This is a genomic window from Frigoribacterium sp. PhB24 (assembly GCF_003755185.1).
In the GTDB taxonomy this organism is placed as follows: Bacteria; Actinomycetota; Actinomycetes; order Actinomycetales; family Microbacteriaceae; genus Frigoribacterium.
In genome coordinates, this window is record NZ_RKIC01000010.1 from 453780 (window position 1) to 507045 (window position 53266).

68 protein-coding genes and 1 pseudogene (1 of these 69 running past the window's edge) are annotated in these 53266 nt (G+C 70.6%); 13 read left to right on the forward strand and 56 right to left on the reverse strand.

All coding sequences use genetic code 11. The features are described 5' to 3' along the window. The 16 genes from EDF50_RS06960 to EDF50_RS07040 all read right to left on the reverse strand — a co-directional run. On the reverse strand, positions 1–101 hold the beginning of the coding sequence (locus EDF50_RS06960; protein WP_148076778.1) for a hypothetical protein. Its footprint begins 274 nt before the window's first position; only the first 101 of its 375 coding nucleotides appear in the window; the start codon lies at positions 99–101; its stop codon lies beyond the left edge, outside the window. A 125-nt stretch (positions 102–226) separates the two neighbouring features. After that, positions 227–763 (reverse strand): hypothetical protein, encoded by a 537-nt coding sequence (locus EDF50_RS06965; RefSeq protein ID WP_148076779.1) that lies wholly within the window; start codon positions 761–763, stop codon positions 227–229. Between the two features lie 87 nt (positions 764–850). Further along, positions 851–1372: a hypothetical protein gene (locus EDF50_RS06970; protein ID WP_123518810.1), complete on the reverse strand. Its 522-nt coding sequence runs from the start codon at positions 1370–1372 to the stop codon at positions 851–853. After that, complete coding sequence (locus EDF50_RS06975) at positions 1372–1626, reverse strand: hypothetical protein (protein WP_123518811.1); 255 nt, start codon at positions 1624–1626, stop codon at positions 1372–1374. Before EDF50_RS06975 ends, EDF50_RS06970 begins: the two co-directional genes overlap by 1 nt. 58 nt (positions 1627–1684) lie before the next feature. Then, entirely contained in the window at positions 1685–2125 is a 441-nt protein-coding gene (locus tag EDF50_RS06980; RefSeq protein WP_123518812.1) for a hypothetical protein, read from the reverse strand. Then, the gene (locus EDF50_RS06985) at positions 2122–2544 is read right to left on the reverse strand and encodes a hypothetical protein (RefSeq protein WP_123518813.1); all 423 of its coding nucleotides are present in this window, start codon (positions 2542–2544) and stop codon (positions 2122–2124) included. Before EDF50_RS06985 ends, EDF50_RS06980 begins: the two co-directional genes overlap by 4 nt. Continuing rightward, a complete protein-coding gene (locus tag EDF50_RS06990; RefSeq protein ID WP_255410051.1) occupies positions 2537–2944 on the reverse strand; it encodes a DUF6093 family protein in 408 nt (135 codons plus the stop codon). Before EDF50_RS06990 ends, EDF50_RS06985 begins: the two co-directional genes overlap by 8 nt. Next, positions 2944–3345: a Gp19/Gp15/Gp42 family protein gene (locus EDF50_RS06995; protein WP_123518815.1), complete on the reverse strand. Its 402-nt coding sequence runs from the start codon at positions 3343–3345 to the stop codon at positions 2944–2946. The genes EDF50_RS06990 and EDF50_RS06995 overlap by 1 nt, the downstream gene beginning before the upstream one ends. A 16-nt stretch (positions 3346–3361) precedes the next feature. Beyond that, positions 3362–3730: a hypothetical protein gene (locus EDF50_RS07000; RefSeq protein WP_123518816.1), complete on the reverse strand. Its 369-nt coding sequence runs from the start codon at positions 3728–3730 to the stop codon at positions 3362–3364. Positions 3731–3747: 17 nt separating this feature from the next. After that, positions 3748–4704, reverse strand: a complete 957-nt coding sequence (locus EDF50_RS07005) for a major capsid protein (RefSeq protein ID WP_123518817.1) — start codon at positions 4702–4704, stop codon at positions 3748–3750. A gap of 45 nt (positions 4705–4749) precedes the next feature. Then, positions 4750–5496 carry a hypothetical protein gene (locus EDF50_RS07010; RefSeq protein ID WP_123518818.1) on the reverse strand — a complete coding sequence of 249 codons (747 nt, stop codon included), beginning with the start codon at positions 5494–5496 and terminating at the stop codon, positions 4750–4752. Between the two features lie 69 nt (positions 5497–5565). Further along, positions 5566–6870, reverse strand: a complete 1305-nt coding sequence (locus tag EDF50_RS07015) for a hypothetical protein (protein ID WP_123518819.1) — start codon at positions 6868–6870, stop codon at positions 5566–5568. Continuing rightward, positions 6845–8344 carry a phage portal protein gene (locus tag EDF50_RS07020; protein WP_233570399.1) on the reverse strand — a complete coding sequence of 500 codons (1500 nt, stop codon included), beginning with the start codon at positions 8342–8344 and terminating at the stop codon, positions 6845–6847. The genes EDF50_RS07015 and EDF50_RS07020 overlap by 26 nt, the downstream gene beginning before the upstream one ends. 20 nt (positions 8345–8364) lie before the next feature. Continuing rightward, complete coding sequence (locus EDF50_RS07025; protein WP_123518821.1) at positions 8365–10026, reverse strand: hypothetical protein; 1662 nt, start codon at positions 10024–10026, stop codon at positions 8365–8367. Continuing rightward, positions 10023–10496: a hypothetical protein gene (locus EDF50_RS07030; RefSeq protein ID WP_123518822.1), complete on the reverse strand. Its 474-nt coding sequence runs from the start codon at positions 10494–10496 to the stop codon at positions 10023–10025. Before EDF50_RS07030 ends, EDF50_RS07025 begins: the two co-directional genes overlap by 4 nt. Before the next feature lie 740 nt (positions 10497–11236). Further along, entirely contained in the window at positions 11237–11485 is a 249-nt protein-coding gene (locus EDF50_RS07040) for a hypothetical protein (RefSeq protein WP_123518823.1), read from the reverse strand. Between the two features lie 27 nt (positions 11486–11512). Here EDF50_RS07040 and EDF50_RS07045 point away from each other — a divergent pair, with 27 nt between their 5' ends. Further along, on the forward strand, positions 11513–11764 hold the full coding sequence (locus EDF50_RS07045; protein WP_123518824.1) for a hypothetical protein: 252 nt from the start codon (positions 11513–11515) through the stop codon (positions 11762–11764). A gap of 418 nt (positions 11765–12182) precedes the next feature. On the opposite strand, the gene EDF50_RS16615 is transcribed toward EDF50_RS07045, so the two are convergent. From EDF50_RS16615 to EDF50_RS07165, 26 genes are all read right to left on the reverse strand, one after another. Continuing rightward, positions 12183–13085, reverse strand: coding sequence for a hypothetical protein (locus EDF50_RS16615; RefSeq protein ID WP_158612654.1), 903 nt, complete (start codon positions 13083–13085; stop codon positions 12183–12185). Then, positions 13082–13420, reverse strand: coding sequence for a hypothetical protein (locus EDF50_RS07055; protein WP_123518825.1), 339 nt, complete (start codon positions 13418–13420; stop codon positions 13082–13084). Before EDF50_RS07055 ends, EDF50_RS16615 begins: the two co-directional genes overlap by 4 nt. Then, positions 13420–13563: a hypothetical protein gene (locus EDF50_RS16620; RefSeq protein ID WP_158612655.1), complete on the reverse strand. Its 144-nt coding sequence runs from the start codon at positions 13561–13563 to the stop codon at positions 13420–13422. Before EDF50_RS16620 ends, EDF50_RS07055 begins: the two co-directional genes overlap by 1 nt. Before the next feature lie 3 nt (positions 13564–13566). Beyond that, entirely contained in the window at positions 13567–14037 is a 471-nt protein-coding gene (locus EDF50_RS07060; RefSeq protein WP_123518826.1) for a single-stranded DNA-binding protein, read from the reverse strand. 18 nt (positions 14038–14055) lie between these two features. Next, on the reverse strand, positions 14056–14286 hold the full coding sequence (locus EDF50_RS16625; protein ID WP_158612656.1) for a hypothetical protein: 231 nt from the start codon (positions 14284–14286) through the stop codon (positions 14056–14058). Continuing rightward, entirely contained in the window at positions 14286–14525 is a 240-nt protein-coding gene (locus EDF50_RS07070) for a hypothetical protein (RefSeq protein WP_123518827.1), read from the reverse strand. Before EDF50_RS07070 ends, EDF50_RS16625 begins: the two co-directional genes overlap by 1 nt. A gap of 9 nt (positions 14526–14534) precedes the next feature. Next, entirely contained in the window at positions 14535–15839 is a 1305-nt protein-coding gene (locus EDF50_RS07075) for a replicative DNA helicase (RefSeq protein ID WP_158612657.1), read from the reverse strand. Next, positions 15832–16182: a hypothetical protein gene (locus tag EDF50_RS07080; protein WP_148076780.1), complete on the reverse strand. Its 351-nt coding sequence runs from the start codon at positions 16180–16182 to the stop codon at positions 15832–15834. The genes EDF50_RS07075 and EDF50_RS07080 overlap by 8 nt, the downstream gene beginning before the upstream one ends. Next, a complete protein-coding gene (locus EDF50_RS07085; protein WP_158612658.1) occupies positions 16091–16984 on the reverse strand; it encodes a helix-turn-helix domain-containing protein in 894 nt (297 codons plus the stop codon). The genes EDF50_RS07080 and EDF50_RS07085 overlap by 92 nt, the downstream gene beginning before the upstream one ends. Continuing rightward, positions 16975–17331 carry a hypothetical protein gene (locus EDF50_RS16630; RefSeq protein ID WP_158612659.1) on the reverse strand — a complete coding sequence of 119 codons (357 nt, stop codon included), beginning with the start codon at positions 17329–17331 and terminating at the stop codon, positions 16975–16977. The genes EDF50_RS07085 and EDF50_RS16630 overlap by 10 nt, the downstream gene beginning before the upstream one ends. Beyond that, the gene (locus EDF50_RS07090) at positions 17328–18704 is read right to left on the reverse strand and encodes a ParB/RepB/Spo0J family partition protein (protein WP_123518831.1); all 1377 of its coding nucleotides are present in this window, start codon (positions 18702–18704) and stop codon (positions 17328–17330) included. The genes EDF50_RS16630 and EDF50_RS07090 overlap by 4 nt, the downstream gene beginning before the upstream one ends. Beyond that, positions 18697–19548, reverse strand: a complete 852-nt coding sequence (locus EDF50_RS07095; protein ID WP_123518832.1) for a hypothetical protein — start codon at positions 19546–19548, stop codon at positions 18697–18699. The genes EDF50_RS07090 and EDF50_RS07095 overlap by 8 nt, the downstream gene beginning before the upstream one ends. Next, positions 19545–19751, reverse strand: a complete 207-nt coding sequence (locus EDF50_RS07100; protein ID WP_123518833.1) for a hypothetical protein — start codon at positions 19749–19751, stop codon at positions 19545–19547. Before EDF50_RS07100 ends, EDF50_RS07095 begins: the two co-directional genes overlap by 4 nt. Beyond that, positions 19751–20353: a hypothetical protein gene (locus tag EDF50_RS07105; protein ID WP_123518834.1), complete on the reverse strand. Its 603-nt coding sequence runs from the start codon at positions 20351–20353 to the stop codon at positions 19751–19753. Before EDF50_RS07105 ends, EDF50_RS07100 begins: the two co-directional genes overlap by 1 nt. 7 nt (positions 20354–20360) lie before the next feature. Continuing rightward, positions 20361–20876 (reverse strand): hypothetical protein, encoded by a 516-nt coding sequence (locus EDF50_RS07110; RefSeq protein ID WP_123518835.1) that lies wholly within the window; start codon positions 20874–20876, stop codon positions 20361–20363. Continuing rightward, a complete protein-coding gene (locus EDF50_RS07115; RefSeq protein WP_148076781.1) occupies positions 20873–21235 on the reverse strand; it encodes a hypothetical protein in 363 nt (120 codons plus the stop codon). The genes EDF50_RS07110 and EDF50_RS07115 overlap by 4 nt, the downstream gene beginning before the upstream one ends. Continuing rightward, positions 21228–22361 carry an AAA family ATPase gene (locus EDF50_RS07120; protein WP_123518837.1) on the reverse strand — a complete coding sequence of 378 codons (1134 nt, stop codon included), beginning with the start codon at positions 22359–22361 and terminating at the stop codon, positions 21228–21230. Before EDF50_RS07120 ends, EDF50_RS07115 begins: the two co-directional genes overlap by 8 nt. Then, positions 22358–23500 carry a YqaJ viral recombinase family protein gene (locus EDF50_RS07125; RefSeq protein WP_123518838.1) on the reverse strand — a complete coding sequence of 381 codons (1143 nt, stop codon included), beginning with the start codon at positions 23498–23500 and terminating at the stop codon, positions 22358–22360. The genes EDF50_RS07120 and EDF50_RS07125 overlap by 4 nt, the downstream gene beginning before the upstream one ends. Then, positions 23497–23757 (reverse strand): hypothetical protein, encoded by a 261-nt coding sequence (locus tag EDF50_RS07130; RefSeq protein WP_123518839.1) that lies wholly within the window; start codon positions 23755–23757, stop codon positions 23497–23499. Before EDF50_RS07130 ends, EDF50_RS07125 begins: the two co-directional genes overlap by 4 nt. Beyond that, a complete protein-coding gene (locus EDF50_RS07135) occupies positions 23754–24065 on the reverse strand; it encodes a hypothetical protein (protein WP_148076782.1) in 312 nt (103 codons plus the stop codon). The genes EDF50_RS07130 and EDF50_RS07135 overlap by 4 nt, the downstream gene beginning before the upstream one ends. Next, a complete protein-coding gene (locus tag EDF50_RS07140) occupies positions 24062–24610 on the reverse strand; it encodes a hypothetical protein (protein ID WP_123518841.1) in 549 nt (182 codons plus the stop codon). Before EDF50_RS07140 ends, EDF50_RS07135 begins: the two co-directional genes overlap by 4 nt. Further along, the gene (locus EDF50_RS07145; protein ID WP_123518842.1) at positions 24607–24924 is read right to left on the reverse strand and encodes a hypothetical protein; all 318 of its coding nucleotides are present in this window, start codon (positions 24922–24924) and stop codon (positions 24607–24609) included. Before EDF50_RS07145 ends, EDF50_RS07140 begins: the two co-directional genes overlap by 4 nt. Further along, a complete protein-coding gene (locus EDF50_RS07150) occupies positions 24921–25106 on the reverse strand; it encodes a hypothetical protein (RefSeq protein WP_123518843.1) in 186 nt (61 codons plus the stop codon). Before EDF50_RS07150 ends, EDF50_RS07145 begins: the two co-directional genes overlap by 4 nt. After that, on the reverse strand, positions 25103–25300 hold the full coding sequence (locus EDF50_RS07155; protein ID WP_123518844.1) for a hypothetical protein: 198 nt from the start codon (positions 25298–25300) through the stop codon (positions 25103–25105). The genes EDF50_RS07150 and EDF50_RS07155 overlap by 4 nt, the downstream gene beginning before the upstream one ends. 75 nt (positions 25301–25375) lie before the next feature. Beyond that, complete coding sequence (locus EDF50_RS07160) at positions 25376–25588, reverse strand: helix-turn-helix domain-containing protein (RefSeq protein WP_123518845.1); 213 nt, start codon at positions 25586–25588, stop codon at positions 25376–25378. Beyond that, on the reverse strand, positions 25585–25866 hold the full coding sequence (locus tag EDF50_RS07165; RefSeq protein WP_123518846.1) for a hypothetical protein: 282 nt from the start codon (positions 25864–25866) through the stop codon (positions 25585–25587). Before EDF50_RS07165 ends, EDF50_RS07160 begins: the two co-directional genes overlap by 4 nt. Before the next feature lie 146 nt (positions 25867–26012). On the opposite strand from EDF50_RS07165, the gene EDF50_RS07170 reads away from it, so the two are divergent. The 9 genes from EDF50_RS07170 (at position 26013) to EDF50_RS07210 (ending at position 34885) form a co-directional block, all read left to right on the forward strand. After that, positions 26013–26486 carry a helix-turn-helix transcriptional regulator gene (locus EDF50_RS07170; protein WP_123518847.1) on the forward strand — a complete coding sequence of 158 codons (474 nt, stop codon included), beginning with the start codon at positions 26013–26015 and terminating at the stop codon, positions 26484–26486. Then, positions 26483–26878 (forward strand): ImmA/IrrE family metallo-endopeptidase, encoded by a 396-nt coding sequence (locus EDF50_RS07175; protein ID WP_123518848.1) that lies wholly within the window; start codon positions 26483–26485, stop codon positions 26876–26878. The genes EDF50_RS07170 and EDF50_RS07175 overlap by 4 nt, the downstream gene beginning before the upstream one ends. Beyond that, the gene (locus tag EDF50_RS07180) at positions 26878–28026 is read left to right on the forward strand and encodes a site-specific integrase (RefSeq protein WP_123518849.1); all 1149 of its coding nucleotides are present in this window, start codon (positions 26878–26880) and stop codon (positions 28024–28026) included. Before EDF50_RS07175 ends, EDF50_RS07180 begins: the two co-directional genes overlap by 1 nt. Positions 28027–28367: 341 nt before the next feature. Further along, positions 28368–29084, forward strand: coding sequence for a hypothetical protein (locus EDF50_RS07185; protein WP_123518850.1), 717 nt, complete (start codon positions 28368–28370; stop codon positions 29082–29084). 70 nt (positions 29085–29154) lie between these two features. Beyond that, positions 29155–30138, forward strand: a complete 984-nt coding sequence (locus EDF50_RS07190; protein WP_123518851.1) for a Gfo/Idh/MocA family protein — start codon at positions 29155–29157, stop codon at positions 30136–30138. Positions 30139–30169: 31 nt separating this feature from the next. Continuing rightward, entirely contained in the window at positions 30170–31699 is a 1530-nt protein-coding gene (gene dacB / locus EDF50_RS07195; protein ID WP_123518997.1) for a D-alanyl-D-alanine carboxypeptidase/D-alanyl-D-alanine-endopeptidase, read from the forward strand. A gap of 38 nt (positions 31700–31737) precedes the next feature. Continuing rightward, positions 31738–32346 carry an isochorismatase family protein gene (locus EDF50_RS07200; RefSeq protein ID WP_123518852.1) on the forward strand — a complete coding sequence of 203 codons (609 nt, stop codon included), beginning with the start codon at positions 31738–31740 and terminating at the stop codon, positions 32344–32346. 11 nt (positions 32347–32357) lie between these two features. After that, on the forward strand, positions 32358–33836 hold the full coding sequence (locus tag EDF50_RS07205; protein ID WP_233570401.1) for an NAD-dependent succinate-semialdehyde dehydrogenase: 1479 nt from the start codon (positions 32358–32360) through the stop codon (positions 33834–33836). Then, a complete protein-coding gene (locus tag EDF50_RS07210; RefSeq protein ID WP_123518854.1) occupies positions 33833–34885 on the forward strand; it encodes a Gfo/Idh/MocA family oxidoreductase in 1053 nt (350 codons plus the stop codon). Before EDF50_RS07205 ends, EDF50_RS07210 begins: the two co-directional genes overlap by 4 nt. 40 nt (positions 34886–34925) lie before the next feature. Here the strand turns inward: EDF50_RS07210 and EDF50_RS07215 are convergent, their stop codons facing one another. From EDF50_RS07215 to EDF50_RS07255, 9 genes and pseudogenes are all read right to left on the reverse strand, one after another. Continuing rightward, positions 34926–35960, reverse strand: a complete 1035-nt coding sequence (locus EDF50_RS07215) for an enoyl-CoA hydratase/isomerase family protein (RefSeq protein ID WP_123518855.1) — start codon at positions 35958–35960, stop codon at positions 34926–34928. A gap of 56 nt (positions 35961–36016) precedes the next feature. Then, a complete protein-coding gene (locus tag EDF50_RS07220) occupies positions 36017–37969 on the reverse strand; it encodes an ABC transporter ATP-binding protein (protein ID WP_123518856.1) in 1953 nt (650 codons plus the stop codon). A 175-nt stretch (positions 37970–38144) separates the two neighbouring features. Beyond that, positions 38145–39491, reverse strand: coding sequence for an MFS transporter (locus EDF50_RS07225; RefSeq protein ID WP_123518857.1), 1347 nt, complete (start codon positions 39489–39491; stop codon positions 38145–38147). Between the two features lie 242 nt (positions 39492–39733). After that, positions 39734–40354, reverse strand: a pseudogene (ribA, locus tag EDF50_RS07230) (GTP cyclohydrolase II); the annotation flags it as partial. A gap of 17 nt (positions 40355–40371) precedes the next feature. Continuing rightward, complete coding sequence (gene ribD / locus EDF50_RS07235; RefSeq protein ID WP_123518998.1) at positions 40372–41373, reverse strand: bifunctional diaminohydroxyphosphoribosylaminopyrimidine deaminase/5-amino-6-(5-phosphoribosylamino)uracil reductase RibD; 1002 nt, start codon at positions 41371–41373, stop codon at positions 40372–40374. A 38-nt stretch (positions 41374–41411) separates the two neighbouring features. Next, entirely contained in the window at positions 41412–42116 is a 705-nt protein-coding gene (locus EDF50_RS07240) for a GNAT family N-acetyltransferase (protein WP_158612660.1), read from the reverse strand. Between the two features lie 2 nt (positions 42117–42118). Next, a complete protein-coding gene (gene trpS / locus EDF50_RS07245) occupies positions 42119–43123 on the reverse strand; it encodes a tryptophan--tRNA ligase (RefSeq protein WP_123518859.1) in 1005 nt (334 codons plus the stop codon). Positions 43124–43177: 54 nt separating this feature from the next. Next, entirely contained in the window at positions 43178–44023 is an 846-nt protein-coding gene (locus EDF50_RS07250) for an exodeoxyribonuclease III (protein ID WP_123519000.1), read from the reverse strand. A 10-nt stretch (positions 44024–44033) separates the two neighbouring features. Continuing rightward, entirely contained in the window at positions 44034–45194 is a 1161-nt protein-coding gene (locus tag EDF50_RS07255; RefSeq protein ID WP_148076783.1) for a YihY/virulence factor BrkB family protein, read from the reverse strand. A 165-nt stretch (positions 45195–45359) separates the two neighbouring features. Here EDF50_RS07255 and ptsP point away from each other — a divergent pair, with 165 nt between their 5' ends. Continuing rightward, positions 45360–47009: a phosphoenolpyruvate--protein phosphotransferase gene (ptsP, locus tag EDF50_RS07260; RefSeq protein WP_123518861.1), complete on the forward strand. Its 1650-nt coding sequence runs from the start codon at positions 45360–45362 to the stop codon at positions 47007–47009. 95 nt (positions 47010–47104) lie between these two features. Here ptsP and EDF50_RS07265 read toward each other — a convergent pair whose 3' ends face one another. After that, the gene (locus EDF50_RS07265; protein WP_123518862.1) at positions 47105–47848 is read right to left on the reverse strand and encodes a hypothetical protein; all 744 of its coding nucleotides are present in this window, start codon (positions 47846–47848) and stop codon (positions 47105–47107) included. A 189-nt stretch (positions 47849–48037) separates the two neighbouring features. On the opposite strand from EDF50_RS07265, the gene EDF50_RS07270 reads away from it, so the two are divergent. Both EDF50_RS07270 and EDF50_RS07275 read left to right on the forward strand, forming a co-directional pair. Beyond that, the gene (locus EDF50_RS07270; protein WP_148076784.1) at positions 48038–49153 is read left to right on the forward strand and encodes a DUF6177 family protein; all 1116 of its coding nucleotides are present in this window, start codon (positions 48038–48040) and stop codon (positions 49151–49153) included. Next, complete coding sequence (locus EDF50_RS07275; RefSeq protein WP_123518864.1) at positions 49153–49500, forward strand: hypothetical protein; 348 nt, start codon at positions 49153–49155, stop codon at positions 49498–49500. Before EDF50_RS07270 ends, EDF50_RS07275 begins: the two co-directional genes overlap by 1 nt. Positions 49501–49590: 90 nt before the next feature. On the opposite strand, the gene EDF50_RS07280 is transcribed toward EDF50_RS07275, so the two are convergent. From EDF50_RS07280 to sdhC, 4 genes are read right to left on the reverse strand one after another with little or no spacing between them, the layout of a single operon-like run. Continuing rightward, positions 49591–50346, reverse strand: a complete 756-nt coding sequence (locus EDF50_RS07280; protein WP_123518865.1) for a succinate dehydrogenase iron-sulfur subunit — start codon at positions 50344–50346, stop codon at positions 49591–49593. Position 50347: 1 nt separating this feature from the next. After that, the gene (gene sdhA, locus EDF50_RS07285) at positions 50348–52156 is read right to left on the reverse strand and encodes a succinate dehydrogenase flavoprotein subunit (protein ID WP_123518866.1); all 1809 of its coding nucleotides are present in this window, start codon (positions 52154–52156) and stop codon (positions 50348–50350) included. Positions 52157–52214: 58 nt separating this feature from the next. Further along, on the reverse strand, positions 52215–52664 hold the full coding sequence (gene sdhD / locus EDF50_RS07290; RefSeq protein WP_123518867.1) for a succinate dehydrogenase, hydrophobic membrane anchor protein: 450 nt from the start codon (positions 52662–52664) through the stop codon (positions 52215–52217). Positions 52665–52668: 4 nt separating this feature from the next. Next, the gene (gene sdhC, locus EDF50_RS07295; RefSeq protein WP_123518868.1) at positions 52669–53121 is read right to left on the reverse strand and encodes a succinate dehydrogenase, cytochrome b556 subunit; all 453 of its coding nucleotides are present in this window, start codon (positions 53119–53121) and stop codon (positions 52669–52671) included. Positions 53122–53266 lie beyond the last annotated feature (145 nt).

Below are 53266 nucleotides of genomic sequence, written 5' to 3' on the forward strand. Positions count from 1 at the left end.
AACCCGTGCGGCCCCTCCTCCGCCTCAAGCTCGGCAAGAGCGGTCAGCCAGTCGAGATCGGTCGGGCCGAACTCGGGCTCGCGCGTCGTCGTCGCGCTCACCAGGCGCCCCACGGCGTCGTAGTGGTACTCGGTGTGCTCGGCCGGCTCCCGGCCCTGCAGCCGCGAAAGGGAGATGCCGACGGCCCGGGACTGCTCGAGTGATCGCCGCAGACCCGGGTCGCCGGTCAGTCTTTTTTCAGTCGGGCGACCCGGTTCGCCGCGATCATCACGTTCAGGCGCAGCTCGACGGTGACGATGTTCTCGACGTCCCACCCGGAGGCGATCTCGAGGATGGTGTCCCAGTCGTCGTCGTCCATCTCGCGCGTCTCGCCGTCGATGAGTTCGACGCCGTTCGATCTCGCGGCGTGGATGGCCGCGGCGTGGTGGTTGTAGCCGAGGTCCTGGTCCAGCGCGCTGTTGTCTCGAGCGGGGTACTGCGCGGTGAGCTCGGCCCAGGCGAGACCTTCCAGCTTCGTGAGCTGGATCGTGTGCATGTGCTCCCGCTCGCGGTCCTCGAGCTCTGCGAGCTGCTCGCGCAGCTTCGTCGCCTCGGACTTCTGCGTCAGCCGCCCGTCGGCCTTGGTCTTCTTCTTCTCCGCCTCAGCCAGGGCGGCCATGAGCTTGTCGCGCTCGTCGGAGACGGCGCTGTCGAGGCACACCGTGACGGTGGCCGTGCGGGGCTTGTATCCCTCGCGGGCGCTGCTGATCTTGCTCTTGGACATGGTGACCTTCCCGGATCGTTCCCGGATGGATGCAGAGAAGTGCGGGCAGGCGCTCCGGGAGGACGCCTGCCCGCACGAGAGGGAGGACTAGGCCGAGGCGAGCTTCACGTCCTCGAGGACCTTCGCCCTCGGGAACAGCGCCTGCGTCTTGGTCCACTTGCCGCCCGACGTGGGCGTGTCACGGACCTTTGTGCCGCAGCGCAGCTGGAAGATGTCCCACTGGTCGGTGGCGGTGGAGGGTGCTTCGTAGTCCGTGGCGTAGCGGGCGAAGATGACGATGTCCGAGTTCTCGATGAACAGCGGATCGACGACGTCGGTCGCGGTCAGGCCGTAGAAGTACTTCAGCGACACGTCGTGCGTGACCCGACCGGGCGTGCCGAGCACCTCGCGCAGCGTGAGCCGCTCGTCGGTGTTCGTGTCCTGCGTCTTGCCGTGGTTCCACCCATCGGTGGTCAGCGAGTACGTGATGTCCTTCGTCGTCGACGCGAGGACGTCGCTCAGCTTCGGCGGCCACGTCGTGATCGCTGCGCGCGGAGCCGCGAGCAGCAGCAGCGTGCCGTCGGAGTCGACGTTGTCGGGGATGAGTGCTGTGGTGCGGTCGCCGGCCATCAGTCGGCTCCTTCCTGGTTGGCGTCACCGGCGGATTCGCCGGAGTCTGTGGCGCCAGCGGAGAGGCCCGCGGCGGTCTTGGTGGTGACCGGCTCGACGCTTGTCACCTCGGCGGGCTTCGCGCGCTTCGCGGCGGCGGTCGGCTTGCCGGTCTTCGTCTCGGCGAGCGGGAAGTCGTCGGGCCAGCGTTCGTGCGTGGCTCGATCGACCTCGAACACGAGGTCGTTCGCGACGACCTTCACGGGGTCCTGCATGAGTGCCTCCTCGGCATGAGAAAGCCCCCGGGGGCACCGGGGGCTCAGAGTGGGTGGATTAGGCGGGCGACGACTCGTGCGAGTACGACGCCACGACGTAGCAGACGGCGGGTAGCGAGCTCTCGTCGACGAGAACGCCGGTAAGTGCGTTGCGCTTTAGACGCTTCGTCTCCTGGCCCACGACGACAGGCGCGATGCCCCAGCGGTTCGGCGGCGGACGCAGCTGGTCGTCCACCCATCCCATGACCATCTCTGCCGCCTCGGCGCTCTCCGCGACCGCGTGCACCGCCCAGGACGGGTTCCGGTGCACCCGGGGGCCGGTCGCGCGCTGCTGCTCGTCCTGGTCGCGCTCGGGGTGGATCAGGACGTACGGCAGCTCGGGCAGGGGCGGGTGAGGCTCCTCGACCGTGGGCAGGTCGCCGGCCGACGTGACGAACACCTGCAGCCGCGGATCAGCCTCGAGCAGCTCGCGGAACGCGCGCGTCTCGGCCGCCGTCACAGGTTCGTCTTCCGGCCAGCGACGTCGAGCGCCTTGCCCACGCCCTGCTCGAGATCCTCGACGTTCTCGGACAGGGCCGCGAGGCCGAAGCCACGCGCGCCGAGACGCTTCGCGGGGGCGCCGAACTCGAGGAGCAGCACGACACCACCTTGCTTGCCGATGCCCTTCCGGGCGCCGATCTCGTAGTCGACGCTGGACCCGGCGAAGGTCGCCACGGCCGTGCGCTCGTAGTCGATCGAGTACGGAGCGAGCGGGGCATGCTCGTTGCCCTCGACCTTGCCCCGCCAGGAGTCCTTGATGTTGCGGGCGTTCACCTCGAGCGCCTGGTCGACCTCCTTGGCCGCGACGTCGGGGAAGTCGCGCAGGTCGACGACGAGTCGATCGAGTTCGGACGTGTCGACGGTGATCGCACTAGCCACTCGCGATCACCTCCACGGGTAGCCGCCTGGTCGCGGCGAACGTCTGGTGGTGGCCGCCCGTGATCCGGACTCGCAGCGGGGCCGCGTCCGGATCGAGCGCCAGGTGCACGACGGCGACCTGCCCACCGTGCGTGCCCGCCGAGCCGGGGGCGTCGACGGGGATCTTCAGCACGGCACCCTGCTCGACCACGTCGCGGCCCTGCGAGGTGACCTCACGGACCGCCGTGTTCGCGGCGACGAACTCGCACGGGCCCGAGTAGACCTCGACCAGGTCGACGTCGTGCTTGCCGGTCGCGGGGTTAGGGCGGGGCGCCTTCACCTCGTTGCCGATCATGCACGTGTCCGTCAGCCGCAGCTCAGCACGACGACGGGCAGCCGCCGCACGGGTAGCCGACACCATCACGGCCTCCCGAGCGGGATCGAGTACATGCCGTTCAGCGCGCCCGCCCCGACGTCGGCCGGCGCCAGACTCCGGCGCTCCTCGTCGGTGACATAAATCTTCCCCGACGACAGGGCGTTGTCGATCGTGCTCGACTCCGTGTCCCCGCCCCAGGTGCGGTAGCCGTCCGGGTTGCGGAGCTTGCGCTCGACCATCGCCACGACGATGTCCTTGACGTCGTCGACGGGGAGGTGGCCGGCGACGTCCTCCTCAAGGTCGAGCCGCGCGGCGACACCGCGAACCTCGCGGTTCAGGGTGCGCCACGCGGTCCCGAGCCAGGCGGGGACGACACGCTTCTCGTCGACGGTCAGGGGACGCTCGAACGAGGCCTCGACGTCCTCAACTGCTGCGGGGTTCTCCACGAGCGTCCCCCTCCCGTCAGTCGACGACTTCGGTCGCGCCGGTGTCGATGTTGCGCTGCACCATGACCTCGGAACCGTCCGGCTTCGTGGCCTTGTACCGCTCGGTGCGCGCCTTCGCCTTCGACGCCTTCGCGGCCGGCTTCGTCGTCGGCACGACCGCGTTCACGGTGCCGACGGCGAGAGCCGTCGCGTCGGGGCTCGGCGTGACGGACGAAGCCGTCTCCGTCGGGTCGGTCGTGTCCGCGGGCCCGTCACCGGGCGCCGTGGTCGACGGCTTCTCGACGGAACTGTCGAGCTTCGTCTCGTCGGGGATCGCCGGCGACTCGACGGTGGCCGCCTTGTCGTCGGTCTTCTCGGTCGTGGCTTTCGTGCTGCTCGTTGCCATGTGCTGCTTCCCTTCGGTCAGGCGTTCAGGACACCGCGGAGGCGAGCGGCGGCCTTGCCACCGAACGTCGCCAGGCCGCAGTAGAACTCGATGCGGGTGCGGTAGGCGGGCTTCTCCTGCAGCTGGCCCAGGTCGTCGACCTGCACCCCGCCGTTGGTGAGGCCCGTGACGCCCTGCTCCGTCTCGTCGGAGCCGAACTTCACGGCGTAGACCGACGACGCGGTCGTGGCCGACCCCTGCGTCTCGTTGAGGCCGAGGATCTCGGCGCCGGCGAGGTTCTGGCCGGGGTCGAGGACGGGGACGCCGTTCCACTGCAGGACGCGCTTGCCCGTGGTGTCCTCGCGGACGACCTCGACGCCGCCGAGGCGGCGGCCGGCGCTGCGGATCTTGGCCTGCAGGGCACGGTTCGCGTAGATCGCGCCGTTCTCCGGCGTGAGGCCGGGGACCGCGGCGACGAGCTGGTCGAGGGCGTCGTAGAACGCGTGAGCGTCCGTGCCGCCGTTGCCCAGCACCGGGATGCCGTTCGTGCCTGCGTCGAGGACCTGCGCGCCGATGAGGCGCTTCTTCAGACCGTCGAAGCCCTTCGGGTCGACCGTGATGTCGCCGTTGAAGAACGCGTCCTGGAACTTGTAGGAGGCGCTCTTGACCTTGAGTCGCGTCTGGATGGCGCGCTGGTCGTTCAGGTCACCGCGCGTCTGCACGATGAACCGGTCGACGTCGGCGTCGCCACCGAGGATGACGAGGGACTCCGTCGCCTGCACCACGGTGCCGGTCGACTCGGTGTAGGCCTCGTTCACCGATCGGAACGCGACGCCGGGCAGCGACGCCTCCTTGTTGTAGGCGTACGCGTTGCCCTGGATCGTCAGCAGGGGGATGCGGTCGAGGACCGACGACTCCTGCACGAAGATCTCCTGGACCCCGCGCTGCAGCTGGTTCTGCGAGAGCAGAGCTGCCTGAGCGAGTGTGAGAGCCATCAGGCCCTCCCTTCTTGGTCAGCCTCGGCGCGGGGTGCGGGAGAGCTACTTGGTGCCGGTCGACGCGTACGCGGATCGCACGCGGTCGGTTCCGGGCTTCGACTCCGGCTGGGCGCCGGAGCCACCAGCGCCGATGCCCGCAGCGCGGTGATCGGCGATGGAGTCTGGGGAGGCGATGAGGTACGGGGAGTCCTTCGCCAGGTCGTCGAGCAGCTTCTTCACGCCCGCCTCGTCGGCGGCACCGTCCTTGACCGTGACCTTCGCGAGCTCGGCGTCGTCGATGAGGCGCAGCGCCTGCTTCGGGTTCACGAACCCGCTCGTCGCGGCCAGCTCACGGACGGCAGAGGCACGGGCGTCGGTGGCTCGCTGCTCGTCGAACTGGGTCTGCAGGGAGTCGCGCACGCGCTGCTCGATGCCAGCGACGTCGACGCCGTCGGCTCCGTTCTTGCCGTCGCGCAGGGCCTTGATGTCGTCGGGAGCGAGGCCGAGGTCGGTGAACGCCTTCAGCTCGCCCTTGCGGTCGCGCAGCTCGGTCTTCGTGCGCTCGAACGCGCGCACGCCGGCGTCGCCGAGCTTGTCGGGGTCGTCGCCGTCGCCCGAACCGTCGCCCGAGCCGGTGCCGTCCGTGCCGTCGCCGCCGGTGCTGCCAGCGCCGCCAGCGCCGGTGCCGTCGTCGCCCTCGTTCGCGAAGCGGAGCCGCAGAGGCGTCCGCTGGCGGCCGGTGAGCACGCCGAAAGGGTCGAGGTGGGCCGGGAGCTTGCCGAGGGCCGTTGGGTGGGTGCAGATGGTCATGCTGATCTCCTTGGGAGGTGACGCCGGGGGCGTCGATGTGACCGCTCGGCGGGGCGCCGGCGGGGTGAGTCAAAGAACGCCGAGAAGGCGCCCAAGGGTGGCGAGCTGCCCCCGTTCCCCGACGTTGTTCTTCTCGTCGAGAGCACGCTTGAGCTGCCGTTGGAAGTCGGCCTCGACCAGTGCCCGGATCTCGGGGGTCAGCGGGTTGCGCTGGCTGTTCGCGGCGAACGGGTTGCTACCGCGGTCGGCGGCTCGCTTCCGCAGGACCGCCGAATGAAGTCGCCGCTCGGCCGCCGTCTGGGTGGCGGGCTCGAGCGGGTCGCGGACACCAGAGGCGACGGCCTGCCGGTACGCGCGCGTCGCGCCCCGGTTGACGCCACCTCGGCCGAGGGCGCCGGCCGAGAAGTCGCCGAACAGGCCGCCGCCCTGGTTGCCGATCAGGTTGCCGCCCGCGACCTGGTCGCCGGTGATGAACCCGTTCTCCTCGAGCAGCCGCACGGCCCGTGAGCGGTTCCCACCGGCCGCCTGGTAGACGTCGTCGACGGTCATCTTGGAGGGGCTATCCCACCGTCGCGACTGCCACCCGCGACGCGCGCCCGACGACTTCAAGGCGTCGTCGGACAGGCCGCGGCTGCGGGTGTTGACGACGCGGTAGATGTCGGCCCCGTCGCGGAGGGCCTGCGCGTCGGCCTTCCCGAACAGGCGGTCCTGCTCGGCCGTCGGGAGGCCGTGGAAGTAGGCGTACGGGTCGACGGTGATGTCGCCCGCGATCGCCTCCTGGGAGGGCACGTGCCGGCAGTCGCACTCGGGGTGCGACTGGAAGCCCTGGTTCCACCGGTAGAACTTGCCCGCGAGCGTGATGCAGAACTTGCACGATGGCGGGTTCAGCATCCGCACCCAGCCCTGAGCCGTCGGGGTGGTCGTCATCGCAGCGCCGACAGCCTGGCGGTCAGCGTCCCGGACGACGTCGAGCACGACCTCGTTCAGCCAGGCACCCGCGGTCGCGAGAGCCGCCTGCGTGCCGACGCCGGCCAGCATCTCCTGCTTCGCCTTGTAGACCGCGCCGTGCAGCAGCGTCTCGGCCGGGCGCCCGTCGCGCGTCCCGCCTTGGAACCGTGCCGGGTTAACCCGAGCCACCGACGATGCGTCGATGCCTTGCTCGTCGAGCACGTCGGGCACGTACTGCACGCCCGACGCCGCGGCGAGGCCCTGGGCCTGCACGACGGCCGCGAAGACGTCGCCGCCGATCGTGGTCCACGACAGGTCGAAGTTCTCGCCCATCGTCGCCCACAGATCGCTGACGTCGCCGACTGCGGCCGCCGCGATGTCCTGCTGGTCCCGGTAGTGGTTAACCGCCGCCGAGGGGAGTGCCATTGTCGACTCCCGCCTCGAGCTCGGTCGGTGCCGGCGTCACGTCGACGAACCCGCGCTGGATCTGCGCGAGACGCGTCGACAGCTGCTCGTTCTCGATCTCGTCCATCCAGCCGTCGAGCTTCGTCTTCGTCGCGCCGGGCAGCATCTCGAACGCCGCACGCCGGGGGAACCCCTGCGTGATGAGTTTCGTAATGCCGTCGACGACCTGCCCGAAGGACCGCGCCTCGGCGTCGAGCCACTCGATCTCCGCCGTCGGCTCGAACGTCTCCGTCCCGCCCGACGCGTAGTAGGCCAGCTCGAGCATGTCCTCGTGGCCCTCGCCGGCCGCGAGCTGCAGCTCCTTCACCAGCGACGCCAGCGTGGACTCCGCCGCGGTGAGCGCGTCACCGGAAAGGTTCACCATCTGGCCGAGCTGGTACTGCGGCGGGATCTGCGCCGTGCTGAAGAACGTCGTCAGGAAGGAGTCGTACACGGCCACGTACCGCTCGAGGTTGGACTCCGCCAGGTCGAACACCTTCGTGTCGGCCCCAGGGAACGCCATGATGCGGTCGACGCCAGCACGGCCGGGCGACGAGATGAGGGGCTGCATGAGCCCGTTCCCGTCGAGGTCCGGCGTGCCGTCGGGGTTTGTCTTGTAGAGAACGTTCCCGTCCTTGTCGACCACACGAGGGTCGAACCCGACGACGATCTTCTGCCGGAACGCCGCGAACTGCATCGCCAGCAGCGTGTTGAAACGGATCGTGTTCAGCGAGTCCTGCTGGGGCATCAGCGGGTCGACCGCCGACCAGGGGTTGCCGTCGGAGTCGGGGTGCAGGTCGTAAAGCGCGAAGGGCACACGGCGCATCGGGTGCGTGCTCTCCGCCGTCTTCTTCCACTCGCCGCCGTTCGCCCCGCGCTCGAACCGGACCATCGACTCGGCGTCGTAGACGATGCCGACCTCGCGCTGCCGGGTGACCGAGGCGGGCAGGATGAGCCCGTTCGACGCCCGGTCGGTGACCGTGTAGATCTTCACCGCGTACTCCGGCGTGAACGGGTCGTCCGGGTCCATCTGCACGTGCACGCGCTCGTACGACTCCGGGCGCACGATCGGGCGTGCCCTGTCGGCCTTGTTCACCCACACTGAGGCGATGCCGCGCCCGTGGGTCATCATCGAGCGGTAGATGAGGTCCTGGCGTGTGTCGAACTTGTTCGCCTGCCAGGCGCCCGTCCAGAGCTTCGACTCATCCTCGTCGCTCAAGCTCGTCTTGATCGAGTCCGCCCGCATTCGCTGCGTCGGCGCCCCCACGGCGATGCCGAGGAAGTTCGCCGGAGCCTGGTGCCGCAGATCGTCGTACTCGGCGTTTACCCCGTAGGGCGCGAACGGCAGGTCCTGATCGCCGTGCACGTACTGCTCACGGCGCTTCACCTGCTTCTGCCGTCCCGCGAGCTCGGACCGGCCGAGGTCGAGCCGGTCGCGCGCGACAGCCTCGGTCATGATCGCCACAGGGGCTCCTCTCAGTTGAAGCCGTAGAACGTCGTCGAGACGGCCGGCCGCTTGCGCTTCGCGAGGTCGTCGCCCGCGATCGCGTCGTTCACCGCTTCGTGCGCCAGCGTCGACGCCATGGTGATGTCGATCTTCTGGGTGGGCGACGCCTTGCCGAGGATGTAGGTCTTCCCCGTCCGGCCCCGCATGACCGCGTTCCGCAGGTGGGTGTCGACGGCCTGGTCGGCATCGTGAGTCAGCCCCGACTTCGGGTCGACGATGTCGTTCCGCAACCGTTCGAGCGACTCGTGCATCGGCTTGATGCGGTACGTCGCCCACTCGATGACGCGCTTGTCGCCGTACTTGCCCTGCAGCGCCGACACCTGCGACTCCCACCCCGGAGGATCGAGGTACGCGCGCACGACGTCGTAGCTGGCGAAGATGTGGTCGAACGCCGCCATGACGTCATCGCGCGGGATACGCCCGTCGTACTCGGCCGGGTTCCAGATCGTCGGCTGGCCCACCGCGTTCACCGGAGTGAACTGGTGGAAGTCGAACGTCTCGAGCCGGATCGCCGTCCAGTCGTCGACGTCCGAGCCGTCGAACCCGAGGCACACCGGCTCCGACAGGGGTCGGTCCCGGACCGTGAGCTTCGCATCCCATGCGGCCAGAGCCGTGTCAGCGAGCCAGGCGCCCGTGCCGGTCACGACGCGGTTGCCGAAGAAGCGCTCGGCCTGCGCCGGATCGCGCTCGAGCAGCTCGGACGCCTCAGCCTCGATCGAGTCGACGTTCACCCACGGTGAGCCCTCGTAGACGAACGCGTGGATGCGGCGCCGCTCGCGCTTGTCGCGGTACGACAGGTTCGCCGGCGGCTTCCGCCAGAACTTGAACACGTCCTCCGCGGCGGACTCGTAGGTCCGCTGCGCGACGCTGTTCTGCGCCGGGTTCCACGCGTTCGTCGTCTCCATCGTGCGGCCACCGATACCGGCAGCGTTCCGCCGCTGGCCCTCGTAGACCTCGACCATCTTGTTCTCGGCCGTCGCCAGGCCCGACTCGTCCTGCAGCGCGAAGCTGATCGGGTTGCCGACTCGCGACTGGGCCGAGGCCGTGACGCGGTCGATGCGGTCGAGCTCGGGGTCGTCGTTCTGGCCCGCGATCTTGATGAAGTTGCCCCGGGGGAGCAGCAGGTCCGACAGCGGACCGAGCGAGATCATCGCGCGCAGCGGCCGCCACACGTTGTTCACCTGCTCCTCGGAGATGGCCGTCATCTGGATCAGCGGCGACGGGTGACGAATGCCCATGGGCTCGTTCTTGAGGTACTCGTACTCCCACCCGCAGCCGCAGCCGTGGTCCGAGCACGCGTAGCCATCACCTTTGCCAGCCCAGCCGCCGAAGATCGTCGGCCCGACAGCCTCGAGCGAGACACCGCCGGCCGACCAGGGGCCCTTGCCGAGCTTCTGCGGGCCGACGATCTGCGACCGGCGGTAATGGAACGCCTGGTTCAGCAGCGGCGCCTCAGGCACCCACTGCGCGTCGTCACGGACCCGGTAGTGGTTCGCCGTGCACCAGAACTGCCAGTCGGCCTGCACGAATGACCGGCCACGCTGGAAACCGTTCGGCACCCGAGCGTGCTGCGCGAGCCACGCGTCCTGAATGTCGCCCAGCGTCGGGAAGTCGACCAGGTACTCGCTCACTGCGCCGCCCGCAGACGTCGCACCGGAGCCGTGCCGCCCGACGACTTGCTCGACGTCGGGGTCGCCGTCGGCTCGGAGCGAATTGCGCCGAGCTCGTCCATCGCCAGACGCCAGCCGTTCTCCTTCAGCCCGGCCGGGGTCATCCCGATCTGGTCCGCGAGCCGGTGCACCTGCGCCAGGGTCGACGCCGAGGCCTCAAGATCCTCCGCGCGCACCGCCCACCGCGTGTACTGGCCCACGGCGTAGACACGCCACCGCTCGGCGTTCCACATCGCCGCCTGCGGAGTCCGCCACAGCACCTTCCACAGGGCCTTCTCCCGCGGTGTCGCCGTCGGCAACGGCCACGCCGGCACACGGCCGGTGAAGCCCTCACGGGGCAGCAGCTTGTACGTCAGGCCCCGACGCTCACTGGTCAGCGAGTCCGGGTCAGCCTGGGGTCCAGACCGGTTTCGAGAGCCTCCAGAGCCCATGCAAGATCACGTCCTCAGCGGCCACGGACCGCGTCAGGGAGGCCCCACCAGGGGAGGGGCCGCGAATGTTTGAACCCCGCCTACTTCTGAGAGCCATCCCCGGCGGTCCTGGGGGTCGGGGTCGGAGGGGGGCCTCCCCCACCCCTAGGGGCGCCGGATATATCGGTATATCGGGGTGGGTCGGGGGTGGTCGACAGGGTGTCGTCCTGGGTGTGTGTGGGTGCCTTGGGCGTGGCCTGAGGCTGGGTGGGTGGGGTGGCTGGTGCTGGTGTCAGCTGTGTGCGTGGCCCTCACCCATGGGGCTGGGCTGTGGGGGTGTCGCCTTGACGACGGTCGTCCCTCGGTTCGGCCTGGCTTCGAGCTGCGCTATCGCTGGTCGGCTCGGGTCGAGGCCGAGCATCCGTGCCTGCGCTGCTGTCAGGTAGCTGGTCACGTGTGTGCATTCCTGCCTGCTGCCTGCCGGTTGCACCGCTGGTGCTCGGGTCCGGTCCAGGTGGTGCGGTCGTCGGTGTGCCCGAGGTCCCACTCCTGCCCTGCCTCGATCAGGCGGCTGCACTTGGCGCAGGCGACTGTGCCTCGCGCGACGACGGGCGCCCAGCGTGCCCGCTCCCGGTCATGCCCCCTGTCGTACCCCCGGTCCTGGCGAGACCCCCGGGTCCTGGCCTTGGCCCGGGCGTGGGCCGTGCATCGGCCTGACCTGTCGACGATGACGGGGCAACCGTGCTCGGTGCACACCGGCATCAGTCGTCGGGCTCGAGGACGTAGCCCTGGGTCTGCAAGCGCAGCCAGTCCACCAGGCCGAGGGTGGTGATGATGCTCTGCTGCTCAGCGATCGAGCGAAGCATGCGCGTCTGCTCATCGTCGGCCGCGACCGCGAAGCCCTGGCCCTGTACCTGCAGCACGTACCCGGTGACGAGGGCGCCGTCCTGCTCGTCGGCGAAGTGGGCGGCGATCGCATCGTCGAGGGCTGCCTTCGTGGTGTCACTCATTCTGTCCTCCTCGATACAGTGACCCGCATGAGCCTGCCCCTGCGGAAGCTGCACGCAATGACCGACGCTGAGATCGAACAGCACTACGACCAGCACGCAGAGCACACGGTCGTTGGGATCAGCTACTGGGCTGACGAACTCGAGCGGCGATCCCGCGAGCGATTCACTGCTGCAGCCGACAAGCTCTCCCGGCGCAGCTTCGTGCTGTCAGTGGTCAGCACGGTGGCAAGCGTCGCGGCTCTGGCAGTGGCGGTCGTGACGCTCATCGTCACGGGCTAGTTCGAGCGGGCCCGCAGGTACGCCTAGCCGAGAGAGACACGGCTTCGTGGGCGCCCTTCGGAGACGGTGGCTGCAGCCGTTGACGGGCCCGCTCGAAGTGGGATCGGTGCGCGCACTGCACCCCGGCAGGGGGTGTGCGTCCCTCGCGGCCACCGTCCGGTCGTCACACCGGGTTCAGCAGGAGAGGGCGCCGTGGTTGTGCGTGTGGGTGGTGCGGCACCGAAGACTGGGCGAGGCCGTGCACGGGTAGGTGCACGGCCTCGCAGGGGCCCGGTCGCTTCCGACAGCCGGTGGGCCTGACCGCTCCTCGCGCTAGGGGCGACAGAGGGAGGACTTAACGCCAAACCGCCCGGGCCTAGTGGCTCGGGCGGTCGGGTTCGCTGGCGCCATGCTACTGGCATTTGAGAAAGACGCGCAACTATGCGGATCGCGGCGTGGCGAATGTGCCCTTCCGCTTGAGGCGCTTCTCCCTCCACATGGTCAGCAGGTCGTCGACGTGGACGTACACGCTGCCGTCGACGGTGTATGTGGCGAGGCCGTCGCGGACGTAGTTGTCGAGGGTCCGCATCGTCATGTCGAGCTCGACGACGGCCTTCCGTTTCGTCCACCATTCGGACTTCGGGTCGGCGTGCTCCTCGCGCAGCTCGTGCATCAGCTCGCGCACACGGCCCGCCTTGATGAACGCGGCTGCCTCCTCGGTGTGGCCGCAGAACGAGCACGACAGCACGAACTGATCCACGTCGGCGTCGTCGGGCCAGTGGGCGCCGAAGGTGAACCGGTCACAGATCGGGCACGCCCGGTCGAGGACCCCGCGGGGTGCGCGGGGTGCGGTGGGGTACTTCGCCCACAGGTCGCGCAGCATCCCGTTGACGTCGTCGAAGTAGACCTCGCCGGCCTCGTGGTGCGTGATGAGGTCGTGCCGGATGAGCAGCCACGTGGTCACCTGCTCGAGCAGCCCGGTGGCGCCGGCCGACGTCGTCTCGGCGCGAAACCCTGCGGCCTCGCCCTCGCGGGCCCAGTGCACGAGGACGGCCGACGGGGGCTGCACCTTGTAGACGGCGGCCCAGTAGTTCACCCAGTACGTGAGGCGGGCGAAGACGTCGTCGGTGTCGTCGACGGCGTCGGCCCGCATCGGGAGTGGGGCCGTCTTGGACGCGGCTCGGGGCATACCGTCCTGGGCTCCGCCGAGGCCCGGGACCATGAGGGCGCGGACGTAGCCGACGAGGGCGGGGGCCTCGAGCAGTCGGCGGCGGGCGCGGGCGGCGGCGAGCTGCAGCAGGTCCTCGGCGGTGGGTTCGGTCAGGGTGTCGAGCTCGGTCATCGCCGGGCCTCCTCTTCTGCTGCCTGGTCGTAGATGACCTTGTTGCGGACTCGCTCCTTCTGGGCGAAGGTCGTCTCAGTGACGTACTCGACGGCGCGCACCTCGTCATGAGACACGATGAGACCCTCGGCCTTCGTGAGCCCCCACGTCTGGCAGAGGTCGCGGAAGGTGGTCTCGACCTGACGGTGCATGTGGTTCGGATCGACGGTGGGCTCACCCGGGACAGTCCAAGGCGAATTGAACGCGCGGGTCAGGGTCTCCTGCCCGACGGTCACGAACAACGTCATCACGATGCGCTGGTGCTGCTCGGTCTTGGTGATCTTCCGCTCGTCCATCAGCGGTCCTCCTCTGTGGTGTCGAAGTCGCCGCGCTCGAGGCGGGCGGCCAGCCCGTCGTAGATCGAGGCCACGAGCGGGGTGCGGTGGTTGGAACGGGTGCGGAGCCACGCCACGAGGGCGGCCCGGTCGAGAGGCTTCATGGCTTAGAACGGCGTCTCGTCGTTGTAGGTCGTCCCGCCGGCCGACGGCGGCGTGGACCAGGCGTCCGTCGCCGGTGCAGGGTTCGCCCACGGCTCGCTCGGTGCCTCGACGCCCTGCGCCGGGCGGCCGCCGACCGACTGGCCGGCCTTCAGCACGACAGCGACCTTCGGGAAATCGACGACGAGCTTCGTCCGCTGCTCGCCCTCGCGGGTCTGGTACTCCTGCGTCGCGAGCTGGCCGGTGAGGATGACCTCGCTGCCCTTCGCCAGAGACGCCATGACCGCGTCGGCGTCGCCCTCCCAGAACGTGGCCGTGATCCACGACGTGCCGCCGACGTTCTCGTAGCCGCCGCCGTCCTTCTTGCGGGACCGCTGCTGCGGGACGGTGATCTCGGCGACGCTCTTGCCGTTCGCGGTGCGGCCCTCGGGGTCCTTCGACAGGCGGCCGTTGATGGTGATGTTCGGGTTACTCATGGTGGTCTGCTTCCTGGCTCAGAGAGCCGGTTCGGTGGTGTCGTTGTCGTGCTGGTGGTCGGCCGCGATGCCCTGCGCTCGCAGCGTCTCGCGGGCGTCGAGGGCCGCGGCGAACAGTGCCCGCCCGTACTCCTCGGCCTCGTCGATCGAGAGGGACTGACGGCCGCCGTCGACCGTGACGGTCACGCCTCCGTCGTCGTCGCCCCAGGCGTCCGCGATCTCGACGTCGCGGGTCCGTGTAATGCCCATCAGTCGGCCCAGCTCTCGACGTCGCCCTGCGTGTAGCCGCCAAGCGACTCGATGGCGTGCCTGGCGCACATCGAGATCCAGGCAGGCTCTCCGGTGTCGAAGTTGCGAACCACGGCGAGCGTCTCCTCGTCGCACTCCATGCCGCCGCCGAAGTCGCACGTGCCGACGAGGGCTGCCGACGGGTTGTCGGACTCGCCGCCGTAGCGCGTCGGGATCTTGGTCACGTTGCTGTCAGTCATGTCGTCCTCTCAGATGTCCAGTTGGGTGGACCCGAACGGGTCCCACGTCTTGTCCCTCAGCCGCGCGAACTGCCCCTGCCAGTCGAGGACCACGGTCCCCATCTCGCCGTGCCGGTTCTTCGCCACGACGACCTCGAGGTCGCCCGGCTTCTTCGCCCGGTCGTACGAGAGCAGCAGCACCACGTCGGCGTCCTGCTCGATCGCGCCCGACTCCCGCAGGTCCGTCAGCTGCGGCGTCCGCGACGTCCGGCCCTGCGGCGGCCGCGACAGCTGCGACAGGGCGATCACCGGCACCTGCAGCTGCTTCGCGAGCTTCTTCAGACCCCGGCTGAACTCGGCCACGTCCTGTTGCCGGTTCTCCTTCCCGCCGCCCTCGATGAGCTGCAGGTAGTCGATGACGACGCCGGCGAGCTTCCCTTTCCGCGCCACCGACCGCACGAACGAACGGATCTGCGTCAGCGTCGAGATGTCATCGCCGATGTAGATCGGGGCCTCCTGGAACCGCTGGCGGGCGATCTTCACCCGGCCCCACTGCTCCTCGTTCAGCGACCGGTTCCGCAGCGACTTCATGTGGACCTCGCCGTACTGCGCGATCAGACGGATCTGCAGCTCGTCCTCGCCCATCTCGAGGCTGATGAACGCCACCAGGCCCTCGTGAGCGAGCCGCGTCGCGCACTGCAGCCCGACAATCGTCTTCCCCTCACCGGGCCGGGCACCGACGATGATGAGGTTCCCCGCCGCGAGCCCGCCGATCAGCTTGTCGAGCGACGGCCACGGCGTCGGCACGTACTCGGGCTTCTCGTCGAGACGGTCGATCAGCGCATCGATGGTGGATCCAACTGCGTGCACGTCGACCCGGGCACCGGCAGCGACGGCCTCGACCTCAGTGCGGGCCTGGTCGGCGAGCTCGAACGCGTCGCCCTCGGTCGACTGGCCCATCTGCGCGACTCGCAGACCCGCCGACTGCAGGCGCCGGCGCAGCGCCCGGTCCTTCACGATGTCGACGTAGTAGCCCACGTTTGCAGCAGTCGTCGGCGCGCCCTGCAGGACGTGGAGGTACTCGACACCACCGGCCTTGCTCAGCTCCCCGGCGCGGCCGAGCTCGTCCATGAGGGTGATCGGGTCGATCGGCTGGTTCTGATGCGCGAGGCGGGCGGCCGCGGTCACGATGACCTCGTGCTTCGGCACGTAGAAGTCCGAAGGCACGAGCCCATCGAGGACCTCCCACACAGCGGCGGGGGAGAGCATCATCGAGCCGACGACGTACTGCTCCGCGCCGACGTCGTGCTGCGGGCCCACAACCTGCTCAGCCACGGGACACCGCCAGGACCCACTCATAGCTGTGCTGGTTCTCGTCGTACTCCTGGACCGTGACGCCGTGCGCCTCGCACCACTCGGCCTTCTGCTCGGCGAGCAGCTCGTCCGTCGCGCTCGGCAGCACGCCCAGCTCCCGGTGCGCCTGAACACGCTCGAGGACGTCCGACGGCATCACCTTTCGGTGCTCCTCGCGGTAGTGCTCACGGACCGCGCCGAGTGCCGCCTCGTAGTCGAGGTGGCCGACGAGGTCATGCCAGACCTCGACCGAGAGCTCGTTCATCACTCGGCCGTCGACGCCCTGCATCCACAGCACCAGCTGCGCCGTCTCGAACTTCTCCATGCCCCTGTCCCTCTCGTCGGTACTTCTCGATCAGGGCCAGGCCCTGCTGCTGCTGCTCTTGCCCGCGGCCGCCACCACGAGGGGGCAGCGCGTCGTCGTCCCACCGGCCCGCGTTCAGCCACGACGCCGGGTGCGGGATGAACCGCGCCTCCTCCTTCGGCGGGAGATTCGGGTCGGCGGCGAACCGCTTCGCGCCGGCGATGATGACCTCGGCCGTCGCGACCCTGACGGCCTTCGCGAACGCCTTCTCGGCCGCCGCCCGACCCACGTGTCGCGGGTAGGCCGCGTAGAAGGACTCGAACGACCCAGCGCCGCTCACGACCACCTCGTCCCGGCCCGCCCCCGCAGGGGGTAGGGGGATCTTCTTCTTGGGTTCTTCTTCACTGGGTTCTTCTTCCTCGGCACGTGGTGCCGTTACCTGACGGCACGTGGTGCCGTTACCTGCGTCTCCCCGTGCCGTTGGGCTCAGTTGGGTAACGGCACCGTGTGCTGTTACCTCGCCGCCGTTCGGGTGCAGCGTGTAGCTGTTGCTCGTCCGGCCCCCGCGGCCGTTCCGCCGCACCGACGCGACGACCCCGAGGGCCCGCAGCTCGTCGAGGGCGTGCTGCACCTTCCGCGCGCTGCACCTCGCCTCGGCCGCGAGCGTCTCGTGCGAGGGGTAGATGCCGCCGCGGCCGCTGTGGGAGGCGAGGGCCGCGTAGACGGCGATCGCGTAGGGACTGATCGTGGTGTCGCGGATCATCCAGTTCGGGACGGCCGCGAAGCCGGGGGTGTCTGGCGTGCCACTGTCGGTCATCGCCATGGTGTTGTCTCCTTCGGTGCTGGTGCCCACCGGCCGTCGTCGTCCAGGAGGACGAGGCCGTGCACGGCGTGCTGGATCGGTGTCGCTGTCGGGTCTGCGAAGCCCGAGATCTTGATGCCCCGCCGCAGCGCCTCGGCCTGCAGGTCCGCCTCGGCCTCGATGCGGCCGTTCAGGATGCTGTCGAGCCAGACGACGTTCGACGGGCGGTGCTTGTTCTTCCGGCCGCCGGCGCCGCCTTGACGGTGCTGGGGGACGAGCCGGTCGGACTCCTGGCCGGTCCAGGCGCATCGGCGCCCGTCGCGCTGCTCGAGCACGGCCAGGAGCCCTCGCGGTGTCGGGCTGCTCACGCGGCCGCGGCCTCCTCGATGCCGGCGACGCGCGCCTCGACGTCGCTGAGCTCGTAGCCCCATGCCTGCAGCGTCACCAGGTACGGGCGGGCCGTGTCCGGCGACTGCCAGCCCTTCTTGTAGAAGTCGAACCCGCCCTCGATGCCGCCGAGCGCGAGCCCGAGGAGGATCTGCGGGGCGCGGGCCGGGTGCTGCTGCAGGTAAGGCGTCGCCACACTGCGCATCGACCAGGTGTCCTTCTGCTCGAGGTCGAGCAGCTCGGCGATCGCCATCCAGTGGCCGCCGGCGTACGACGCCATGCTCGTCTCGATGACGTGCGCCGCGACGAGCAGCTCCCAGCCCTTGGGCAGCGTCTTGCGCTGCAGCAGTTCATGCAGCCATGAGCGGCGGACCGTCGACGCGGCGGTCCAGTCCTTCGTCGTCTCGCGCTCGGCCTTCTTCGCGGCCTTCTCCTCGTCGGTCAGCGGGACCTTCGTCTCGCCCATCCCGTAGACCCACCAGCCGTTCTCAGCGACGTGCGTCACGGCGTAGCCGATGCCGTACGTATCCGGCTCCCGCCCACCCTCCATCGTCCAGGCGCCGGAACGGCGCACGGGGTAGGCGAACAAGTCCTGCGGTGCCTGCTCGAGGACCATCTCGAGAGTGAGGGGCTTGTGGCCCTTTTCGCTGGCGTAGACGTGCTCGAGGGCGTACATCGTCTTGTCCTCGTAGGCCGGTGCGCTGTCGATCAGCGCGAGCCCCTTCTCGCGGATCTCATCGGCGACGGCTGCGAGCTTGGCTTCCCGCTCGAGGTCATCGCGGTGTCGCTGCGCCGTGTGCTCGAACCCACGCCCCTGCGTCGCCGCCACGATGAGGTCGGCGACGATCGCGGGGCGCCCGTCGAACTCGAGCAGCACGGCAGCTTGGTCGAGAGTCAGGTCGTGCTCGGCGACAGCGGCCGCGGCGACGTCGTTCCCGCCGACCTGCAGCGCGACGTCGACGACCTTGCGCTGATAGCCGGTCTTCTTGGCGATCGCCGCGGCGCTCATGCCGAACAGCTCGAGCTGCTTCACCGCTGCGACGGACTCCGACACCCCGAGGCTCTCGCGCTGGTCGTTCACGATCAGCTGGTCGACGATGCGGACCTTCTCGTCCGACAGTGGCTCGACGACGAACACCGGCACGTCGACCACGCCGGCGTCGACGGCCGCCAGGGTGCGGCGCTGGCCGTCGATGACCGCCAGGCCCTCGTCGACGCGCTGAACCGTGATCGGCACCTTCACGCCGTGCTGCTTGATGCTCGCGACGAACTCCTTCGAGATCTTCGTCTCGGTGCGGACGTTGGCCGCGATGATGAGCGTCGACGGGTCGACACGCTCGATGGACTCAGACATGGTTCTCTCCTTCGCTCACCTGGTCGCGACCATCGCGACGCAGGGCCTTGCTCAGTTGCTCGAAGGCGAACGCGAACGCGTTCAGGGCGTCCGCGATCGCTTCTCGGTCGATCGACCTGGTCGTGCCGCCGACGTTCTCGGACGGCTCGGCCGGGGTGGGCTCGTCGTGCTCGAGCGCGGGTGCCGCCTCGACGTCGGGCCCGGGGGTCTCGGGCTCGGCCACCGGTGCCGGCGCCTCGGGCTCCGGGGTGGGGGCGACGTCGCCGAGCTGCTTGACGGGTGCCTGCTTCCCCGCGGCTTCACGGGCGGCCTTGCGGTCCCGCTGGTAGTCCACGATCGCCTGACGGCAGGAGCGCCCGTCGGGCCCGCCGGGGCAGTCGTCTCGGCAGCCTCGGCGGTAGCCCTGGGGCGTGCCATGGGGGTAGGGCGCGACCTCGACGGGATCAGCCTCGGCGACCGGCTCGGGCACGGGCGCCGGTTCAGGCTCGACGATCGGCTCCGGCTCGGCGACGACCGGGGCCGGCGCCGCCGGGGTGGGCTTGGGCTTCGGCTTGTGCTGCCCGAGCGGTGCCATGAGCAGATCGGCCCCACGACGCACCTTCGGCTTCACCTTCTCCGGCACCGTGGCGACGACGGGCGTCGCGGGCTGCGCCAGGACCTCCACTGACGCACCAGAGAGCGCCAGACGGCGGTAGCCGTAGTCCGATGCGACGCGCACGTTCGCGTCCCGGCACGACTGCCCCGTCTCGACCTTCGCCGGGCACGCCCCGCCCTTGCAGCCGCGCTCGTAGCCCGCCGGCGTCCCGTGAGGGAACCCGTCCTCGAACAGGTCTGCGCCGCTCACGACACGACCGCGATCGCGTCGGCCGACACCATCTCAGGCAGGTGCGCGCCTTCGAAGAACAGACCCACCGCGCCCGGCTGCTGGTGCACGAGCACCTGCAGCACACCCCCGACCAGGTCGCCCTCGGTGTTCGGGACCGTGATCGTCTTCCCGAGCTGGTCGCCCGACAGCGAACCGGCGAACGTCTCTCTGCGGTCGCCCATCAGGCACCCGCCAGCGACTCGCGCAGTTGGCGCACCCACCAGGTGCGCTGGTTCGCTCGCGCCACCGCGTCGCCCCAGCCCTTCGTCGCCCGCGTGAGCTCAGCCTTCGCGCGGCCGATCTGATCGTCGCGGAAGGCGCCCGGCGTCATCACGCGGGGCAGGAAGAAGTCGTCCGCGGCCGAGCAGTCGAACTTGATCGACCCCTCGAGCTGGTCCCGCATGAACGACTGGAGCTGCTCGTGTTCTGTCGACGGCGGAACCCAGCAGTCGACGGCCTCGAGCATTGCCTCGTAGCGGACACGTAGGGCCCGGGACCGCTCTCGCGCCCGCTGTGACGCCTCCGCCATTTCCTCGTTGTTCTTCGTGAGCAGAGCGGCCCACTCGTCCATCGGGCGAGCCTCAGCCTCAGCGAGATCGGCCCTGGCGCGTTCGAGCCGCTCCTTCGCGTACTGGTCCGGCTCGAAACGCTCGGGCACGACGGCGTCGGGGCCAGCGTCTCGCATCTCGACGAGAGCTCCGAAGCCGCGCGCGCAACTCATCGCGAACTCGGCGAATGTCTGATCTTTGCCGTCATGCAAGTCGGCGGTGTATCCAGTGGGCATCGTGCCCCTACCTCTCCTCGGGCACGTGGCCCGAAGCTCCGAAACGTGATGCCGCGCGGTCGTCCGCGCGGTCAGTGCGGTGGTTGTCCATCGCCGCGGCGAAGGTGTCGAGCAGCTTCCGCAGCCACTGCTCCCGCTTCTCCTGCACGAGCTCGTTCAGCCGTGCCGTGTCGTACTCGTCGGACGCCTCAGCCATCTGCTGAGCCAGGGCCCGCGTGACCTTGTCGGGGCCGGCGACGAGCCGGACCGTCTCGCGGGCGAGGATGCGCTCCGTCTGGTGCTTCGCCTTCGCGTAGTCCTCGCCCGCCTGCCGCAGTGCCTGAGCGACCTCGAACCGCATCGCGACGAGCTGCGCCCCGTACGACTTGCCGAGAGTCCGGAAGACGGCGTCGACGAGAGCCACGTGCAAGGCGTCTTCCCTCGACGGGTGGTGGATACCGACCGTTCGGAGCACGTGAGCGATCCGGGGATCGAGTCCGCCCCCTTCGACGACCTCGCCCATGGCCACGTCGACGCCGTTCACGATTCCGACTCGGGGTCGTAGGGCTGCCACCCGCGGACGTGCAGCTTCCGACGGACAAGGATGCTGCCGGGGATGTGCTGCAGCATTTCTTCCGCGTCAGCAACCTCGGGGCTCACGACCAGCACTGAGCCGGCCACTAACAGCCCGTACTCTGCCTCCGAGTCGAACTGGGCCAGTTCCTCACGCAGGCGGCGTACCTCGGCGACGAGCGCGGGCACGTCCCGCTGCGATCGCACGAGTGCCTGCTGCAAGTCGGCCGCAACGTGGTGCGACGGGCCAACGCGGTCGGCCCACCTTTCGCGCATGGTGACGACGCTCGCCTGGTTGGTGGTGACTGCGTCGAGGTCGAGCTCAGCCACGGTCGTCACCACCCGTCAGCGGCGCCTCGGGCTCCATGCCCTCGAGCGGCGGAGTCTCCTCCTCGCCCGGACGCACCTCCTCGCCCTGCGGGATCGGCGCCACCGGCCAGTCCGAAGCCGGCCCAGCATCGGGCGACGCCCACGCCTTCTCCGGCTCCGGCGACGGCTCAGCCGCACGCTGCTCGAACGCGATCGCCAGCTCACCCATCCGATCGCGCAGCTTCTGGCTCCTCTCGTGCACGGGGATCTGGCCCCACAGCGCGTTCAGGCCGTCCTTCGACGTCGCCTGCCCGGCCTCGGCCAGCCAGTCGCGCCCCGAGGGCACCGCCGCGGCTTGGGCCTCGGCATCCGGCGCGGCCTCCTTGTCGACCACGACGTCGGCGTGCGTTCGGATGCCGAGCTGCGCCTGCGTCGAGATCCCGAGCCGGTCCCACAGCGTCTCCACCGTGAAGCCCGGCGCCGGCGTCGGCTTCTCGATCTGGATTCGCGCCGACTTCGCCTTCGTCATCAGGAAGTGCCCGCGCTCGTGCATCTCGATCAGCACGCCCACGTCGAACGGCAGCGACTTGTGGCCCTGGACCTTCCAGACCTTCTCGTTGGTCGGCTGGCCGTTCTCCATGACCATGACCTGCTCGAGGCGCGCGGTTAGGATCGCCGGGCCTCGGTGCGAGCGGACGGCGTCCATGACGTCCTTCCACTGCTGCGCGGCCACGTTCCACAAGTCGGCCGACACGGTGTAGTCGCCGTTCGAGTTCTTCCGGCCCTTCGCCCGTCGGTTCGCGACGGCCTGCGCGTTGTCGGTGAGCTGGTTCCACAGCCGCGTCATGGAGTCGACGACGAGCAGCGTCGGCCGGTCGTCCATCGGCTCGGCCGCAGCGGCACGCACCGCGGCGAGGATGCCCTGGTACGACCCGTCGTGCTCGACGATCTCGAACCGGGCGCCGGGGATGACGCCGTACTCGTCGGGGTCGTCCTCGCCGATGCCGATCCACAGGGTGCGGCCGACGAGCTCGGACGCGGACGCCATGGCCGCGGCCCAGCTCTTGCCGGCACCCTCGCGACCCGCGAGGAGCACCATCGGCCACGACGGGAGGCCGGTCGGCTTCCTGGTCTTCAGTGCGGTCATGCCTTCATCTCCTTGTTCTTGACGGCCGTGACCGTCAGGGACTCCTTCACCGGCACCTGGCGGACCTCGCCCGGTGCCGTGGTCGTGTACTTGTCGGCGGCCGCGTGCCAGGCAGCCCAGGCCGCCTCGGAGCGTTCGACGGCCGCGCGGACGTGCTTCTCGGACTCGTCGAGCTCGCGAGCGATGTCGGGGTGGTCGGCACGCAGCGACGCCTCGTCGACCTCCGACACCGGATCGCCGGCGACGTCAGCCGTGCCAGCAGCGCGCCACGTGATCCGCGCCAGCGGCGACTCCTGCGACAGCTCGTCGTGCTCGGAGCGCAGCTTCACCTGCAGCTCCTTCCACGTCTGCTCCTTCGCCTTCTTCGCCGACGACTCCTCCTCGCGGAACCGCAGCAAGTTGACGGCGAGGGTGTCGAGCTCGTCGTCGTACTGCACGACCTCGCCCGCCATCGCCGCGTCGAGGGCGGCCAGGAATTCTGAAGCGATCAGCTCGAGGTCGCGCGCCAGCTCGGAGTTGTACTCGACCCACTCCATGACGGGGACCAGGCCAACCGGCGTCGGCTCCCAGTGCTCGCCCCCGCGGTCCTGCCAGTCCGAGTCGTGCTGCTCCGAGACGTACAAGCAGCGGCGAGCACCCGTGACGCGCATGATCCACGTCATCTGGACGAAGTAGCCCGCCCGGGCGTAGGAGTCGCTCCCGAGGCGCACGTCGTGTTTCGACGTCTTGATCTCGGACACGACGAGCTGCCCCTGCGAGTCGACGCCGGTGCCGTCCGGGGAGCCGAGCCAGCGCTCGTTCTCGATCGACCGGAAGACCCGCGACTCCGGCGCCAGGTACGGGTAGATGCTCTGCACCACCGCGGCGAGCACCGGCTCCCGGGTGCGACCCCAGGCCGTGTACTTCGAGTCGACGAACGTCGCCTGCGCGGCCGCCTCGAGCTCGTCCGGCGTCTTCGCGTTCAGGAAGGTGAGCTTCTCGGCGATCAGCGAGGAGACGCTGCGACGGCGGAGCCACAGATCGCGCACCTCCGTCGCTGTGACACCCCGCGCCCGAGCGAGCAGCCACTGGGTCCGGTCCTGGTCCGACGCCCCGGCACGCGCCTCGAGGTCGTTCAGCACGTCCACCGCGGCGCTCATGCTGAGACCCCGTTGTTCGCCAGTGTCACGAGGTCGCTGACCGTTTCCTCGTCCCACTTGTCGCCGTACGACTCGAAGACGTTGACGACCTGATCGCGCGTGATCTTCGGGCGCTCGTTGTTGCTGGTGATGAACGAGTTGAACGTCGCGGCCGCCTCGACGACGTCGGAGGCAGAAGGGTTGTGACCCTGCTCGACCCGGGTGCCGCTCAGGGCGACAGCCAGCTCGAGGCTGCGGATGCGGGACTGGACGCTCATGCGTGGGCCGCCTCGTCCTCGACGTCAGGCAGGTCGAGAGCCGTCTCGCCCGTTCGCACCTGGTACGCCGACTGCTGCAGACCCCTCGCCTGCTCGAGCGCCTCCGGCGACAGGATCGGCTCGATGTGCGTCATCTTGACGACGGGGTAGTCCTCGCCGGACTCCATGTCCTGCGTCTTCTTCGTCACCTTGAACGTGACGATCGCGGTCATGCGGTCCGCGTCCGTGAAGCCGAGCAGCTCGTGCTCGACCGCGTCGAGGCCGTTGTACTCGTCCTTCACCTTGCCGTTGTTGCGTTGCACACTCATGCTGTTGCTCCTTCGTCGGTCGGCCAGGACACGGCGTCCATGGCCTCGGTCTGCTTCTTCGTGATCTCGCCGTCGATCGGCGAGTCGAGGTGGCGCAGGCCCATGAGGACGAGCGCCAGGGCATCCGCGACGTTGTCGTCGGGGATGGGTACGTGGGGGAAGGCCGATTTCATCGCCGTCTTCACGGCGGCCTTGTCGGCGTTCCCGTTGCCGGTGGCGTACTTCGCGCGGGTCTTCGGGCCGACCTCGGCGACGTCGGCCCGGGCGAGCAGCTGGTCGACGACGAACCAATAGAGGCCGACTCGGTCGTTGTGGCTCCCGTACTGCGATCGCGCCGACGGGGACTCGATGACGAACAGGTCCACCTGCTCGGGCAGCGTCGCGAGGATGCGCGACAGGGCCAGGCGTGCACGGCGCCGCCGGGCCCGCAGCGTGGACGTCGACGGCTTCGTGGTCTTCGCCCGGTTCGTGACGATGCCGCCCCAGTTGTCAGCGATCACGACACCCGTGCACGACAGCGACGGGTCGATCCCGACGACGATCACGAGCGCGCGTCGATCTGCACCCAGGACCACGACGCTGCGATGAGGCCGCGGTGCCCGCATCGGACGCACGTCTGGATCTTCGAGTTCCGCTGCCAACCGTCGGCGCAACGCGAGCAGCAGTACGACGCGAGGCTGCAGGTGCGGCACACCATCGCGACCGTGGCCGCGAACACGCACTGCTCGCGGTCGTTCGGGCCCGTGTAGAGCCTGAGGATGGACTCGCACTGAGGCGTGTACGCGAAGTCGAGGTGAGCGATCTTGGAGCGTTCGAGCGCGGCCGCGAGCTGGGCGCGCTTCCTCTCGGCGGGGGTCATCGGTCGCCCCTGTGCGTCTCCGCGAGGGCGTCGCGCCAGAGCGCCCACACCGCGGCGAGGCCGAACACCCACACCAGGGCCAGGAGCCCGTCGCCGTGGGTGACGCCGACGAGGAGACGGAACAGGCCAGCCACGATGGCCGCGAGCCCGAAGACCAGCGCGACCAGCTCGAGGCGGCTCACGAGGCCACCGCCGGCCAGTAGACCTCGGCCACGATCGCGTCGACCGCACGGTTCGTCGACCGCAAGGTGTCCGCGTACTCGGCCGGGATCAGTCGCTGGCCGCCGCGGCCCTGGATCGTCTCGGCCGAACGGCCCAGATCCTCGGTGACGACAGCCGTTTTTGAGCGCACTTCGCTCTTGATGCGTTGCTGCATGGGATGCCCCTAGTGGGTGAAGGCCAGGCCGCGGAGTCGGAACCGCGGGGGCCGGGATGGTGTGGTGGGGGAGAGCTACGCCGTCTTGGCGAACTGCTGCACGGCCTCGCGGGCCGGGTCCGGTGTGCCGTCGAGCCAGTGGTCGATCGAGTCCTCACGGATCGACCACGAGCCACCCTTGACGCGCTGGGTGGCGAACAGGTCGCCGACCTGGCACGCCTTCAGCACGGTGTCGGGGTGCTTCCGCGCAAGCGCGGCCGCCTCCTTGACCGTGAGACGGGCGCTCACGACGCCACCTGGTGCAGCGTCGGTACGAGGCGGTCGACGGTGAACAGGTCGTCGAGGGGGACCGAGGGGAAGGCGAGCTTCACGCGAGCCATGAACGCGTTGGACGGGAACCCGCCGGAGGTGACGCGGTAGAGGGTCGTGCGGTCGACGCCGAGAGTGCGGGCGAGGTCCGAGTCCGACGTCAGCTCGTGAGCCCGGCGCAGCTCGTTGAGCTTGTCGACGTTCAGCACCAGCTGGCCCGCCGGGGCCTGTGTTGCGTTGGTGGAGAGGTTCTTCATGCGAGGAACACTACCCCCCGTTTGCGTGCACGCAACAGGTTTACGCGGGTGAAACCCGGCGTGTCGAGGTGTAGGCCTGGTTTTCCGGGTCTGCGCGGGCGGAAATATGTTGCGCGCGTGCATCATTCTGAGTAGCGTCGTCACCCGTGAACGCAAAGACCTGGGCCGACTTCCTCACCGCAGTCGCGGGACCCAACGCCCCCACGTCGAACCAGTCCGAGATCGCTCGCGTCGCCGGCGTATCGACCGCGACCGTCAGTAGGTGGGTGTCCGGGGACAGCCGTCCGAAAGCGGAGCAGGTCATCGGTGTCGCGCGCGCCTACGAGGTGAGCCCGCTCCACGCGCTCGTCGCCGCGGGCTACCTCGAGCAGGCCGAAGTCGAGGGTGAGGTCGAGGTGCCGCGCGCCCTGGCCATCGCCGACTACACCGAGCTCGAGCTCGCCCAGGAGATGCTCCGCCGTGTCGACCGTGGAGAGGGCGCCGTCCTCGAGCAGCCGGTCGACGTCGACCACCCCGCATGGGCCGCTGTCGGTGGCTCCGCACAAGATGACATTGAGTCACTGCCCAACGCCGCCAAGAGCGACGCCCGTGAAGTCGAGGAGGACGAACACACACCGTGAGCCATTACGTACCGCGACAGCACGCAGCGGACCTGGGGGTTCCGATCATCGACTACCCGCTCCGCGCGGACTTCGGCCGGTACGTCCCCCAGCTCGGCGCCATCCTCATCAAGCCCCGCATGCGTGCCGCCCTCGAGCGATCCGTCATCGCCCATGAACTTGTCCACGCCGAGCGCCACGAGTGCGCGACCGGCGTTCCCCTCCTCGACCTCCGCATGGAACGCAACGCCGACCGTGTCGCGTCGCTCCGCCTCATCGACGAGGACGAGCTGCTCGACCTCATGCGCTGGACTACCGACCCCGGCCGATGGGCCGTCGAGCTCAGCGTCACCGCCGACCTGCTCGAGGCTCGCGTCTCACAACTTCGCCGCACCGAGCAGGCGGTCGGCTGATGGCCTGGACCGAGAAGAAACCGTCCGGCAACTGGCAAGGCCTCTACCGCGACCCCCAGGGCAAGCGCCGCAGCGTCGGCACCTTCCGACGCAAGCCCGAGGCCATGCGCGCCGCCGCGACCGCCGAGGACGAGTCCCGCAAGATCGGCTGGCGCGACCCCACCGCATCGCTCGAGACGTGGGGCTCTTGGTGCACCGCCTGGTGGCCCACGCGCACCGTGGCCGCCGGCACGCTCGCGCGCGACCTCTCGCCGCTGAAGGTCCATATCAGGCCCCGGTGGGACAGCGTCCCCCTGGCCGACATCACCCGGCACGACGTGAACGCCTGGGTCGCCGATCTGCTCCGCACGGAGTCTGGCCGCACCGCGAAGACTCCGACCGGCACGACGAAGCTGACGCTCTCAGGCGCGTCCGTCCGCCGCATCGTCGCTCTGTTCTCCGCCTCGCTCACCGCAGCCGTTGACGCCGAGATCCTCAAGGCCAATCCCGCCGCCGGCGTTCGACTCCCCAGCGCCGCGCCCGGTGGCGATCGCTTCCTCACCCGTGACGAGTACGCCGCCGTCGCCGCGCAGCTCGAGCCCGAGGACCGCGCGATCGCCGACTTCCTCGTCGGCACCGGCGCCCGCTGGGGCGAAATGGCTGGCCTCCACGCGCACCGCGTCGACGACGGCCGCGGCATCGTCGCGATCGTCGAGACGTGGGACTCGAAGATGGACGCTGTGAAGCCGTACCCGAAGGGCAAGGAGCGCCGCGAGGTGCCCCTACCCGACTGGGTCCTCATCCCGTCGACGCCGTCACGCACGGCGCTCGTGTTCTCGCAGCCGGGGAAGATGCTCGACATCGACGGCTGGCGGAAGAACACCTGGAACCCCGCCGTTGAGCGCGCTGCCGTCGGGCACGTCCGCATCCACGACCTGCGTCACACCTACGCGTCGTGGCTCCTGCAGGCAGGGGTGAGTCTGGCCGACGTCGGAAAGCTCCTCGGGCACAAGTCATGGACCACGACGATGCGGTACGCCCACCTCGCGGAGACGCCGAACGCGCACGTCCTGTCGGCTCTGAGTCGCCCTGGCGGAGGGCAACCGGAGGGCAACGGCCGCCATGCAACGCCCCGGATGCGCCTGGTCACACCCGGACGCACCGCCTAGATTCCGCGGAACTATCCGCCCACACCCGGCCCGACCCGTTCACGCCCGAGACGGTGGTCGCTCTCGTAATGAGAAGGTCATCAGTTCGATTCTGATAAGCGGCTCCACCACGGCCCCGGGTCACGACGATCCGGGGCTGTTCTCGTCGTGCCGTCGTGCCGTCGTACCGTCGGCCTGCCGTCGTACCGTCGGCCTGCCGTCGTGACGTCCGTTCCGGTCCCTCCGCCCCCAGTAGTGGTGAGGGCGTCGACGACTTGTACCCCGAACGGCTGATCGGGCGTCGTCCACCGCCGTACGGTCGTTCTGCGACGCCCACCGGTTGCCGGAAGGAGGTGGCTCGCATGCCCCTCCGACTGATCTGCACCGCGCTGCTCGCCGCGGTCCTGGCGGGAGTCCTCGTCGTCGTCTGGGCCGGGGGAGATTCTTCGGCGCTCGCGACGGCCGGCGTGGCCGACGGGCGCGCCGCGGTGCTCGCCCCGAGAGGCGATCCCGTACTCGAGGCCGAGGGTGCAGGAGGCGCGGGCTGCGTCGCCGACGTCGCCGGCGCCTCCGTCCGCTCGCCCGCGCAGCCCGGGGCCGACGTCCCGTCGACGCCCAGGGGTGACGCGGACGCCGCGAGCGGCGCGACGGGCACCACCGGCGCCGACCTCCACGCGTTCCGGACGGCCTACGAGGACCAGCGGGAGGCGGCGTGCCTGGGTGCGCTCCCCGCCGCGAACGTACGCCACGACCCGTGCCTCGAGCAGTACCTCTTCTGGGTCGCCGGCGACCCGAGCCCCGATCCGTTGAGCGCCTGGGGGCACAAGGGCGAGGTGGTCCGCAGCGACGGGGTGCCGCCGGTCGGCTGCGACGGCAACCTCGCCGGGGGGACCGGCACGACCGGGGACGTCGCCGCCGCCAAGTGGTGGGCCTCGGCACCGCACCGGGCGGCCGTCTACCGACCGGACTTCCGTGGGGACCTCGCACACGCCTGCGTCGGGTTCGCCTCGGTGCACGGGGGACTGCCGGACGACAGCCCGGACTTCGTCCGTTCGGCCAGCCGCTGGTTCGCCTGCTGACCGACGTGCACCGAGACCGTGCCCGGGCCGCCCCACGGTCGACGTCGCCGGTGGCTGGTAGACAGTCCGCATGACACTTCGATGGGGAATCCTCGGCGCGGGCGGAATCGCCGCCACCTTCACCTCCGACCTGCAGGGTGCGGGGTTGACCGTCTCGGCGGTCGGGTCGCGCGACCTGACCAAGGCCCGAGAGTTCGCCGACCGAGCCGGGGTTGCCGGTGCACACGGCAGCTACGACGAACTCGTGGCCGATCCCGAGGTCGACGTGGTCTACGTGGCCACGCCGCACCCGTTCCACGCCGAGAACGCCCTGCTCGCGATCGCCGCGGGCAAGCACGTCCTCGTCGAGAAGGCCTTCACCGTGAACGCCGCCGAGGCCGAGAAGGTCTACGCGGCCGCCCGCGATGCCGGCGTGGTCGTCCTCGAGGCGATGTGGACGCGGTACACGCCGCAGAGCGCCCGACTCCGCGAGGTCGTGCGGTCCGGCGTCATCGGCGAGGTGCGCCTCCTGACCGCGGTGCACGTCCAGTCGTTGCCCACCGACCCCCGTCACCGCATCAACGACCCGGCCCTCGGCGGTGGGGCGCTGCTCGACCTCGGGGTCTATCCCGTGTCGTTCGCGGACGACCTGCTCGGCGAGCCCTCCACCGTCTCGGCCGCCGCCACGCTCAGCGCCCAGGGCGTCGACGCGCGCGTCGCGATCCAGCTCGGCCACGCGTCGGGGGCCACGGCCCAGCTCTACGCCGCGCTCGACACCTCGGGCCGCAACACGGCGACCCTGCTCGGCACCGCGGGACGCATCGACGTCGACGACACGTTCTACGCGCCGGGCGGGTTCACCGTGCGCGACTCGGACGACACCGTGGTCGAGCGATTCGACGCCGACGAGGGCGGCCTGCGGGGCATGCACCACCAGGCACTCGAGCTCGAACGGGTCGTGGCGGCGGGTCAGCACGAGAGCCCGTTGCTGACGGCCGCGGACGGCGTGGGCGTCATGCGCACGATGGACGAGGTCCGGCGGCAGATCGGTGTGCGGTACCCGTCCGAGGGCTGACGTCGGTGCTCGGCTCCGTATGATGTCCTCGATGAGCGATCAGGGTGAGCCACGACACGACCGACCTGAAGCGACCCCACGAGGCGCCGACCCCGTCGACGGGGCCCCGGTCGAGGCCACGGGGCGGGCCGGCTCGGTATGGCGCTGGGTCTCCTCACGGCCGCGAGGGGTGCTCGTGGCGGCCGGCGTCCTCGTCTTCGCGCTGCTCGGCGGCGGCGCCGTCGCCGCCGGCGCGGCCACCGCTCCCGGCGCCGCGACGGCCCGGGCGGGCGCCTCGTCGCCCCGACCGGTCGTCACGGTCACACCGACCGCCACCCCCACGGTCGATCCGACACGGTCGGTGCCCGACGTCGTCCCGGGTGCCACGCGATTGCGGACCTGCTCGGTCGCCGGTGCCGCCTCCGACGCCCGCCTGGCCCAGTTCGAGGGCAGCGTCGTCAACGCCGCCACGGGTGAGGTGCTCTTCGACCGCAACGGCTCGACCCCGGCTCGCACGGGCAGCGTGCTGAAGACCCTGACGAGCGCGGTGGCGCTGTCGGTCCTCGGGCCCGACACCCGTCTCACGACACGGGTGACCGGTGATCCCGGCACGGGCGCCGTGGCCCTGGTCGGCGGGGGTGACGCCACGCTCAGCGCCACGGGGTCGAGCGTGTACGCGGGGGCTCCCACGGTCGCCGACCTCGCGACCCAGGTCAAGGCGTCCCTCGGCGACCAGCCGCTCACGCAGATCACGCTCGACGCCACCTACTGGAACCCTGCCGACAAGTGGGACCCGTCCTGGAAGCGCACCGAGCAGACCATCGGCTACCACTCCGAGGTCACGGCGCTCATGGTCGACGGCGACCGGGCGAACCCCGCGGCCCAGACGAGTCCCCGCAGCACCGATCCCGTCGCCCGTGCCGGCGACGCCTTCCGTTCCGCGCTCGTCACCGCCGGGGTGGTCGGCGCCGACTCCGCCACGATGAGCCAGGGTACGGCCACCAGCGGCACCGTGATCGCCCAGGTGTCCTCCCAACCGGTCAGCCGCCTGATCTCGCAGCTGCTGCCGACCTCCGACAACACCCTCGCCGAGATGCTCGCACGCGTCTCGTCGAAGGAGTCCGGCGCCGATGGGTCGGCCGCGTCGCTCACCGCGCTCTACAAGTCGGTCCTGTCGTCGACCTACGGTCTCGACACGTCGTCGCTCACGATCATCGACGGGTCCGGCCTGAGCGAGAACGACGCCGTGCCCTCGACGTTCGTCGCGCGCCTGATGATCCAGGTGCTGAACCGTGAGCACGGACTCGGCGTGGTCTACGACGCCCTTCCCGTGTCGGGCAAGACGGGCACGCTCGCCTCGCGCTTCACGGGCTCGAACGCCGTGGCCCGCGGTGCCGTGCATGCCAAGACCGGCTGGATCGACACGGCCTACACGCTCGCCGGCACCGTCGACGCGGCGGACGGCACCAAGCTCACCTTCGCCTTCTACGCGATCGGTTCCGTGCAGGACAACGCGCGGGCCGCCCTCGACACCCTGACGACGGCGGTCTACAGCTGCGGAGACAACCTGGCCAACAGCTGAGGCAGGCCGATGTCGGTGCGGCGCGCGAGAATGGTCGCATGACCAGAGCACTCTTCGTCATCGACGTCCAGAACGACTTCACCGAAGGAGGCGCGCTCGGAGTCACCGGCGGCGCCCACGTCGCGAAGGCGGTCACCGACCACCTCCGAGCCCGTCGCGACCGCTACGACCTCGTCGTGGCCAGCCGTGACTGGCACTCGCCCGACGGCGACAACGGCGGCCACTTCAGCCCCGAGCCCGACTTCGTCGACTCGTGGCCGACGCACTGCGTGCAGGGCTCGCCCGGCGCCGAGTACCATCCCGACCTCGACGCCTCCCTCGTCGACGTGCACGTGCTCAAGGGCGACGGTCGACCGGCCTACTCGCTGTTCGACGGGTTCGTCGCCGACGGTCGACCGTTCGGCGAGGTCCTCGCCGCCGGGGGTGTCGACGAGGTCGACGTCGTCGGTCTCGCGACCGACCACTGCGTCCGCGCCTCGGCACTCGACGCCGTCGCCGCCGGTCTCACGGTGACCGTGCTGACCGACCTCGTGGCGGGCGTGGCCGCGGCCCCGAGCGCTGCCGCACTGGCCGAACTGCGGGCGGTCGGCGTCACCACCGTGCCGTCGTCCGGTGCCGGCACCGACTCACCCGGGGGCCGGGCATGAGCGGCCGGGGCGTGACCGCCGCCGATCGCCGCCGCGTGCTCGACGCCGTGCCCACCGGCCTCCTCGTCGGGGGCACCTGGGGTCCGTCGTCCTCGGGCGGCACCATCGACGTCGTCGACCCGGCCACGGGCGACGTCCTCGTCGCGGTGGCCGACGCCACTCCCGCCGACGGCCTGCGGGCCCTCGACGCCGCGGTCGCCGCACAGGACGCGTGGGCGGCGACGTCGCCGCGACACCGCAGCGAGGTGCTCCGCCGTGCCTTCGACCTGCTGATGCAACGGCGTGAGGACTTCGCCCTGCTGATGACGCTCGAGATGGGCAAGCCGCTCGACGAGTCGCTCGGCGAGGTCACGTACGGTGGCGAGTTCCTGCGCTGGTTCTCCGAGGAGGCCGTGCGCGTCTCGGGCCGCTACGGCACCAACCCCGAGGGCACCGGCCGCACGACGGTGCTGCACCGGCCGGTGGGCCCCTGCCTGTTGATCACGCCGTGGAACTTCCCCCTGGCGATGGCGACCCGCAAGATCGCGCCCGCCCTGGCGGCGGGGTGCACGGTGGTCGTCAAGCCGGCCGAGCTGACGCCGCTCACCACGCTCGCCTTCGCCGCGCTGCTCACCGAGGCCGGAGTGCCCGACGGGGTGGTGAACGTCGTGACGACCCTGGCGGCGAACGACGTGTGCGAGCCCCTGATCCGCGACGCGCGCCTCCGGAAGCTGAGCTTCACGGGGTCGACGCCGGTAGGTTCGACCCTGCTGACGCAGGCCTCCGAGCAGGTGCTGCGCACGTCGATGGAGCTCGGGGGCAACGCCCCCTTCGTGGTCTTCGACGACGCCGACCTCGACGCCGCGGTCGAGGGAGCGATGCAGGCGAAGTTCCGCAACGTGGGCCAGGCCTGCACTGCCGCCAACCGGTTCATCGTGCACGAGTCGATCGCCGACGAGTTCACGGCCAGGGTGGTCGAGCGCGTGCGCGGACTCCGGGTGGGCGCGGGGACCGACGACGGGGTCACCGTGGGGCCGTTGATCGACGACCGGGCCGTCGACAAGGCGGACCGGCTCGTCCGCGACGCCGTCGAGCGCGGAGCAGTGGTCGAGACCGGTGGCCACCCCGTCGACGGGCCGGGCACGTTCTTCGAGCCCACCGTCGTGTCGGGCGTCGCCCCCGGCAGCGAGATCCTGACCACCGAGATCTTCGGCCCGGTGCTGGCGATCTCGACCTTTCGGGACGAGGCCGACGGAGTCCGCCTCGCGAACGACACCGAGTTCGGGCTCGTGGCGTACGCATTCACACGCGACCTCACCCGAGGGCAACGGCTCGCCGAACGGCTGCAGACCGGCATGCTCGGGCTGAACGTCGGCGTGGTGTCGAACGCCTCGGCGCCGTTCGGCGGCGTCAAGTCGTCGGGCCTCGGCCGCGAGGGCGGTGCCGAGGGCATCCACGAGTACCTCGAGACGGTGTACGTGCTGACCCCCGACCCGTTCGCCGCCGCATGAGCGCCGTCGAGCCGCTGCGTGTCGGCATCGTGGGTTACGGGCTCGCGGGCCGGGTGTTCCACGGCTCGCTGCTGTCCGCCGACCCGGCGTGGCGGGTCGACGCCGTCGTCACGCGCGACCCCGACCGTGCCGCCCAGGCCGCCGCGGCGCACCCCGGGGCCGAGATCGTGGCCGACCTCGACGAGCTCGTGCGCCGTGGGCTCGACCTCGTGGTCGTGGCCACCCCCAACGACACCCACGTCGAGACCGCGACACGCGCCCTGAGGGCAGGGGCGGCCGTGGTCGTCGACAAACCGCTCGCGACCTCGGCGGCCGACGCCCGACGGCTCGTCGAGCTCGCCGACTCACTCGGTCGGCCGCTGACCGTCTACCAGAACCGACGCTGGGACGGCGACTTCCTGACGGCGGCGCGCCTGGCGGGGTCGGGCGAACTGGGCGACGTGCACACCGTCGAATCGCGCTTCGAACCCTGGAAGCTCGAGAACCGCGCCGGCTGGAAGCGTCGGGCGACCTCGGCCGACGGCGGGGGCATCCTGTTCGACCTGGGGCCGCACCTCGTCGACCAGGTGCTTCGGCTCGTGGGTCCGGTCCGGGCGGTCCATGCCGAGATCGCGACCCGCCGCCCGTCCGGTTCGGCCGACGACGACGTGTTCCTGTCGCTCGAGCACGACGGGGGTCGGCGGTCGAGGCTGGTCATGAGCCACGTCGCCGCCCTCCCCGGGCCGAGGTTCCGCGTCCTGGGTTCGGCCGGGGCGTACGAGGTGCACGGCCTCGACCCGCAAGAGTCCCAGCTGACGTCCGGACTGCGACCGTCCGACCCCGCCTACGGCGTCGACCCGGGCGATCGTCGTGGCGCCGTGACGACGGGCGGCTCACGCCGGGACGAGCCCACCGATCGGGGTCGGTACCCCGAGTTCTACTCGCAGCTGGCCCGTGCCCTGCGGGGTCAGGGCGAGCTGCCGGTGGACCCCTGGGACGCCGTCCGGGCACTCGAGGTGATCGAGGCCGCGCGTCGTTCGGCGGACGAGGGACGGGTGATCCGCCTCTGACCGCTCGTCGACCGGCGGCCGGCCGCGGGTCGCGCTCCGCTCAGAGCCTCGTCGTCCAGTCCACCGTCGCGAGGACCGCCGGGACGTCCACCTCGGCGAGGGTCGACGGCGACCACCGGGGTCGACGATCTTTGTCGATTACGCGTGCCCGGATGCCTTCGGCGAGGTCCGGGGAGGCGGCGAGCGAGGTGACGATGCCCAGTTCCTGCCCCAGGACGGCCTCGAGGTCGGGCAGTCGAGCAGCCCGTCGCCGGGCCGCGAGGGTCAGGACGACCGACGTGGGCGAGGCCGCCTCGAGGTCGTCGGCCACGGCTCCGGCCTCGGCCGGTCCCGATTCCGCCAGGCGGCGGAGCCTCCGCACGATCGTGACGGCGTCGTCGCCGCGGTAGGCGTCGTCGATCCAGGCGGCGGCAGCGGCGAGATCGGACGGTCCCGCGTCCGTCCCCAGTGCCCGCACGGCGTCGGGTCCCCCCTCCGCGAGTGCGGGCAGCACCTGCGTCAGGTCGGTCGACGGCACGAAGAGGTCGGCGAAGCCCGTGTGCAGGGCGTCGGCGGCCGTCATCGCGCGACCGGTCAGGGCGAGGTGGGTGCCGAGCTCTCCCGGAGCCCGCGACAGCAGGAAACTACCGCCCGCGTCGGGGGAGAGGCCGATGCGGGTCTCGGGCATGCCCAGCGAGCTGCGCTCGGTGACGATGCGCAGCGTGACGTGACCACCGAGCCCGATGCCGGCACCCATCGCGATGCCGTCGAGCAGCGACACGATCGGCTTGGACCACCGCGACAGGCGCAGCGTGCCCCGGTACTCGCGGCGCCACATGTCGACGCTGCGTCGCGGGTCCGTCGTGGCGTTGGCGTGGATCCAGGCGATGTCGCCTCCGGCGCAGAAGCCCCGTTCACCGGCGCCCCGCAACAGCACCGACGAGACGGCGGGGTCGTCCTCCCAGGTGTCGAGGGCCTGCTCGACGAGGCCGAGCATCTCGATCGTCACCGCGTTGATCTTCCGTGGACGGTTGAGGGTGACGACACCGACCCCGCGGTCGACGTGGGTCAGGACGGTGGGAACGACGTCGTTCATCCGGCCATCGTCCCACGGCACCGTGCCCGGGCCCCGACGGCCACGCGACCTCGGTGTCAGACGAGCAGCTGGTGCTTCGCGAGATCCCTGTAGAGCGGGGTCGTCCGCACCAGGTCCGAGTGGGTGCCCACGCCTACCACGCGACCGTCCTCGACGACGACGATCTGGTCGGAGTCGACCACGGTCGACAGTCGGTGGGCGATGACGATGAGCGTACGGTTCTCGGCCACCGCGTCGATCGCCTCGCGGAGGCGCTGCTCGTTCAGGCCGTCGAGGCTCGAGGTCGACTCGTCGAGCAGCAGGATCGGCGGCGCGTTCAGCAGCGTGCGGGCGATCGCCAGGCGCTGTCGTTCACCACCGGAGAGCATCACGCCGTCCTCGCCGACCTGGGCGTCGAGACCCTGGTCGCCACGGTCGAGCACCGCGGTGAGGTTCACGGCCTCGAGCACCCGACGGCAGTCCTCGTCGGTCGCCTCGGGAGAGCCCAGGGTGAGGTTGTCGCGGATCGTCCCCGCGAGCACCGGGGCGTCCTGTTCGACGTAGCCGATGCGTGACCGCAGGTCGCGTCGGTCGAGGGTGCGGACGTCGGCTCCGCCCACGCGCACGGCGCCCGAGGTCGGGTCGTAGAAGCGCTCGATGAGCGACAGGATGGTGCTCTTCCCGGCTCCCGAGGGGCCGACCAGGGCCGTGCGCTTGCCGACGGGCACCGAGAAGCTCACGCCACGCAGCACCGTGAGGTCGTCGTCGACAGGGCGCATGCCCGAGTCGTGGCCCGGCTCGCCGGAGACCCGTGGGCCGCCCGTCCCCGTTCCGGCGGGAACGGGCGAGTCGGGGTAGCGGAAGTGCACGTCGTCGAAGCGGACGGCGATGTCGTCCCCCGCGTCGGGATCGCCGCCGACACCGACCTCACGGGTCGCGACCTCGGCCGCGAGGCGCTCGTCCCCGTCGGTCTCGCTCGGCAGGTCGAGGATCTCTTGGATGCGCCCCAGCGCGCCGAGGGCCTGGTTGACGCTCAGCACGGCGCCGAGAGCCTGGCCGAGCGGCATGATCATGAGGAAGAGGAAGAGCACGAACGAGACGAGCGAGGCGATCTCGATGGCACCGCTGGCCACCCGGTAACCGCCGACGCCGAGCACGACGAGGAACGACGCCTGCAGGGCGACCGACGAGATCGGCACGACCAGGGCCGAGATCCGTGCCACCTGCAGTCCGCGCTGGTACGCGCCCTCGGCATCGCGTTCGACGCCGACGATCTCGCGGTCGGTGGCTCCCGAGGCCCGGATCGTGCGCACCGAGCTGATCGCCCGCTCGACGGCGGCGGTCAGGTCGCCGACCTTCTCCTGCGCCTGGCGGCTCGCGACGCGGATGCGGCCGGAGAGCAACACGACGACCACCACCGACACGGCGACCACGAGCACGGTCAGCCCGAGCAGCACGGGATCGATCAAGAACATCCCCACCAGCGCGCCGACGAAGGTCAGGCTGCCGCCGATCGCCTCGACGAGCCCTTGCGTGAGCACGGCTCGGAGGAGGGTGGTGTCGGACCCGACGCGCGACACGAGGTCACCCGTCCGGCGCGTGTCGAACTCACTGATCGGCAGACGGAGCATGCGTCCCACGAGTCGACGGCGGCTCGAGAGCACGACGCCCTCGCCGGTCCGCTGCAGGAGGTAGTGCTGGAACCCGCTGATCAGGCCGGCCACCACGACCAGCGCGACCAGCGCCCAGACGAGGGGCCCGAGCGTCACGCCCTGCTGCACGGCCGAGATGACCTGCTGCACGAGCAGTGGCTGGCCGAGCGACGCCGCGGCCCCGAGCACGCTGAGCACGATGATGAAGGCCATGACCTTCTTGTGCTCGAACAGGTAGGGCAGCAACTGGCGGAACGTGGCGCGGGGGCCCTCGGGCTGGGAGCGGCGACCCCAGCGCGGCCGGGGCGCGGCGGGCGGGTCGACCCGCGCCTCCTTCCCCTCGGACGTCGTCGTGCGCGCGCGTGTGTCGGAGCTCATGATGCCTCTCGTGCCTGGTGACCGGCGTCGCGGGGTGCGGCGGTCGGGAGTCGCGGGCGGTGCCACCGCCGACTAAGACCGTACTTCGTCCCGGTGACTGCCACCTGCGTCACGAGACCGGCCCGCGCCTCCGGTCAGGAGGCGCGGGCCGGTCGGCAGCGCACGGCGCCTCCGGTCAGCCGGCCGTGTCGTAGTCGACGTCCCGGGTCTCCCGGCTGAGCACGAGCGCGATCAGCGTCAGGACCGCCATCGACGACAGGTAGAGGCCCACGAGCCAGGTGCTGCCACCCGCCGCCGTCCAGAGCGCCACGGCGATGAACGGGGCCACGGCGGCTCCCAGGATGCTCGCCACGTTGTAGCTGATCGCCGAGCCGGTGTAGCGGACGCTCGTGGGGAACAGCTCGGGCAACACGGCCCCCATGGGCCCGAAGGTGAGCCCCATCAGGACGAAGCCGATGATCAGCAGCGCCTGCGCCCCGAGGGCCCCGGCCGCGAACAGCGGGGCGAACGTGAAGCCGAAGACGAGGATGCCCGCCGTCACGCAGATGAGCATGGCGCGGCGCCCGAACTTCTCGGCGAGCGGCCCCGAGACCAGGGTGAAGATGCCGAAGAACACCACGCCGAGGATCAGCATCCAGAGGAACTGCGTCCGGGGGATGCCCAGACCCGCCGGGGTGCCCGCGGCGTCGGCCGTCCCGAACGTCAGCGTGAACGTCGTCATCAGGTAGAAGAGCGTGTAGGTCGCGAGCATGATGAACGTGCCGAGCAGCAGGGGGCGCCAGCTCGACCGGAACACGCGGGCCAGCGGCAGGGTGGCGACGTTCCCCGAGTCGACGACCCTCTGGAACGCCGGGGTCTCGATGAGCTTGAACCGCACGTAGAGGCCGATGATCACGAGCACCGCGCTCGCCAGGAACGGCAGGCGCCAGCCCCAGGCCAGGAATTGTTCCTCGGTGAGGGTCGTGTTCAGCAGCACGAAGAGGAGGTTGGCGATGATGAAGCCGATGGGCGCGCCCAGCTGGGGGAACGTGCCGTAGATCGCGCGGCGGTTCGCGGGGGCGTTCTCGGTCGCGAGCAGGGCGGCACCGCTCCATTCGCCGCCGAGGCCGAGGCCCTGGCAGAAGCGCAACACGACGAGGCAGGCCGGGCCGGCGACCGCCCAGCCGGGCGTGGTGCCGGCCGGGATGCAGCCGATCAGCACCGTCGCGATGCCCATGGTCAGCAGCGATGCCACGAGGGTGCCTTTTCGGCCGATGCGGTCGCCGAAGTGCCCGAAGACGATCGAGCCGACGGGCCGGGCGATGAACGCGACGCCGAAGACGGCGAACGAGGCGAGCCGCGCGACGGCGGGATCGTCGTTGGCGAAGAAGATCGTCGGGAAGACGAGCACAGCGGCGGTCGCGTAGACGTAGAAGTCGTAGAACTCGATCGAGGTGCCGATGAGGCTCGCGACGATGACGCGTGAACGCTTGTTGGTGGCTGGGGTGGGCGACGTCGACGAGTCGACGGTGGGGGCAGACACGGGGGCACTCCGAGGGGAGGGGGCGAGGGCCGGCGGACGTCGACGACCGAGCGCGTGATGCGGCGCAGCGGGTCGGACGGAGGCGCGGTGCAGGGATCTGCGGATCGCTCGGCCGGGAGAGATGATGGCCGCTCGTGACAGCCGCCCCCGATGTTACTCCCGCACGGGCCCGGGCACGAACGTCGGACCCCGACGCGGGACGGACCGGGACGCGGGACGGACCGGGGCGTCGGGCCGCGGGCTCAGTCGTCGGAGCCGAGATGGCCGGGCAGCTCGTGACCCATGCGGTCGCGCTTGGTGTCGAGGTACCCCTCGTTGAACGCTCCGACGCCGACGACGAGGGGCACCAGTTCGGTGACCTCGATGCCGTGCTGGCCGAGCTGTCGCCGTTTCTCGGGATTGTTGCTGAGCAGGCGGACACGGGCGAGGCCGAGGTCGCGCAGCACGTCGGCGGCCGCACCGTAGTCGCGCGCGTCGGCAGGCAGCCCGAGGGCGAGGTTGGCGTCGAGCGTGTCGAGGCCGTCTTCTTGCAGGCGGTAGGCACGTAGCTTGTTGACCAGGCCGATGCCGCGCCCTTCGTGGCCGCGCAGGTAGACCACGACCCCGCCGTGGTCCCGGATGGTGTCGAGTGCGGCGTCCAGCTGCGGGCCGCACTCGCACTTCAGCGAGCCGAACGCCTCGCCGGTCAGGCACTCGGAGTGCACGCGCACGAGTGCGTCGTCGGCCGGGGGAAGGCCCGTCGGGTCGCTCGCGATGATCGCCACGTGGTCGGCCCCGGTGACGGTGTCGCGGTAGGCCCTCATGCGGAACGTACCGTGGCTGGTGGGGACCGTGGTCTCGACCTCGAACGACACCTGGGACGATGCGGCGGGGGTGGTGGTCATACGTGTCTCCTGGGGGTGTCGCGGGCGACGACCACCAGGTCGTCGCCGAGGGTGTGCGCATCGGTGACGCGCAGTCGTCGCTGTCGGTCGATGTGCTCGACACCGAGGTCGTCGAGGGCGGTCCGCGGGCCGCCGAGCAGCGTGGGCGCGAGGTAGACGAGGTAGTCGTCGACGAGCCCGAGCCGGACGAACGCGCTCGCGACGGTGGGGCCGCCCTCGACGAACACGCTGCGGACCCCGCGGCGTCCGAGGTCGTCGAGCACGGCCTCGAGGTCGTGCGTGCCCGTCTCGACGACCTCGCGGGGGTGTCGGCGTAGGGCGGCGTCGGTCGGCACGGGTCGCGTGCCGACGACGACGGGCAGGGGCTGGTCGGGGAGCAGTTCGCCGCCGTCGCCCCGGGCGGTCAGGCTCGGGTCGTCGGCCAGCACGGTGCCCGTGCCGACCAAGATGGCGTCGTGGGCCGCCCGCTGCTCGTGCACGTGCTGCCGTGCCGCCGTGCCGGTGATCCACCGACTGCTGCCGTCGGACGCGGCAGTGCGCCCGTCCAGGCTCGAGGCCCACTTGAGCGTCACGAAGGGTCGACCCGTCCGGGCGGTCACCAACCAGCGGCGAGCCATCTCGGCGGCCTCGTCGGCGAGCACACCGTCGACCACCTCGACGCCGGCGCGCCGCAGCCGTTCGGCCCCGCCGCCCGAGGACGCACCGGGATCGGGGACGGCATGGACGACGCGGGAGACGCCCGCGTCGATCAGGGCGACGCTGCACGGCCCGGTGCGGCCCACGTGGTCACAGGGTTCGAGCGTCACGACGGCCGTCATGCCCCGCGCCTCGCCGGGGGAGAGGTGCGAGAGGGCGTCGACCTCGGCATGCGGGGTGCCGGCACCGCGGTGCCACCCCTCGGCCGCCGTGCTGCCGTCGGGGCGCAGGAGGACGCAACCGACCTGGGGGTTCACTCCGCGGGCGGGTCCGCGTCCGGCGAGGGCGACGGCCCGGCGCATGGTGCGCTCGAGGAGGTCGTGGTCGTTCGCGGCGATGCTCACGGGGCCTCCGGAAGAGAACGGTCGCGCGCCGGAGCGTGCGCGGTGGGGGACGATCGGACGACGCCGTCGACGGCATCGGTGAGGGAGTCAACGCCGTCGGCCACGGGGTATTCCGCCGGGTGACCGAGGCTCGTCGGGGGATGCCCCAGGTCGGGCCAGCCCGGTCGGGCCACCCGTGTGTCGCCCGGTCGCAGGCGGGCCTTCCAGCAGAGAGGGTGGCCCCCGTCGCGGTCGGGGTGCAGCCCCGGGCCGACACCCTGGTAGGTGAACCCCGCACGACGGGCGACGGCGGCCGAGGCGTCGTTGCCGACGTAGCCCTCCCAGAAGAGCTCGCGCAACCTTCCGACGCCGAAGGCCCAGTCGGCCACCAGGCCGAGGGCCTCGGTCATCAGGCCGTGACCACGGGAGGCCGGGGCCGTCCAGAAGCCGACGTCTGACGACCGGAGCCGCACGCTGATGATCCCCTCGAGCAGGCCGGAGCCGGGGCGACGGAGCCCCCAGGTGAACTCGCGCCCGGTCGCCCAGCCGTCGTCGACGATGCGCCGGAGGAAGAACTCGGCGTCGGACCGGTCGTAGGGCACGGGCACCGTGGTGAACCGCTGCAGCGTCTCGTCCCGGCAGGCGTCGACGATGGCCGGGACGTCGGCCGCGCTCGGCACCAGCAACTCGAGGGTCGGTGACGCGAGCACGAACGGCAGCACGATCAGGCCTTGCGGACGAAGCCGATGCGGTCGTACACGGTGTCGATCGTGGCCTGGGCGATCTCGTTCGCCCGGTCGGCGTTGACCGCGAGGATGCGGTCGAGCTCGGCCGGGTCGGCGATCAGTTCGAGGGCGCGGGTGCGGACGGGAGCGAAGGTCTCGACGACGACCTCGGCCACGTCCTTCTTGAGATCGCCGTACCCGCGGCCCGCGTACCGCTCTTCGAGGTCGGCCACGCTCTCGCCCGAGAACGACGACAGGATGGTCAGCAGGTTCGAGACACCGGCCTTGGCCCCTCGGTCGAAGCGGATCTCGCGCTCGGCGTCGGTGACCGCCGACTTGATCTTCTTGGCGGTGCGGCTCGGCTCGTCGAGCATCCACACGACGCCCGAGTCGGTGGCCGCCGACTTGCTCATCTTGGACTCGGGCGACTGCAGGTCGTAGATGCGAGCGGACTCTTTCTGGATCGTCGCCTCGGGCACGACGAACGTCTCGCCGAAGCGTGAGTTGAACCGGGTGGCGAGGTCGCGGGTGAGCTCGACGTGCTGACGCTGGTCGTCACCCACCGGAACCGTCTCGGCCTGGTACAGCAGGATGTCGGCGGCCATCAGCGTCGGGTAGGCGAACAGGCCGAGCGAGGCCGCGTCGGCCCCCTGCTTCGCCGCCTTGTCCTTGAACTGCGTCATCCGCCTGGCCTCGCCGAACCCGGTCAGGGTGTTGAGCACCCAGGCCAACTGCGTGTGGGCCGGGACGTGCGACTGGATGAACAGGGTCGACCGCGCGGGGTCGATGCCCGCCGCGATGTACTGCGCGGCGGTGCCACGGATCTGGGCGCGCAACGCGTCCGGGTCTTGCGGGACGGTGATGGCGTGCAGGTCGACGACGCAGAACAGGGCGTCGTGCGTCGTCTGCAGCGACTTCCATTGCTGCAGGGCGCCGATGTAGTTGCCGACGTGGAGCGAGTCGGCGGACGGCTGCATGCCGGAGAAGAGACGGGGCTTGGTCATGAGGTCCTCGGTCGGTGTCGTGCGAGAAAGAAGGGCGGTGGGTGGGGCGCGGGGTCAGAGCCGGTAGTCGACGACGACCGGAGCGTGGTCCGACCACCGCTGGTCGTAGGCGGCCGCTCGGTCGACCACGTAGTGCTCGACGGTGTCGGCCAACGCCGGGGTGGCCAACTGGTAGTCGATGCGCCAGCCGGTGTCGTTGTCGAAGGCCTGACCGCGCCAGGACCACCACGAGTAGGGCCCCTCGACCTCGCCAGCGAAGCGACGACCCACGTCGACCCAGCCGAGGCCTTCCCCGCCGGTGCCGTCGACCGTCGCGACCTGCTCGCCCGCCGGCCCGAGGAAGCGGTCGAAGTACGACCGCTCACGGGGGAGGAAGCCGGCGCGCTTGACGTTGCCTTTCCAGTTCTTGATGTCGAGCTCGCGGTGCCCCACGTTGAGGTCGCCCGTGACCACCGAGAGCTCGTTGTGGGCGGCGAGCTCGGGGAGCCGCGCCGACATGGCGTCGAGGAACTTCCATTTCTCGTCCTGCTTGGGGGTGCCGACCTCGCCCGAGTGGACGTACGTGCTGACCACGGTCACGACGGTGCCGTCGATCTCGTAGTCCGCCTCGAGCCAGCGGCCGGCACTGTCGAAGTCGTCGGGCCCGAGCTCGACGCGGTGCACGTGGGCCTTGCCCCTGCTGGCGATGGCGACCCCGGCCCGGCCCTTCGCGGTCGCCGGGTCGTGGACGACGTTCCACTCGGGGCCGAGCAGCCCCTCGAGATCGTCGGTCGAGGCGCGCACCTCTTGCAGCGTGAGGACGTCGACGTCGCGCTCCGAGAGCCAGTCGCCCATGCCCTTGCGGAAGGCGGCGCGGACGCCGTTGACGTTGACGGTGGCGAGACGGAGGCGCGTGGACATGGGCTCCAGACTAGCGGCGGGCACCGTCACGGGTGCCGTCCGGGGGGCCCGTGGGCGGGACGTCGGACGGGCCGCCGCGGCGTACGCCACGCAGCGACCGCGAGAGCAGGCCACGGGCGCCGTCGACGAGACGACCGCCGCGCGACCGGGCCCGCGCCTCCTGGGCTCGTCGTTCCTCCTCGAGGCGCCGCAGGCGGGCCGCCTCCTGATGCGGGTCGGCGAGGACGCCGAGGTCGTCCATGCCGACGGCGATCCAGCCGGCGCTGAGCAGCAGCACCTGGCAGAGCAGGTTGATCACGATCAGCAGTCCGACGATCGCCGCGAACGAGGCGACCAGGGGGTTCGAGCCCGTGGCACGCAGCACGACGCCGCCGACGACCGTCAACGAGACGAACCCGGCCGCACCGATCATCGCCCCCGAGAGCAGGCGGCGGAAGGGGATGTGCAGGCCTGCCAACACGCGGAACAGGACGGCGAGCACCGCGGTCTCGAAGACGAACACCAGGACGACGCCGACCACACGGAGGGTCGTCTCGCCGACGATCGACCGGGTCGAGACGCCGACGCCGGACAGCAGGCCCGACACCGCCGTGGTGCTGACCAGCGACAGCGTCGCCGAGACGACGACCGCGGCGCCGAACGCCAGTGCCAGGCCGAGGTCCCGCACGATCAGCCGGCCCAGGGGCGTGACGGCCTGTGGCGCCCGGAACACGATCCGCACGCAGTCGCGCATGCTGCCGAGCAGCGTGACGGACGACACGAGCAGACCGAGCAGGGCGACGGCCCCGGTCCACCCGAAGACCGACGCGTCGAGCAGCAGCTCGGGGTCGACGACGCCCGTGCCGTCGGCGTCCTGGATCAGCCCGGGCACGGCCGAGCGGATGAACACGATCAGTTCGTCCCGCAGCAGTCGGTCACCCGAGACGACGAAGCCCGCGACCGAGAAACCCACCCAGAGGGCCGCGAACAGGGCGAACAACGCCTGGTAGGTCAGTCCCGCCGCGAGCAACGGCCCCTTCGCGGTGACGTGCCGTGCCAGCACGCGGGTGGGGCGTGATCCCGCGACGAGCGAGCCGGCTCGCCGCGCCCGCGTGGACGGGCCGCCGACCGAGGAGGCGCGGGTCGCCTCGACCGGGTCGGGCGTCGGTTCTCGGGTCCACGGCGCACGCATGCGTCCAGGGTAGGGGTGGTCGGGCGAGGCGGTCCGGGCCACCGGGATCGGCACCTGGATCGACGCTGGCCGGACGTCCGGGCGTTCCGTCTACGATGGACCGACCGTGGGCGTGCCCGGCATTCTGCCGCACGTCCCCACCATCGAGACTCGAAGAGGTTCACCGTGGCACTACAGGGCGTTGGCGTCGGACGTGGAGTGGCCGTCGGCCCCGTCAAGAAGATGCCCGATCCGCTGCCCGAGCCGGGCACCGACCCTCGCACGGCGGACGCGGCCATCGAGTACGACGCCGTGCTCACGGCCCTGTCCGCCGTCGCCGCCGACCTCACGGCGCGGGGCGAGAAGGCCGGTGGGGAGGCGAAGGACGTCCTCGACGCCCAGTCGCTGATGGCGCAGGACCCGACCCTCACCGACGACGTGAAGGCGCGCATCGACGACGGTCGCACCGGCGAACGCGCCGTCCACGAGGCCTTCGCGGCCTTCCAAGAGCTGCTGGTCGGCATGGGCGGCTACATGGCCGAGCGCGCCACCGACCTCGGCGACGTCGCACAGCGCGTCATCGCCTCGCTGCGCGGGGTCCCCGCTCCGGGCGTGCCCGAGAGCGACACCCCCTTCGTGCTCGTCGCGCCCGACCTCGCCCCCGCCGACACCGCGCTGCTCGACCTCGACAAGGTGCTCGCGCTCGTCACCCGTGACGGCGGTCCCACGTCGCACACGGCCATCCTCGCGCGGTCGAAGTCGATCCCCGCCATCGTCGGGGTGACCGGCGCGCTCGACCTGGCCGACGGGACCGTCGTCGTGGCTGACGCCGCGACCGGCGTGGTGACGGTCGACCCCTCCGCCGACGAGATCGCCGATGCCGAGAAGCGCATCGCCGACCGTGCCGCCGCAGCCGCCGCCCCTCTCACCGACGGTGCGCTGGCCGACGGCCACGCCGTCCCGTTGCTCGCCAACCTCGGTGCGCCGGGTGAGGCGGCGGGCGCGATCGAGCTCGGTGCCGAGGGCGTGGGCCTGTTCCGCACCGAGTTCCTGTTCCTGGGCAACTCCTCCGCGCCCACCGTCGAGAGCCAGACCGCGAGCTACACCGCTCTGCTCGAGGCCTTCCCGGGCAAGAAGGTCGTGGTCCGTGCGCTCGACGCGGGCGCCGACAAGCCCCTCAGCTTCCTGAACGACGCCCACGAAGAGAACCCCGCGCTCGGTCTGCGCGGCCTCCGCGCGCTGCGGGTCAAAGAAGACATCCTGCGTGACCAGCTGACCGCGCTCGCCGAGGCGCAGGCCGCGACCACCGCCGACCTCTGGGTCATGGCGCCCATGGTCAGCGACGCGGAAGAGACCGAGTACTTCGTCACCCTGGGCCGCGAGCTCGGCCTGAAGACCGTCGGCGTGATGGCCGAGGTCCCCTCGCTCGCCGTGCTCGCCGACCAGATCTTCGCCAGCGCCGACTTCGTCAGCGTGGGCACCAACGACCTGACGCAGTACACGATGGCGGCCGACCGTATGCTCGGCTCGGTGGCCGCCTACCAGGACCCGTGGCACCCGGCCGTGCTGCGCCTGGTCAAGTCGCTCGGTGATGCCGGTGCGGCGGCGGGCAAACCGGTGGGCATCTGTGGCGAGGCCGCGGCCGACCCGCTCCTGGCCGTGGTGCTCGTCGGTCTCGGTGCCACCACGCTCTCGATGACGCCGGCCGCGCTGGCCGACGTGCGTCTCGAGCTCTCGCGGTACTCCCTCGAGCAGGCTCGTGCCCTCGCGGCCGCCGCCGTCGCCGCGACCACCGCAGCCGGCGCACGAGAGGCCGCCGAAGCCGTCACCGCCTGACCCGTCACCGCCTGACCCGGCGGCGCGGTGCTCCGGCGGCGCCGTGAGCCGGTGTCGCGGCGCCGGGCCTGTGGCGCCCCGGTGTCACGTGGGCCTCAGCGCCCGCTGATCTCCGCGCGGCGGTCGTCGAGGTGGTCGGCGAGCTCGCCCCAGGCGACGACCACGTCGCGGAGGGCACCCGCGGTGCTCTCGTCGAGCACCGAGACGAGCCCTCGGGGGTCGTCGACGAGGACGAGCGCGCTCGAGCGTGACAACACGGCGTACGACGACGATCGGTCGCCTACAGGGGCGTTCGTGCCCCGCAACTCGAGGTGCAGCCGGCCCGACGACCGTGTCAGGCGAGCGCGGACCGGGTCGCCGTCCGAGGCGAAGAACTCGGCCAGCGCCTCCCGGTCGTCCGACAGGACGTCGCGCTCCCACCCGTTCTCGGCGAGGCGTGAATCGGCACCCGCCACCGATTGCCAGAGGACGACGGACCTCTCGGTGGGAGAGGCTCCGGGGCGGAGGCCGAACCGCGCCTCCACGTTGTCCGCGACGGCGGCGGCCACCGCTGCGCGGTCCACCGACGGAGTCGGATCGAGGCGGTCCACCACGACCGAGACGACGGCGTCCAGTTCACGCGGCCAGACCGACACACGGGTCTCGTCCAGCAGGCGGTCGTGGTCGCCCGAGAGCAGGGCTCTCTCGACGAGCTCGTCGAGGCGGGCGAGGGCCCGGCCGAGCTCGCGGTCGGCGGTGGGTCGCAGGGGCGGTCTCGTCCTGACGGCTGCGGAGAAGGCGCGACGGCGTTCCCGCTGGTCGCCGGGGCGTTCGCCGTTGCGGTACGGGCGTCGCCTCACGCGATCGCTCGCGGGGACGACCGGCGGGGCCGGCGGTCGAGACGTCGGACGTCGTGCATGGCGTGCCTCTCGAGGGTCGGTGGCGATGACGGTGACCCAGCCTAGGCCGCGCAGGCCGTCCCGGGCCGCGCTGTTCCGAGTCCGCCGTGCATCCGGTCACGGCCGTCCCGCACGGAGCAGACTCGACGAGTGGGCATCCCAATTCGACACCCGTTGGTCGACGCGATCACGTCGCGCGCCGTCCGGGTCGACAGCAGGGCCCGCGTCGTCCGACTCAGTCGTCCGCTCGCGGACCTCCTCGGTCGACCCGCGACGAGTCGACGTGTCGTGCTCGTCACCAGCGAGCGGTCACGGCTGACGGTCGGACTCCGGGCCGCGCTCGTCGCCGCCGGGGGAGTCTGGGCGGTTCACGACGACCACGGCCGCCTGCGCGACGGCCTCGCAGGTGTGCCCTACGACGACGTCGACCACGCGGCGGCCGAACCGGACGCCGAGTCCGCCGCGGTCCCCGCCGCCGAGCGGCTGCCGGTCATCGCCGACGCCGTCGACACCACCTGCCAGCTCAGCGTCGACCTGACGGTGCTGCACCGGGCGTCCCACGACACGAGCCTGGGAGGCGCGGTCGAGATCCTCGGAGCGGCCGCCTCGGGCTCCGTCCCGGCCCGATGGGGGACGACCGAGCCCCTCGGGCACATCTGGGATCGCTGGGTTCTCACCCAGCACGCCCGTCACCAGGCTCCCGAGACCGTCCGGGTCGTCGTCGAGGGGCCGCACCTCTCGGCGACGATCACCGCGCGGGTCACCGACCACGGCATCGAAGAGACCACGGCGTTGACGGTCGACGTGACCGACGGGTCGCTCGACGACGCGATCGAACGACTGACCGACGCCCTCGGCCACATCGCCGAATCGTCGCTGCCGACCTTCGCCCTGGTCATCGCCCGCGAGGGCGAGTCCGACCGGTGCGTCCGCGCGGTGACGTACCCGCCGCCGAACCCGGTCGCCCTCTTGATCGGGGCGCCGTCCGTCCGACGGCTGGGCCTCGAGCGCTCGGCGCTCGACGCCGAACGACCCGTCGTGGTCGTCGGCCGGCCTCGTCTGCCGGCCTACGTCGTCCCCCTGGGTGACGCGGCCACCTCGGGGTGGAACGCTCTGCACCGCACCCTCGAAGCCGTCGGCCCCGAGCGTCTCGCCCAACTCGTCGCCAGCCCGCTGCTGCAGGCCTGGGAGGAAGACCTGCACGAACTGGACCTGCTGCACGAGAGCTCGATCGAGGCCGAGCGCCCCGCCGAGGACGAGGCCTGATGCCCCGCGACATCACCATCCTGAGTCCGCACGTGTACGACCAGCTCGATCTCGCCACCGCGGCCCACGCGGTCGACGGTTCGCTCGGCGTGCGTGAGATCGACGGTGGAGACGCCCTCCAGGTGTTCGCGGCGGGTGGCGTGGCCCTTCTCACGGTGTACCAGGCGGCCGAGGTGACCGAGGTGGACGAGCTCGACCGACTGCTGCCCGATCCGCCTTCGGTGCGCCTCCCGGTCTTCTGGATCGACGCCGTCGCCCCGCTGGGCGACGAGGGCGAGACCGGTGTCTCGGTCGCTCTCCGGCTGGCGCTCGGCCTGGAGGCCGCGTGCATCGTCGAGGACGACTGACGCGGCGACGATCCAAAGCAGCGACCTGCGACACGGATGAGGGCCCGACCACAAGGTGGTCGGGCCCTCATTCGGGTCTGTGGCCGGGCCTCAGGCCCGGCCGCGCAGCACGGCCTGCTTCACCTCGGCGATGGCCTGGGTGACCTGGATGCCGCGCGGGCACGCCTCGGTGCAGTTGAAGGTGGTGCGGCAACGCCACACGCCCTCTTTGTCGTTGAGGATGTCGAGGCGGACCTGGGCACCCTCGTCCCGGGAGTCGAAGATGAAACGGTGCGCGTTCACGATCGCGGCCGGGCCGAAGTACTGGCCGTCGGTCCAGAAGACCGGGCAGCTCGACGTGCACGCGGCGCAGAGGATGCACTTGGTCGTGTCGTCGAAGCGCTCGCGCTGCGTGGCGCTCTGCAGGCGCTCCTTGTCGGGCTTCGACGACGCCATGAGGAACGGCTGGATCTCGCGGTACGACTGGAAGAAGGGCTCCATGTCGACGACGAGGTCCTTCTCGAGCGGGAGGCCCTTGATGGCCTCGACGTAGATCGGCTGCGAGATGTCGAGGTCCTTGATCAGGGTCTTGCAGGCCAGCCGGTTGCGACCGTTGATGCGCATCGCGTCCGACCCGCAGACGCCGTGGGCGCACGAGCGACGGAACGTCAGCGAACCGTCCTGCTCCCATTTGATCTGGTGCAGGGCGTCGAGCACGCGGTCGGTCGGCAGCACCTGCACGTCGAAGTCCTGCCAGCGGGGCTCGTCGTCGACCTCGGGGTCGTACCGACGGATGATCAGCGTCGCCGTGAACGTGGGGACGGCGTCGGCGCCCTGGGGCTTGTTCTCGAGGACTGCGGTGCTCATGTCAGTACTTCCGTTCCATCGGCTGGTAGTTCGTGATCACGACGGGCTTGGTGTCGAGGCGGATGTGGTCGCCCGCCAGCGACGAATGCGCGTCACCGGTGAGGTACGCCATCGTGTGGACGAGCCAATTCTCGTCGTCGCGCGTGGGGTAGTCCTCGCGGAAGTGACCACCGCGGCTCTCTTGACGCGAGCGCGCCGAGTACACGACGACCTCGGCGAGGTCGAGCAGGAATCCCAACTCGATCGCCTCGAGCAGGTCGGTGTTGAAGCGCTTGCCCTTGTCCTGCACCGAGATGTTCTTGAACCGCTCGCGCAGGTCGGCGATCACGTGCGTGACCTCGTCGAGCGTCTCTTCGGTACGGAACACCTGGGCGTTCCGGTCCATGCTGTCCTGCAGCTCTTTGCGCAGCGTCGCGATGCGCTCGGTGCCGGTCGCGTTGCGGACGTCCTCGACGAGACCACGGACGAAGGCGGCCGGGTCGGCCGGCAGCGGCACGAACGGGGCGTCCTTGACGAACTCGACCGCGTTGTTGCCGGCCCGCTTGCCGAACACGTTGATGTCGAGCAGCGAGTTCGTGCCCAGACGGTTCGAGCCGTGCACGCTGACGCAGGCGCACTCGCCGGCGGCGTAGAGGCCCGGAACGACCGTCGTGTTGTCGCGCAGCACCTCGGCCTTGACGTTGGTGGGGATGCCGCCCATGGCGTAGTGGGCCGTCGGCAGCACGGGCACGGGCTCGGTGTAGGGCTCGACACCCAGGTAGGTGCGGGCGAACTCGGTGATGTCGGGCAGCTTGGCGTCGATCACGGCCGGGTCGAGGTGCGTGATGTCGAGGTAGACGTAGTCCTTGTGCGGTCCGGCCCCTCGGCCCTCGCGGATCTCGGTCGCCATGCAGCGCGCCACGATGTCGCGGGGCGCGAGGTCTTTGATGGTGGGGGCGTAGCGCTCCATGAAGCGCTCGCCTTCGCTGTTGCGCAGGATCGCGCCCTCGCCGCGGGCGGCCTCGCTCAGCAGGATGCCGAGACCGGCGAGGCCGGTCGGGTGGAACTGGAAGAACTCCATGTCCTCGAGCGGCAGGCCCTTGCGCCAGATGATGCCCACGCCGTCACCCGTGAGGGTGTGTGCGTTCGAGGTGGTCTTGTAGATCTTGCCGAAGCCACCGGTGGCGAAGATGACGGCCTTGCCCTGGAAGACGTGCAGGTCGCCGGTCGAGAGCTCGTACGCGATGACGCCCGCGGGGCGCTCTTCGCCGTCGATCTCTCCCATGATGAGGTCGAGCACGTAGAACTCGTTGAAGAAGTTGATGCCGTGCTTGACGCAGTTCTGGTACAGCGTCTGCAAGATCATGTGCCCGGTGCGGTCGGCGGCGTAGCAGGCGCGGCGGACGGGGTTCTTGCCGTGTTCGGCCGTGTGGCCGCCGAAGCGACGCTGGTCGATCTTGCCCTCGGGCGTGCGGTTGAACGGCAGGCCCATGTTCTCGAGGTCGAGGACCGCGTCGATGGCCTCTTTGGCCAGGATCTCGGCGGCGTCCTGGTCGACGAGATAGTCCCCGCCCTTGACGGTGTCGAAGGTGTGCCACTCCCAGTTGTCGTCCTCGACGTTGGCGAGGGCGGCGGCCATGCCGCCCTGGGCGGCACCGGTGTGCGAACGGGTCGGGTAGAGCTTCGAGATCACCGCGGTGCTGGCGTTCGGGCCGGCCTCGATGGCCGCCCTCATGCCCGCACCCCCGGCCCCGACGATGACGATGTCGTGCTGGTGGTAGTGGACGCCGTCGACGACGGTGCTGGTGGGTGCGGGGGAGGGTGTGGTCACGGTTCTTTCCGGTGGTGGACGTGCGGCCGGGGGCCGGAGTGGACGGTGGGCCGGGTGCCTAGCCGGTGGTGCAGAACGACGGCAGCAGGTCGGCCGGGGCGTTCGCGGGGCACGGGTCGAACGTGTAGATCACGAGCGTGCCGAGGACGAGCAGGACCACCGTCGACACGAGCAGCGTGACGAGCAGCACCTTGCGCACCATGGGCTTGGACACGTAGTCGTTCACGATCGTGCGCATACCGTTCGTGCCGTGGATCAACGCGAGCCAGAGCAGCAGGGTGTCGTAGACCTGCCAGAAGGGGCTCGCCCACTTGCCGGCCACGAAGGCGAAGTCGATGGCCTTGACGCCGCCCTCGCTCGCGAGCAGGTTGATGAAGAGGTGGCCGAACACGAGCACGACGAGCAGCAGGCCGCTGGCGCGCATGTAGATCCAGCCCCACTTCTCGTAGTTGGTGGAGCGCTGGGCCGCACGGGCCGAGCGCGGGGCTTCGACGGTCTGGGTGGTCATGGCTCTACTCCGAGAAGACGTTCATCAGGTGGCGCGGCGCGAAGCCGGCGAACAGGACCACGGCGACGCCGATGACGATCCAGAACATGACTCGCTGGTACTTGGTGCCCGGGCCCCAGAAGTCGATCAGGATGATGCGCAGGCCGTTCAGGGCGTGGAACAGGATCGCCGCGACCAGACCGGTTTCACCGAGCCCCATGATCGGGTTCTTGTAGGTGCCGATCACCGCGTTGTAGGCCTCGGGACTGATCCGCACGAGGGCGGTGTCGAGGATGTGCACCAGGAGGAAGAAGTAGATGCTCACGCCGGTGATGCGGTGCAGCACCCACGACCACATGCCCTCACGGCCCCGGTACAGGGTGCCGGCGATCTTCCCGGGCGCCTTGGGCGCCCTGATCTTCGGCGCACCAGGTCTGCCTGACGGTGATGCGACCGTTCCCGTCGACTGCTCGGCCATGAGCACTTCTCCTCGCGGATGGGGCGGACGACGCTCTCACTCGGTCGGTGTGAGGACAGCCGTGTCCGCTGGTGATGTTCTCAGAACCCGTCCAGTCTACGGTCCCGCCGAGCGGGGCCGTCGCCTCGCCCCACCGAAGTCGTTC

Coding starts and splice junctions, on each gene's coding strand:
- EDF50_RS07130 (WP_123518839.1), bottom strand. CDS start 23,757: ATGAGCGTCCAGTCCCGCATCCGCAGCCTCGAGCTGGCTGTCGCCCTG.
- EDF50_RS07185 (WP_123518850.1), top strand. CDS start 28,368: ATGCCCCTCCGACTGATCTGCACCGCGCTGCTCGCCGCGGTCCTGGCG.
- EDF50_RS07250 (WP_123519000.1), bottom strand. CDS start 44,023: ATGTCCACGCGCCTCCGTCTCGCCACCGTCAACGTCAACGGCGTCCGC.
- EDF50_RS07180 (WP_123518849.1), top strand. CDS start 26,878: ATGGCCTGGACCGAGAAGAAACCGTCCGGCAACTGGCAAGGCCTCTAC.
- EDF50_RS16615 (WP_158612654.1), bottom strand. CDS start 13,085: ATGACCGAGCTCGACACCCTGACCGAACCCACCGCCGAGGACCTGCTG.
- EDF50_RS07165 (WP_123518846.1), bottom strand. CDS start 25,866: ATGAAGAACCTCTCCACCAACGCAACACAGGCCCCGGCGGGCCAGCTG.
- EDF50_RS06990 (WP_255410051.1), bottom strand. CDS start 2,944: ATGGTGTCGGCTACCCGTGCGGCGGCTGCCCGTCGTCGTGCTGAGCTG.
- EDF50_RS06975 (WP_123518811.1), bottom strand. CDS start 1,626: ATGCAGGACCCCGTGAAGGTCGTCGCGAACGACCTCGTGTTCGAGGTC.
- EDF50_RS06965 (WP_148076779.1), bottom strand. CDS start 763: ATGTCCAAGAGCAAGATCAGCAGCGCCCGCGAGGGATACAAGCCCCGC.
- sdhC (WP_123518868.1), bottom strand. CDS start 53,121: ATGGCCGAGCAGTCGACGGGAACGGTCGCATCACCGTCAGGCAGACCT.
- EDF50_RS07060 (WP_123518826.1), bottom strand. CDS start 14,037: ATGAGTAACCCGAACATCACCATCAACGGCCGCCTGTCGAAGGACCCC.
- EDF50_RS07135 (WP_148076782.1), bottom strand. CDS start 24,065: ATGAGTGTGCAACGCAACAACGGCAAGGTGAAGGACGAGTACAACGGC.
- EDF50_RS07190 (WP_123518851.1), top strand. CDS start 29,155: ATGACACTTCGATGGGGAATCCTCGGCGCGGGCGGAATCGCCGCCACC.
- EDF50_RS07040 (WP_123518823.1), bottom strand. CDS start 11,485: ATGAGTGACACCACGAAGGCAGCCCTCGACGATGCGATCGCCGCCCAC.
- EDF50_RS16620 (WP_158612655.1), bottom strand. CDS start 13,563: ATGAAGCCTCTCGACCGGGCCGCCCTCGTGGCGTGGCTCCGCACCCGT.
- EDF50_RS07105 (WP_123518834.1), bottom strand. CDS start 20,353: ATGCCCACTGGATACACCGCCGACTTGCATGACGGCAAAGATCAGACA.
- dacB (WP_123518997.1), top strand. CDS start 30,170: ATGAGCGATCAGGGTGAGCCACGACACGACCGACCTGAAGCGACCCCA.
- trpS (WP_123518859.1), bottom strand. CDS start 43,123: ATGACCAAGCCCCGTCTCTTCTCCGGCATGCAGCCGTCCGCCGACTCG.
- EDF50_RS07125 (WP_123518838.1), bottom strand. CDS start 23,500: ATGAGCGCCGCGGTGGACGTGCTGAACGACCTCGAGGCGCGTGCCGGG.
- EDF50_RS07280 (WP_123518865.1), bottom strand. CDS start 50,346: ATGAGCACCGCAGTCCTCGAGAACAAGCCCCAGGGCGCCGACGCCGTC.
- EDF50_RS07215 (WP_123518855.1), bottom strand. CDS start 35,960: ATGAACGACGTCGTTCCCACCGTCCTGACCCACGTCGACCGCGGGGTC.
- EDF50_RS07155 (WP_123518844.1), bottom strand. CDS start 25,300: ATGCAGCAACGCATCAAGAGCGAAGTGCGCTCAAAAACGGCTGTCGTC.
- EDF50_RS07000 (WP_123518816.1), bottom strand. CDS start 3,730: ATGGCAACGAGCAGCACGAAAGCCACGACCGAGAAGACCGACGACAAG.
- EDF50_RS07015 (WP_123518819.1), bottom strand. CDS start 6,870: ATGGCACTCCCCTCGGCGGCGGTTAACCACTACCGGGACCAGCAGGAC.
- EDF50_RS07100 (WP_123518833.1), bottom strand. CDS start 19,751: ATGGGCGACCGCAGAGAGACGTTCGCCGGTTCGCTGTCGGGCGACCAG.
- EDF50_RS07275 (WP_123518864.1), top strand. CDS start 49,153: ATGCCCCGCGACATCACCATCCTGAGTCCGCACGTGTACGACCAGCTC.
- EDF50_RS16625 (WP_158612656.1), bottom strand. CDS start 14,286: ATGGGCATTACACGGACCCGCGACGTCGAGATCGCGGACGCCTGGGGC.
- EDF50_RS07055 (WP_123518825.1), bottom strand. CDS start 13,420: ATGGACGAGCGGAAGATCACCAAGACCGAGCAGCACCAGCGCATCGTG.
- EDF50_RS07210 (WP_123518854.1), top strand. CDS start 33,833: ATGAGCGCCGTCGAGCCGCTGCGTGTCGGCATCGTGGGTTACGGGCTC.
- EDF50_RS07200 (WP_123518852.1), top strand. CDS start 31,738: ATGACCAGAGCACTCTTCGTCATCGACGTCCAGAACGACTTCACCGAA.
- EDF50_RS06970 (WP_123518810.1), bottom strand. CDS start 1,372: ATGGCCGGCGACCGCACCACAGCACTCATCCCCGACAACGTCGACTCC.
- EDF50_RS07030 (WP_123518822.1), bottom strand. CDS start 10,496: ATGGGCTCTGGAGGCTCTCGAAACCGGTCTGGACCCCAGGCTGACCCG.
- EDF50_RS07005 (WP_123518817.1), bottom strand. CDS start 4,704: ATGGCTCTCACACTCGCTCAGGCAGCTCTGCTCTCGCAGAACCAGCTG.
- EDF50_RS07220 (WP_123518856.1), bottom strand. CDS start 37,969: ATGAGCTCCGACACACGCGCGCGCACGACGACGTCCGAGGGGAAGGAG.
- EDF50_RS07045 (WP_123518824.1), top strand. CDS start 11,513: ATGAGCCTGCCCCTGCGGAAGCTGCACGCAATGACCGACGCTGAGATC.
- EDF50_RS07080 (WP_148076780.1), bottom strand. CDS start 16,182: ATGGAGAAGTTCGAGACGGCGCAGCTGGTGCTGTGGATGCAGGGCGTC.
- ribD (WP_123518998.1), bottom strand. CDS start 41,373: ATGCGCCGGGCCGTCGCCCTCGCCGGACGCGGACCCGCCCGCGGAGTG.
- sdhD (WP_123518867.1), bottom strand. CDS start 52,664: ATGACCACCCAGACCGTCGAAGCCCCGCGCTCGGCCCGTGCGGCCCAG.
- EDF50_RS07120 (WP_123518837.1), bottom strand. CDS start 22,361: ATGACCGCACTGAAGACCAGGAAGCCGACCGGCCTCCCGTCGTGGCCG.
- EDF50_RS07085 (WP_158612658.1), bottom strand. CDS start 16,984: ATGGCGATGACCGACAGTGGCACGCCAGACACCCCCGGCTTCGCGGCC.
- EDF50_RS07090 (WP_123518831.1), bottom strand. CDS start 18,704: ATGTCTGAGTCCATCGAGCGTGTCGACCCGTCGACGCTCATCATCGCG.
- EDF50_RS07020 (WP_233570399.1), bottom strand. CDS start 8,344: ATGACCGAGGCTGTCGCGCGCGACCGGCTCGACCTCGGCCGGTCCGAG.
- EDF50_RS07255 (WP_148076783.1), bottom strand. CDS start 45,194: ATGCGTGCGCCGTGGACCCGAGAACCGACGCCCGACCCGGTCGAGGCG.
- EDF50_RS07145 (WP_123518842.1), bottom strand. CDS start 24,924: ATGACCCCCGCCGAGAGGAAGCGCGCCCAGCTCGCGGCCGCGCTCGAA.
- EDF50_RS07070 (WP_123518827.1), bottom strand. CDS start 14,525: ATGACTGACAGCAACGTGACCAAGATCCCGACGCGCTACGGCGGCGAG.
- EDF50_RS07010 (WP_123518818.1), bottom strand. CDS start 5,496: ATGACCATCTGCACCCACCCAACGGCCCTCGGCAAGCTCCCGGCCCAC.